This window comes from Streptomyces sp. G45 (assembly GCF_049542095.1).
In the GTDB taxonomy this organism is placed as follows: domain Bacteria; phylum Actinomycetota; class Actinomycetes; order Streptomycetales; family Streptomycetaceae; genus Streptomyces.
The window spans coordinates 6,546,832-6,602,823 of the sequence record NZ_JBMUZU010000001.1 but is presented as its reverse complement, the minus strand read 5'-3'; the positions used below and the strand labels follow the sequence as shown (position 1 = coordinate 6,602,823).

The window sequence follows — 55,992 nt, the reverse complement described above, 5'->3', positions numbered from 1 at the left end:
CGACGGCCAGCGACACGGGGTCCATCGCGGTGCCCGCCTTGTACATCGACCCGAAGGCCCTCGCGCCGTCGGCGGTGAGCCTGGCGGGTGCCTCGGTGACGGCGATCAGGCCGTCCTTGGGCGCGAACTCCTTCGCGGCGAAGGTGACGAGCGCCGCCCTCTTCCGCTGGAAGTCCCCGCTGTCGACATCGGCGTAGAGCGTGCCCCTGCCGTCCTTGACGCCGACGGCCACCCGGCTCAGCCCGATGTCGAGGCCGTGCCTGCCGGTGAAGCGGACCGCACCGGCGAAGCGAGCGGCGAGGGTGCGCTCCTTCGCGTCGTACGTGCCCTCACCGCGCGGGAAGCGGAACAGGGCGCCGCCGTCCCGGGCACCGGAGGACAGCGTCCACCTGCCCTTGGCGATGGACCCGGAGACGTACTCGCGGAAGGTGCGGCGCACGCCCCAGTCGACGGCGGCGTCCTCGATGCGCCCGGCGGGCCTGCCCTTGGACTTGCCCTTGGCCTTGGCCTTGGACTCACCTTTGTCCTCGCCGGGCTTCTCCGACGGCTTCGTACCCGGCTTGCCGGAGGGCTTCCGCCCCGCCGCCACCAGGTCCGTCGACAGGCTCAGCGGGTCGAGCCGGGTGCCCGCCGCGTAGTACCCGGCGAAGGCCTTGGCGCCCTGGGCGGTGAGCGTCGCGGGGATGTGGGTGAGGGCGATCGGGCCGCGGCCGCCCTTCATGTCGATGCCGGACAGGTTCAGGGCGGCGAGCGGCACCTGGGCGGTCGAGGTGACCTTTCCGGTGCCCTTCTCCTTGCTGACCATGTCGGCGTAGAGCGTGCCGCGGCCGCCGCTGACCTTCACGGTGGGGCGGCTGATCGTCAGGTCGAGCTGGTAGCCGCCGCCCTTCTTGTGCCCGGTGAAGTGCACCCCGCCGGAGAAGCCCGCGCTGAAGGCGCCGCTGTCCGGGTCGTAGGAGCCCTGGGCGGAGTGGAAGCGGAACTGGCTGCCGCCGACCGTGGCGGCGCCGCCCGTCAGGTTCCAACTGCCCTGGGCGATGGGCCCGGTGACATAGCTCTGGAAGGAGGACTTGATGCCCCAGTCGAGCCTGCCGCCCCGCACGGCGCGTTCCTCGGCGTGCGCGGTGGCGGGCGGGAGCAGGGCTCCCGTCAGGACGGCCAGGGCGGCCACGGCTCCGGCGCGGGCGCCGTGGCCGCGGCGCGCACGCGGCGGTCTGGACGACGGCATGGGTCCCCTCCAGGTCTAGCTCAATTAGGTAAGGCTAACCTAAACTACGATCACCTCTACGGGGAACCACGAGACAGGACGGTGAACTTCGGTGCGCATGCCGCGCTCACTCAGAACGGTCGGCGCCTTGGCGGCCGTACTCGCGCTCGCCCTCACCGGATGCGGAACCTCCGACGACGGGGGCTCCGGAAGCGCGGGCGGCGACGGCCCGCGCGCCAGGGCCGCCCGCGCCGACCGCGTCGAGCCGCTGAAGGACACCCCCCGGCCGAAGCTCCCCGCGACCGTCGCCTCCGCCGACGGCAGGAGGGTCACCGTCGAGGACGCCCGCCGCATCGTGCCGCTCACCGGCAGCCTCAACGAGATCGTGTTCACGCTGGGCCTGGGCGAGAACGTGGTGGCGCGGGACATCACCGCCACCTTCGACCAGGCCAGGAAGCTCCCGGTGGTGACGCGCGCCCACGACGTGTCGGCGGAGAGCGTGCTGTCCCTGAAGCCCACGGTGGTCCTCGCCGACACCACGACGGGACCGTCCGAGGCGATCGACCAGATCCGGGACGCGGGCATCCCCCTCGTCGTCTTCGACCCGCCCAAGAGCCTCGCCGACGTCGGCCCGCGCATCGAGGCGGTCGCGAGGGCGCTCGGCGTGCGCGAGGCGGGCGCCGCCCTGACGTCCCGTACGGAACAACGGATCGACAAGGTGCGGCGGTCCGTGCCGGACCAGGGCGAGAAGCCGCGCGTGGCCTTCCTCTATCTGCGCGGCTCGGCCTCCGTGTATCTGCTCGGCGGGCGCGAGTCGGGGGCGAGTTCGCTGCTTGAGGCGGCGGGCGCGGTCGACGCGGGCAAGGCGTCGGGCCTGGAGAAGGACTTCACCGCGATCACCAGCGAGGCCCTGGCGAAGGCGGCGCCCGACGCGGTCCTCGTGATGGCGAAGGGCCTCGACTCCGTCGGCGGCGTCGACGGCCTGGTGAAGATCCCGGGCGTCGCCGAGACCCCGGCGGGCATGGACCGCCGCGTGGTGTCCGTCGAGGACGGCGTGCTGCTGAACTACGGCCCGCGCACCGACCGCGTCCTGAAGTCCCTCGTCGACCAGCTCTACAAGGACGCCACGTGACCCTCGCCGCCGAACCGGTGGACGCCCCCGCTCCCCGGCCGACCCCGCCGACGCCCCGCGCGCAGCCCGCCGCCGCGCCCCCTACGTCCTGACCGTCGCGCTGGCCTGCGCCCTCGTCGTGCTGTGCCTGCTGTCGGCCGGGATCGGCGCGTACGACATCCCGCTCGGCGACGTCCTCGCCTCCGTGCGGCACCGGGCCGGGCTCGGCGGGCACGCGCTGGAGCGGGTGCCCGAGAGCGTGCTGTGGAACGTGCGGCTGCCGCGCGTGGTCCTCGCGCTGCTCGTGGGCGCCTCCCTCGGCTGCGCGGGCGCGCTGATGCAGGGCGTGTTCGGCAATCCGCTGGCCGAGCCGGGCGTCATCGGGATCTCGTCGGGCGCGGCCGTCGGCGCGGTCGCCTCGATCGCGCTCGGCCTGGGCTTCCTCGGCAACTGGACCGTGACGGCCTGCGCGTTCGCCGCCGGACTCGCCACGGTCCTGCTGGTGTACGTCCTCTCACGCGACGGCGGCCGCACGGAGGTGGTGACGCTGATCCTCACCGGCATCGCCGTGAACGCGTTCGCGGGCGCCCTGATCGGTCTGTTCGTCTTCGTCGCGGACAACGCGCAGATCTCACAGATCACCTTCTGGCAGCTGGGCTCGCTCGCCCAGGCCACCTGGCCGAAGGTGCTCGCGGTGCTGCCGTGCGCGGCCGTCGGCCTGCTCGTCGCGCCGCTGTACGCCCGCAAGCTGGACCTGCTGGCGCTCGGCGAGCGGCCCGCGCGGCACCTGGGCGTGGACGTGGAGCGGCTGCGGCTCGTGCTGATCCTGGTGGTGGCGCTGCTCACCGCGGCGGCCGTCGCCGTCGCCGGGATCATCACGTTCGTGGGCCTGCTCGTGCCGCACCTGCTGCGCATGGCGGCCGGTCCCGGGCACCGCTTCCTGGTGCCGGGCAGCGCGCTCGGCGGGGCCGTGGTCCTCGTCGCCGCCGACCTCACGGCCCGCACCGTGGCCGCGCCCGCCGAGCTGCCGCTCGGCGTCCTGACCGCCCTGATCGGCAGCCCGTTCTTCTTCTGGCTGCTGCGCAGGACCCGCCGCAAGCAAGGGGGCTGGGCGTGACCGCCCTGATCAGTCGGCTGTTCGGAGCGCGGGAGCGGGCGCTGCCCGAGCCGGTCTCGCCCGGCGATGTGCTCGCCGAGGCCGTGGACGTACGGCTCTCGCTGGGCGCCCGCGACGTCCTCAAAGGCGTCTCGGTGTCCGCGCGCGCGGGCGAGGTGCTCGCCCTCGTGGGCCCCAACGGGGCGGGCAAGTCCACCCTGTTGGCGGCCCTCGCCGCCGACCTGCCCGTCGCCTCGGGCGGCGTACGCGTCCACGGGCGGGCCGCCGGGTACTGGCCCGCGGCCGACCTCGCGCTGCGCCGCGCGGTGCTGCCGCAGTCGGCGGCGCTGTCGTTCCCCTTCCCCGTCGAGGACGTCGTCCGGATGGGGCGGGCGCCCTGGGCGGGGACGCGCCGGGAGGACGAGGACGACCGGGCGGTGCGCGAGGCGATGGCGGCCACGGAGGTGGGCGCGTTCGCCGCCCGGCCGTTCTCCGCGCTCAGCGGCGGCGAGCGGGCCCGCGTGGCGCTGGCCCGGGTGCTGGCGCAGCGCGCTCCGCTGCTGCTGCTCGACGAGCCGACCGCCGCCCTCGACCTGCGCCACCAGGAGCTGGTGCTGCGGGTCTGCCGGGAGCGGGCCGCCGCCGGTGACGCGGTGGTCGTCGTCCTGCACGACCTGGGGCTCGCGGCGGCGTACGCGGACCGGGCGGTGGTGCTGCGCGACGGCGAGGTGGCCGCCGACGGCGCCCCCGCCGAGGTCTTCGACGAGACGCTGCTCACAGCCGTCTACCGGCAGCCGATCGAGGTGTTCCCGCACCCCCGGACCGGGAAGCCGCTGGTGGCGCCGGTGCGGGAGGCCGATGGCCGGGAGAGGGCTTGACCGGCGCTTTACTCGCCCGTGGGTTTGCCCGAAGTAAGGCTCAGTTAAGTTAGGCTCCCCTCACTTCCCCGATCCAGGAGCCCTGATGCACCGCGCCCGCCTTCCCCTCGTCAGCGTCGCCGCGGCGGCGGCCCTCGCCGCGGTCACCGGCTGCACCGAGAAGAGCGACGGCGACGGCGGCCCGGGCGCCATCAGGGTGACCGCGAGCGACGACGCGTGCGAGGTGTCGAAGAAGGAGTTCCCGGCCGGGCACGTGGAGCTGGCCGTGGAGAACAAGGGCTCCAAGGTCACCGAGGTCTACGTCCTGTTCCCCGACGACCGCATCGTCACCGAGCGCGAGAACATCGGCCCCGGCACCAAGCAGACCCTGACCGCCGAGGTGAAGGCGGGCGACTACCGCATCGCCTGCAAGCCCGGCATGAAGGGCGACGGCATCCGCCAGGACGTCAAGGCCACCGGCGGCGGCAAGGCCGCCCGGCGCGACCCGCGCCTGGACCGGGCGGTCGCCGCCTACCGCGCCTACGCGCAGGCCCAGGCCGACGCGACGCTGCCCAAGGTGAAGGTCTTCACGGACGCCGTGCGCGCGGGCGACCTGGCGGCGGCGAAGAAGGCGTACGCGCCCTCGCGCATCGGCTGGGAGCGCACCGAGCCGGTCGCCGAGTCCTTCGGCGACATCGACCCGAAGGTCGACGTCCGCGAGGACGGCCTCGATGACGACCAGGATCCCGAGAAGGACTGGACGGGCTGGCACCGCCTGGAGCGCGCGCTCTGGCAGGACAAGAAGATCGGCAAGCGCGAGAAGGACCTCGCCACCCGGCTCGACAAGGACCTCACCGACTGGCAGAAGCGCGTCGGCAAGGCCGAGATCACCCCCACCTCCATGGCCAACGGCGCCAAGGAACTCCTCGACGAGGTCGCCACCGGCAAGGTCACCGGCGAGGAGGAGCGCTACTCGCACACCGACCTGGTCGACTTCAAGGCCAACGTCGAGGGCGCCGAGAAGGCCTACGCCCTGCTCAAGCCGGTCGCCTCGGAGAACGACCCGAAGCTCACCCGGGAGCTGGACCGCCGCTTCGCGGCCCTGGACAAGCTGCTCGACCGGCACCGCGAGGACACCTCGTCGTACGACTTCACCTCGTACGACAAGGTCGGCAAGGCGGACCGCAAGGAACTCCAGGACGGCGTGAACGCGCTCGCCGAGCCGCTGTCGAAACTGGCCGCGGCCGTCGTGGCGTCCCCGAAGAAGTGACGCGGCTCGGACAGGGAGGGCTCAGCCATGTCTGAGGAGACCGAATCCGCTTCCCCTCGCGGCGCGCGCTGCTGGGCTGGGGCGGCGCCGGGCTGGCGCTCGGCGCGGCCGCCGCGGGCGGCGCGGTGGCGCTGGCCCGCCCCGGCGAGCAGGCGGCCGCGGCCCCGGACGGCGCGGCCGTGCCGTTCCACGGCGCCCACCAGGCGGGCATCGCGACCCCCGTCCAGGACCGGCTGCACTTCGCGGCGTTCGACGTGAAGACCGGAGACCGCGCGGAGTTCGTCGCGCTGCTCAAGGAGTGGACGCGGGCGGCGGAGCGGATGACCGCCGGGAAGCCGGTCGGGGCGGGCGCGGTCGGCGGGCTCGCCGAGGCGCCGCCGGACGACACCGGCGAGGCCCTCGGCCTCAAGCCGTCCCGCCTGACGCTGACCGTCGGCTTCGGCCCGTCCCTGTTCGAGAGGTACGGGGAGGAGTTCGGCCTGAAGGGCAGGCGGCCGAAGGCGCTGGTGGACCTGCCGAAGTTCCCCGGCGACAACCTCGACAAGGCGCGCGGCGGCGGCGACCTGTGCGTGCAGGCCTGCGCGGACGACCCGCAGGTCGCGGTGCACGCCATCCGCAACATGGAGCGCATCGGCTTCGGCCGGGTCAGCGTGCGCTGGTCGCAGCTCGGCTTCGGCAAGACGTCGTCGACGACGCCCGAGGCGCAGACCCCGCGCAACCTCATGGGCTTCAAGGACGGCACCCGCAACGTCTCCGGCACGGACCGGGCGGCCCTCGCCCGGCACGTGTGGGTGGGCGCGAAGGACGGCCCCGACTGGATGGTCGGCGGCTCCTACCTCGTCGCGCGCCGCATCCGCATGCACATCGAGACCTGGGACCGCGCCTCTCTCCAGGAGCAGGAGGACGTCTTCGGCCGCGACAAGGCCGAGGGCGCCCCGGTCGGCAGGGCCAAGGAGCACGACCAGCCGTTCCTGAAGGCGATGAAGCCCGACGCGCACGTGCGGCTCGCGCACCCCGACAGCAACGGCGGCGCGACCATCCTGCGCCGCGGCTACTCCTTCACCGACGGCACCGACGGGCTCGGCCGCCTGGACGCGGGCCTGTTCTTCCTGGCCTACCAGCGCGACGTCCGCGAGGGGTTCATCCCCGTGCAGCGCTCGCTCGCGGCGAAGGACGCCCTCAACGAGTACATCCAGCACGTCGGTTCGGCGGTCTTCGCGATCCCGCCCGGGGTGCGCGACAAGGACGACTGGTGGGGCCGCGCGCTGTTCACCGGAAAGGCGTGAGCCCGTGTTCGGCAACTATCTGATCGGCCTGCGCGAGGGCCTTGAGGCCAGCCTCGTCGTGTGCATCCTCGTCGCGTACCTGGTGAAGACGGACCGGCGGGACGCGCTGCTGCCCGTGTGGTCCGGCGTCGGCGTCGCGGTGGCGCTGGCCCTCGGCTTCGGCTGCGCGCTGACCTTCGGCTCGCAGGAGCTGACGTTCGAAGCGCAGGAGGCGCTCGGCGGGTCCCTGTCGATCCTCGCGGTGGGCCTGGTGACGTGGATGGTCTTCTGGATGCGGCGCACCGCGCGGCACCTCAGGGCCGAGCTGCACGGACGCCTGGACGCGGCGCTCCGGATGGGCACGGCCGCCCTGGTCGCCACCGCGTTCCTGGCGGTGGGCCGCGAGGGCCTGGAGACCGCCCTGTTCGTGTGGGCGTCGGTGCGGGCGTCGAACGACGGCACGCACGCGCCGCTCGCCGGGGTGCTCCTCGGGCTGCTCACGGCGGTCGCGCTCGGCTGGCTGTTCTACCGGGGCGCGCTGCGCATCGACCTGGCGAAGTTCTTCACCTGGACCGGCGCGATGCTGGTCGTGGTCGCGGCGGGCGTGCTCGCGTACGGCGTCCACGACCTCCAGGAGGCGCGGTTCCTCGACGGCCTGGGGAACAAGGCGTTCGACGTCAGCGCGGCGGTCCCGCCGGACAGTTGGTACGGCACGCTCCTGAAGGGCGTGTTCAACTTCCAGCCCAACCCGACGGTCCTCCAGGTGATCGTGTGGTGCCTGTACCTGGTGCCGGTGCTCGCCCTGTTCCTGCTTCCGTCCCGGGCGTCCGCCGGGAAGCGGCCCCCGGTAGGGTTCGGCCCCGGGAAGGGGAAGGTGAAGGGGTCCGATGATCAGGGTTCGCGGGATGAGGCGCCTGGCCGTGTCGGCGGGGGCGGTGACCGCCCTGTCGGTGACGGCGGGCTGCGTGACGGTGCACGGTGAGCGCGAGGTCATCCCGACGGCCACCAGGGCCGAGGCGGCCCGCGCGCTGAAGGACTTCCTGTCGGCGTACAACAAGGCCGACAAGGCGTACGACCCCGCCCTGGACGCGGCCCGCGTCACCGGCCCGCTCGGCGCCATCAACCAGGCGGGCCTCAGGGCGCGGCAGGCGCAGAGCCCGGACGGCAACGCCCGGCACGTGCCGCTGCGGCTCACCGACGTGAAGTACGCCATCCCGAAGAAGGCGGGCTGGCCCCGCTTCTTCGTCGTGGACGCGCTCGCCAACCGCAAGCCGGACGGCTACCGCTGGCTGATCGCCTTCACCCGCGCCGGCGCGGACGACGTGTGGCGGGCGACCTATCTGAACCTGGTCCTGCCCGGGAACGTGCCCGCCCTGAAGAAGGACGAGGACGGGTACGCGGAGCCGGTCGCCGTCGGCCAGAAGGGGCTCGCGGTGCCGCCGCGGCGGCTCGGCACGGCGTACACGGCGTTCCTGAAGTCCGGCGGCGACGCGTTCGCGGCCGGGCCGCACACCACGCAGTGGAAGGCGGACCGCGACCGGAACAAGCGGCGGCTCGGCCTCGCCGTCCAGTACCTGGACCAGCCGCGCGACGCCGGTGCCTTCGCCCCCGTCGGCCTGCGCACCCGCGACGGCGGCGCGCTGGTCTTCTTCACCACCCACCACTACGAGAAGTGGACCGCCTCCAAGGGCCGCACGGTCCCCGTGAGCCCCGACGTCAAGGCCCTGATGAAGGGCGAGGCGAAGCAGTCGGTGACCCACGAACGCGTCTCCAACCAGGTCTCCCTGACCCCGAAGGGGCCGGGCAAGGTGGCGATACTGGGCCGCATGCAGGGCCTGATCGGCGCGAAGGGCGAATAGGGCGCCCGCCCCGGGGCAGGCCGCGCCGGTCCCTCAGCCCCGCAGGGGCCACGCCGCCACGTCGTCCTGCGGCTCCCCCGCGTACCGGGCGCATTCGTCCGTGAGGATCTCCAGCAGGGTCAGCGGGTCGGGCAGGGGAACTCCGGCCCCCGTACCCAGCTGACCCCCAGGTCACCGGGCAGCCGCGCGGGCGGCACCAGGACGTAGGACCCCCGGCAGTGCCACCGAAGGCCCGGGTGCTCGTCCATGGTCTCCGGGTGGCAGTCCAGCTCGCAGGGCCACCACTCGTCCTCGTCCTCGGGCGTGCCGCGCGTGGTGGTGAAGAACAGCATCCGCCCGTCGTCGTGCGCACCGGCGGACTCGGCCACCGGCCCCACCTCGACGCCCCGCGCGAGCAGCCGCTCCAGCGCGGCGCGCCCCGCGTCCAGCGGCACGTCGAGGACGTCGTGGACCATGCCGGTCGCGGTGATGAAGTTGGCGCCCGGCTGGTGCCGGGCCCAGCGCTCGATCTGCGCGCGGTCCGTGGTGGACTGCGTCTGCCAGGCGAAGGAGACGGGGTGCCGGGCGGGCGTGGGACAGCCGATGCGGTCGCAGGAACATCGGTAGCCGACGGGGTGCGCGGCGGGGGCGAGCGGCAGTCCCGCGGCGGCGACGGCGAGCAGCAGGTCCTCACGGCGCGCGTTCTCGGCGTCACCGTCCGCGCCCGAGCGGCCCCGTCGGCGCAGCCACTGGGAGATCCTGCCCTGCGCGCCGGACGTCCGGCCGAACTCAGCGCCCATCTATCCCCTCACCTCGCCGTCGTGCGGATCAGCATGACCTATGGTCGCACCATCCTGCTCCTCGGGGGGCCGTAGCCCCCATCCGGGGTAGCCGGGGCGGTTGAAGGCGCTGAAGGCGCTGGGTGAATAGCGCGTCATTGCGCGCTAAGGGACGATATGCGCTCCTACGGTGGTCGCCATGGTCACACGGACTGTGCTGTCAGCGGTCAGCGCCCTGGCCCTCACCGGGCCGACCGCCTTCCTGGCCCCGCTGGAGTGGGGCGGCGGCCCGCTCACCGTCGACGCGCTCCCGCCGGTCGTCTACACCGCGCACCGCGGCGGCGCCCTCGAAGTCCCCGAGAACAGCATGTCCGGCCTGGTGGCCGCGTTCGAGCGGGGCACGGCGCAGGTCATCGACTTCGATACGCGGATACTGCGCGACGGCACGATGGTGGTGATGCACGACGCGACCCTGGACCGCACGACGTACAGCACGGGCCCGGTGCGGGGGCTCTCGCGCGTCGAGTGGCAGGGCGTGCGCCTGAGGCCGCCGCGGGGCGTGCCGGGGCGCTGGCGGCCGGAGCGGCCGCCGACGGTGGCGGAGGTCCTGGACCGGTTCGGCGGCCGGGTCGTGCTGATGCTGGAGGCGAAGGACCCCGAGAGCGTGACCGAGCTGGGCGCGATGATCCACGCGCGGGGCCTGGCCCGGTCGGTGTTCGTGAACTCCAACAAGCCGTGGGTGGCCGAGCGCGCGCACCGCCTGGGCCTGCTGGCGCAGCTGTGGCGCTCGCAGCGGCAGCTGCGCTCGGACCGGCCCGAGCGCTGGGCGTCGTTCGTCGACGTCCTGGACGTGGACTACAAGGCGCGCGACCGCGACCTGGTCCGCGCGGTCAACTCCGGCATCCCCCGGGTGTGGGCGCACACCGTGACCACGCCGCGGCAGCGCGACCGCGTGCTGCGGCTCGGCTGCGACGGCGTCATCACGGACGCGCCGGGCCTGCTGTCGCGTACGCCGCTCAGGGGCGCCGCGAAGACCGCGGCCAAGGGCGCGGCCAAGAGCGCGGCCCGGGGCGCCGGGCGCGGCCGGGCGGCGGTTCCCGGCCCGGTCAGCGCGGGGTGATGCCGTACAGGGCGTACTCGACGAGCCGGTCGGCGTACGCGTGGCTGAGCGGGCCGGTGCGCTGCATCCAGCGCTGGGCGAGCGGCCCGGTCCACAGTTCGAGGGCGATGCGCGGGTCGACGTGGGGCGCGACCTCGCCGCGCTCCTGACCGGCGCGCAGCCGCTTCACATAGAGCTGGAGCTGCGGTTCGAGCAGCTTGGTGACGAACTCGGCGCCGAGGGCCTCGTTGACGACGCCCTCGGCGGCCAGGGCGCGGGCGGGGGCGTCGAACTTGGGGTCGGTCATCTCGTCGACGGTGGCGCGCAGGACGTACTTGAGGTCGGCCTCCAGGTCGCCGGTGTCCGGGATGTCCTGCGCGGGGGCGTCGAGCCCGGCCTCCTCGCTGAGCTGGGCGTTGGCCTGCTCGGCCAGGTCAAGGAAGGCGTCGAGCAGGACGTCGCTCTTGGAGGACCACCAGCGGTAGATGGTCTGCTTGCCGACGCCCGCGCGGGCGGCGATGGCCTCGATGGTCATCTTGCCGTAGCCGACCTCGCCGACGAGGGCGAGGGCGGCGTCGTAGATCGCGCGGCGCGAGCGCTCGCTGCGGCGCGTGGAGTCAGGGGCGGATTTCGTCACCATGCGTCGAATGTAGCAGCGCCACGAGACGCCGCGTCTCACCAATCGCGAGAGCGCCCACCCCCTCTCGATAAGCGCTACTCCCCCCTCGAAAAGCGCTGGGCCCCCGAAAAGCGCTGACCCCCTCGAAGAGCGCTGACCCTCCTCGAAAAGGACTAGACAAGACGGAACGTCTCGTCTAATCTCGAACCGTCAGCGAGACGAGACGTCTCGCCGAATGGTCCAGACGCCCCACGAAGGGGCGCTCACCACGGAATCAGGAGGCCCCACCATGGCGCGAAACGGATCCGGCATGCTCGGCGTGGGCGGCACCCGCAGCAACCTCTCCCGCGGCGCACTGCGCGGCGGGCGCGGCGCGGGCCGCGTCGGCGGCGGGCTCAGCCCCCAGCAGCAGAAACGCGAGCTGCTGCGCAGGCTCCAGCAGGAAAGGACGGCGAACGGCGACACGTGACCCCCGGGAGGGGTGCCCCGCACCCCGCCACCAGCAGCGCCCCCCCCCCGCAGCAAGTAGCGCGCACTGCCGCGCGGGCGGCGAACGGCCACGCATGACCCCGGGGGGCCGCTCCCCGTGGCGGGCCGGTGGAAATCGCGGCCCCAAATGCCCCGGGGCAGGGCGCAAAGCCCCCCGAAGGCCCGGTTCGCCGGAAGACGTCCGCGAGATATCCGCCCGCGACGCGGTTCATACCGCTCAGATCACTGCGCGAAGGCTCCTCAGACCGCACCATGGGCAGCAACAGCCCCTGCGGTTCGTGAGGAGCCTTCATTGCACCGAGTTGCCCGGCGCGCCACACCCCGGCGCTACCTGATGTGCCCACCCGCGCACTTCAAGGTCACGTACTCCATCAACCCGTGGATGGACCCCACCAAGCCCGTCGACGTCCCGCTCGCCGTCGCCCAGTGGGAGGACCTCCGCGACCGCTACCGCTCGCTCGGCCACACCGTCGAGGAGCTGACGCCCCGCCCCGACCTGCCCGACATGGTCTACGCGGCCAACGGCGCCACCGTGGTCGACGGCCGGGTCCTGGGCGCGAGCTTCGCCCACCCCGAGCGCCAGCCGGAGGCGGCGGCCCACCTGGAGTGGTTCCGCGCGCACGGCTTCACCCACGTCCACGAGCCCACCCACGTCAACGAGGGCGAGGGCGACTTCGCCGTCACGTCCTCCTACGTCCTCGCGGGCCGCGGCTTCCGCGCCAGCCCGCTGTCCCACGGCGAGGCGCAGGAGGTCTTCGGCCGCCCCGTCATCGGCCTCGACCTGGTCGACCCCCGCTACTACCACCTGGACACCGCGCTCGCGGTCCTGGACGACGCGACGGACGACGTCATGTACTACCCGGCGGCGTTCTCGCCGGGCAGCCAGGCCGTGCTGCGCAGGCTGTTCCCCGACGCGCTCATCGCCACGGAGCCGGACGCCGCGGCGCTCGGCCTCAACGCGGTCTCCGACGGCCTGCACGTGCTGCTCCCGCAGGCCGCCACCGGTCTCTTCGAGCCGCTGCGCGCACGCGGCTACGAGCCGATCGGCATGGACCTGAGCGAGCTGCTCAAGGGCGGCGGCAGCGTGAAGTGCTGCACGCAGGAGCTGCGGACGGGCTGACGCCCGCCGCCACGAGGTGCGGGCGGCCGGGTCCGTCCGCACCGCCTTCCCGGTCTCCCGGCCTTCCCGAGGGCTGTCCCGTACGACGGGACGGCGCCCTCTTCGGGGTGGTTCACCCCTGTTCGTCCCCCGTGTCCGGCCAGGCGTCGCCCCAGTCGGCGTCCCGGGCCTCGCGGTAGAGCGGGCCGTGGCGCTTGGTCACGGTCTCCCGGCGCAGCGCGCCGTCCGCGTCGCACAGCTCCAGGAGCACCTGCCCCTTGCGGATCTGCGGCTTGCGCACCACGCGCCGCGCGGCGGGCGCGAGCCCCTCGGCGGCGGCGCCGTCGCCCCGTACCGCCGCGACGAAGCTGAACTTCTCGTCCTCGTACGCCAGTGAGCCGCCCTTCACCTTGCGGTGCAGCGACGAGCGGCTGACCCGGGCCGAGAAGTGGCACCAGTCGGTGCCCGGCACGATCGGGCAGGCCGCGCTGTGCGGGCAGGGGGCCGCCACCGTGTACCCGGCCGCGACGAGCCGGTCCCGGGCCTCGATGACCCGGGCGTAGCCGTCCGGGGTGCCGGGCTCCACCACCACGACCGCGTCCGTGGCGGCGTCCGCCGCCGCGGTCACCACCGAGGCGCGGTCGGCCTCGGTCAGCTCGCCCAGGACGTACGAGATCGTGACCAGCGCCGTGGGCGCCACGGCGAGGGCGGCGCCGATGCGCTCCCGCTGCCAGCGGGCGCCCGCCAACTCGGCGTTGGCGCGGGCCAGTTCGCGGCCCAGGGCGAGGGCGGGCTCCGCCCAGTCCAGGACCGTCACCGGGCGCTCGCCCGGCCAGGTGGCGTTCACCGCCCAGGTCGCCGCGCCCGTGCCGCCGCCGATGTCCGTGTGCCCGGACGGGGCCCACCCCTCGGGGGTCGCGTCGGCGAACTCCCGCAGCGCGGAGCGGACCGCCTCGAAGGTGGCGGGCATGCGGTAGGCCGCGTACGCGGTGACGTCCGCGCGGTCCCGTAGGACGGGGGCCGCGGTGGGGGTGGCCCCCCGGTAGTTGGCGATCAGGCGGTCCACCGCCTGGGTCGCGGTCCGCGGGGGGAGGTCCTCGAGGAGGGCGGCGAGCGCGGCGCGGAGGGTCTCTGCGGGGGAAGGGTGGTCGTGCACCTGGTGATTTTAGGCGGTGCCCTCGCGGGTGCGCCCCAGACCCGCCCCTTTCCCGAAACCAGGGGGCCAGCCCCCTGGCACCCCCGTTCATCGCCGGGCTGGATACAGCCCACCCGCCCCGGAGGGGGCGGGTGGGCGGGAGAACATCCGCCGCGAAGCGGCGGATCACGGAGAGCCGAACACGGCGAGCAAGCGAGTGACCCAGCCCGTCCGGCGTTTGAGGACGAGGCGCGGAGCGCCGATGGAGGGCGGGGTGCTAGGGGCGGCGGCCCCTAGTTCGGGGAGGGGCGGGTCTGGGGCGCACCCGCGAGGGACGTCGCCAGGGCCGTGGCCGCCGCCCGCCGGGGCCCGTTGTCCGGGGGCCGACGCCGGGGGTGGACCGTGGTGGCGAGCAGGACGAGGTAGGAGCCCGAGGCCGGGTCGAGGACGAGGGACGTACCGGTGAATCCGGTGTGCCCGGCGGCACCCGCCCCGGCCAGCTCCCCCATGAACCACCCCTGGTCCACCCCGAAGCCGAGCCCCGGCGGCGCCAGCATCAGCTCGACGGAGGACGGCGCGAGCACCCCACCGCCCCCGGCCAGCAGCGCCCGGCAGAACACGGCGAGGTCCCGCGCGGTGGAGAAGAGCCCGGCGTGGCCCGCCACGCCCCCGAGCGCCCAGGCGTTCTCGTCGTGGACGACCCCGCGCAGCAGGCCCCGGTCGGCCTTGCCCCACGGCCGCCGCTGGTCCTCGGTGGCGGCGGCGCCGGGGCAGGGCCCGAAGCCGGTGGCGGTCATGCCGAGCGGCCGGGTGACGCCGTCGCGGACGAGGGCGTCCAGGGGGCGGCCGGTGACGCGCTCCAGGACGCGCTGGAGGAGGAGCAGGTTCAGGTCGGAGTAGAGGTAGGCGCCCGGCTCGTGGGCGGGTGCCTCCTCGCACAGGGCGCGCCACCGCGCCGGAACGTCGGGCAGGTCGTACAGCGGCAGCTCCGGCCGCAGGCCCGAGGTGTGCGTGAGCAGCTGCCGCACGGTGACGCCGTGCCGCGCGGCGCCGGTCAGCTCGGGGGCGTACCGGGCGACGGGCGCGTCGAGGGCGAGGGCGCCGCGCTCCAGCTGCCGCACGGCGACGACGGTGGTGAACAGCTTGGTGAGCGAGGCCAGGTCGAAGGGCGTGCCCACGGTCATGGGCACGCGCCGCTCGGGCGGCAGCTCCACGCCCGCGTCGGCCTCCTCGTCGTACGCCGCGTAGCGCACCGCCCAGCCCGCGGCCTCCTCGACCGCGATCACCGGGCCGCGGCCCGCGAGCACCACGGCGCCCGCGCACCAGGGCCGCTCCCCGCGCGTGAGGTCCCGTACGTCGCGGGCGAGGCGGCGCAGGGGCGCGGGGTCGAGTCCGGCGCTCTCGGGAGTGCCGGGGCGCGGGTCCCGGGGCGCGGTCAGCGGCTCGTCTCCCGCTCCGCGGCCGTGCGCTCCCCGCTCGTCCGCTGCCATGGGCGGCACAGTCCCACGAAGCAGGCGGCGGCCGCCACCGCGCACGCCAGCTGGACGACGGCCATCGGCACGGCCGTCTTCTCGCCCGCGATGCCGACCAGCGGCGAGGCGATCGCGCCGATGAGGAAGGAGGAGGTGCCGAGCAGCGCGGACGCGGAGCCCGCGGCGTGCTTGGTGCGCATCAGGGCGAGGGCGTTGGTGTTGGGCATCGCGAGGCCCATCGCCGACATCAGCACGAACAGGCCGACGGCGATCGGGGCGAGGCCGACCTCGCCGAACGCCCCGGCCGTCATCAGCAGCAGCGCGATCGCGGCGACGGCGATCACGGCGAGGCCGATGGCGAGCGCCTTGTCGAGGCTGACCCGGCCGACGAGCAGCTTGCCGTTGACCTGGCCGACGATGATCAGGCCGATGGAGTTCACGCCGAAGAGCAGGCTGAAGGTCTGCGGCGAGGCGCCGTAGATCTCCTGCACGACGAAGGGGGACGCGGAGATGTACGCGAACAGGGCGGCGAAGGCGAAGCCGCCCGCCACCATGTAGCCGGTGAACACGCGGTCGGCGAGCAGTTGGCGCATGGTCCGCAGCGCCGTGCCGACGCCGCCGCCGTGCCGGTCGGCGGGCGCCAGCGTCTCCGGCAGCAGGCGCCACACCAGGACCGTGAGCGCGACGCCGATCACCGTCAGGACGACGAAGATGCCGCGCCAGTCCGTCAGGCGCAGCACCTGGCCGCCGATCAGCGGCGCGACGACCGGGGCGACCCCGGAGATCAGCATCAGCGTGGAGAAGAACCGGGCCATCTCCACGCCGTCGTACAGGTCCCGGACCACGGCCCGCGCGATCACGATGGCCGCCGCGCCCGCGAGGCCCTGGACCAGGCGGAAGGCGATGAGCAGTTCCGCGGTGGGCGCGAACGCGCACACCGCGGTCGCCACCACGTAGACGAGCAGGCCGCTCAGGAGGGGCGTGCGGCGGCCCCACTTGTCGCTCATCGGCCCCACCACCAGCTGGCCGAGGGCCATGCCGAGGAGGCAGGCGGTGAGGGTGAGCTGGATGGTGGCGGCCGGGGCACTGAGCGCGTCCGTGACCTCCGGCAGGGCCGGGAGGTACATGTCCATGGACAGCGGGGGCATGGCGGTGAGGCCGCCGAGGATGAGGGTGACGAGGGTGCCGGTCGCCACGTGGCGGGCGACGGGTGGGGTGCCCGTCGCCCGCGCTGTCTCGCCCTCGGTCCGTATCTCCGCCATCGCGCCCCTCCCGGTAGCCATCGTTGTCCCCACCATCGTCTCAGGCCCAGCCGGGGGCTCCCGAATCCCGCCCCTTTCCCGAAACCCCGGGGGGCGCGGGGTTCCAGCCCGTCCGGCGTTTGAGGACGAGCCGCGGAGCGGCACCTAAGGCGGGGTGCCAGGGGCAGCCGCCCCTGGTTCGGGAAGGGGCGGGTCCGGGGCGCACCCCGCGAGGGCTACGCCGGGTGCAGGCCCGGGTTGCCCGCCTCCGTCACGAACGACGCGGCCGTCGTAATCGCGGCGCCGGGCGTCGTGATCCTGTCGACCGTCTTGAAGTCGGCCCGCGCCTCGTCCCGCCCGAGCGCCACGGTCACGTATCCGCGCCGCCCGTTGTAGAACTTCATGTGCGGGTTGGCCCGGGTGTAGGTCTCCCAGTTGGCGGGCCGCTCCGCCCCGTCCTTGCCGGAGGCGATGGACGTCGCGACGATCTCCGTGCCGACGACCTTGGACGACGGCTTGTCGAAGTCGTCGAGGATGTCGAAGGCGTAGCCGACGTGGACGTCGCCGGTGAGGACCATCAGGTTGTCGACCCGGGCCGAGCGCGCCCCGCGAGCACCCGCTGCCGGGAGGCGGCGTAGCCGTCCCAGGCGTCCATGCTGAGCTTGGAGACGGGCTTGTCCTCGAACTTGCGCTGGGAGAAGACGACCTGCTGCGGGACGACGTTCCACAGGGCGTGCGAGCGGCGCCAGCCGTCGATGAGCCAGCGCTCCTGGGAGGCGCCGGTGATGGTGCGCTTCGGGTCGAGGGACTCGGGCCCGGGCACGTGCGCCTTGTCGCCGTACGCCTGGTCGGAGCGGTACTGCCGGGTGTCGAGGATGTCGAACTGGGCGAGGCGGCCCCACTGCAGGCGGCGGTAGAGCTGCATGTCGGAGCCGGTGGGCCGCTGCGGGCGGCGCAGCGGCTGGTTCTCCCAGTACGCGCGGTACGCGGAGGCGCGGCGCAGCAGGAACTCCTCGGGCGGGTTGCCGTTCTCGTCGATGTCGTCGGCGTAGTTGTTCTCGACCTCGTGGTCGTCCCAGGTGACGACGAAGGGGTGGGCGGCGTGCGCGGCCCGCAGGTCGGGGTCGGACTTGTAGAGCGCGTACCGGCGGCGGTAGTCGTCGAGGGTCTGCGTCTCGCGGTTGAAGACGTCGGGCAGCACGCGGTCGGTGTAGTTGCGGGCGCCGCCGACGGAGTTCACGGCGTACTCGTAGAGGTAGTCGCCGAGGTGGAAGACCACGTCGACGTCGTCCTCGGCGAGGTGCTTGTACGCGGTGAAGTAGCCGTCGTGGTAGGCCTGGCAGGACACCGCGGCGAGGGTGAGGGCGCCGGCGCCGCCGTGGGCGCGCGGGGCGGTGCGGGTGCGGCCGGTGTCGGAGGTCCACTTGCCGGTGCGGAAGCGGTAGTAGTACTCGCGGTCGGCGTCGAGGTGGTCGACCTCGACGTGCACGGAGTGGTTGAACTCGGGGTGCGCGATGGCCGTGCCGCGTCTGACGGGGCGGCGGAAGCGCGGGTCGCGGGCCAGCTCCCAGTGGACGACGACGCGCTTGGCGGGCAGGCCGCCGTTCTCCTCGAAGGGTTTGGGCGCCAGGCGCGTCCACAGGAGGACGGAGCCGGGCTGCGGGTCGCCGGAGGCGACGCCGAGGGTGAAGGGGTCGTCGCCGACGCGGGCGGCGTCCAGCTCGGCGGCACCCGCGACTCCGGCCGTCGGCAGGTTGGTGGCGAAGGCGAGCGCGGCGGCGGCCCCGGTGACGGTGAGGAACCGGCGGCGGCCCAAGTGGCGGGCGGCGGCGCGCAGTTCGGGTGCGTGCTGTCCTGCGGGTGTCATGGTTCCCCTCCCCATACGAATGGCTGTACACGGCATTGAAATGGCGAGGGACGACGATGGACTGTCGCGTACACAACAGCCATATGGCGGGCAGATGATGTCCGCGTTGCGGGCCCTCCCGTACGCTGCGGCGCCATGAACGCTGAGCGAACGCCGCATCCGAACAGCACGAGCACGACGCCCCGGGCGGCCGTGGTGACCGGCGCGGGATCCGGAATCGGCCGTTCCGTAGCCCTGGAACTCCTGCGCGCGGGCTGGTCGGTGGCGCTCGCGGGCCGCCGCGAGGAGACGCTGCGGGAGACGGCGGAGCTGGCCGGGGACGGGCCGTCGGAGCGGACCCTGTGCGTGCGGACCGACGTCGCGCGGCCCGAGGACGTCGACGCGCTCTTCGACGCCGTGCGCGACCGCTTCGGGCGGCTCGACCTGCTCTTCAACAACGCCGGAACGTTCGGTCCGGGCGGCGTGCCGGTCGAGGAACTGCCCTACGACGCCTGGCGCCACGTCGTCGACACCAACCTCAACGGCGCGTTCCTGTGCGCCCAGGCGGCGTTCCGGCAGATGAAGGAGCAGGACCCGCGGGGCGGCCGGATCATCAACAACGGCTCCGTCTCCGCGCACGCGCCGCGCCCCCACTCCGTCGCGTACACGGCCACGAAGCACGCCCTGACCGGGCTGACCAAGTCCCTGTCCCTGGACGGCCGCCCGTACGACATCGCCGTGGGCCAGATCGACATCGGCAACGCCGCGACCGACATGACCGAGCGGATGCGGCGCGGGGTGCTCCAGGCCAACGGCGAGCTGAGGGCGGAGCCGGTGATGGACGTCGCCGACGTGGCGCGCACCGTGCGGCACATGGCGGAGCTGCCGCTGTCCGCGAACGTGCAGTTCGCGACGGTCCTCGCGACGACGATGCCGTACGTGGGGCGGGGCTGACGGGACGTCGGGACGGGCGGCACGGGGGCGAGGGCCGGGGGGGGCGAGGGGCCGGGGGCAGGCGGCGACCACGCGGCCTCGTACGGATTCCGTATCCGGGACAGGGACGAGTTCCGGTCACGCGCCGGAACCCGCTCACCCCTCCCGGCACACGCGGCTAAGCTCGCAGCCCTCCACACGAACTTCACACATGGAGCACATGTTGCGCATCCGTTCCGCGGCCACGGCCGTCCTCGCCGCCACCGCAGTCACGGCCCCGCTGCTCGTCGCCGCCCCGGCGTCCGCCGCCCCGCGCCACCAGGGCGGGCTGCACCTCGGCTACATCCAGTACGACAGCCCGGGCCGGGACACCTCCTCCCGCGCCTCGGTGAACGGTGAGTGGGTGAACATCCACAACAACACCGGGCGTCCGATCCAGCTCAGGGGCTACAAGCTCAAGGACAACAACGGCTACACGTACACCTTCGGCAGCTACAGGATCGGCGCCCACAAGACGGTGAAGGTCCGCACCGGCCAGGGCAGCGACCGGGCGGGCACCGTCTACTGGGGCCGCGGCTGGCACGTCTGGAACAACACCAGCGACAAGGCCCGCCTGATCAAGCCGAGCGGCGCGCAGCTCGACTCCTGCTCCTGGACGACCCGCGACGACGGCACCAAGAACTGCCACTGAGCCGCGCCGTCCGCACGCCGCCGCGCGGCCGGGAATAGCCCCCGGCCGCGCGGCGGTTGTCGGTCGGCATGAGCCTGAACGACCAGCACGCCGACGTCCTGCGGTACACCGCGTTCGCCACCGATCCGAAGGGCGGCAACCCGGCCGGGATCGTCCTCGACGCCAGCGGCCTCGACGACGCCGCCATGCTCGCGATCGCCGCGGACCTCGGCTACAGCGAGTCGGCGTTCCTCACTCCCGGCCCCGCCGGGCTCGGCCCCGAGGGCCGCGCGTTCACCGTGCGCTACTTCTCGCCGCGGGCCGAGGTGCCGTTCTGCGGCCACGCCACCGTGGCGACGGCGGTCGCGCTCGCCGAGCGCGGCGGCCCCGGCGACTTCGTCTTCGCCACCCCGGCGGGCACGGTGCCGGTCACCGTCGCCGAGGACGACGGGGTGCTGCGGGCGACCCTCACCAGCGTCGAGCCGCGCGTCGAACAGGCCGCGGCGGCCGACGTCACCGAGGCCCTGGCCGCGCTCGGCTGGTCGGCCGACGAACTCGACCCGGACCTGCCCCCGCGCATCGCCTTCGCGGGCGCCCGCCACCTGGTCCTCGCGGCCGCCACCCGCGAGCGGCTCGCCGACCTCGCGTACGACTTCGACCGCCTGAAGGCGCTGATGCTCCGCCTGGACCTGACGACGGTCCAACTGGTGTGGCGCGACCCGGACACGGAGTACGTCTTCCACGTCCGCGACCCGTTCCCGGTGGGCGGCGTCGTCGAGGACCCGGCGACGGGCGCGGCGGCAGCGGCGTTCGGCGCCTACGCGCGCGAGCTGGGCCTGGTCCCGGCCGCCGCGGAACTCACCCTGTACCAGGGCGCGGACATGGGGCGGCCCGGGGTGCTCACGGTCGGTCTGCGGGAAGGGGACGCGCGGGTGCGGGTGTCGGGGGCGGCGGTGCGGATCCCGTCCTGACCGGCGGATCCCGTCCTGACCGGCGGGCCTTTCCGGCCCCCCGTCGGCCCCTTTCGGCCCCCGCCCGGTTCAGGCCTGGCCGGTCTCGAAGCGGGAGATCCGGCCGCCGTCCACCGTGAACCGCCAGGTGGTGCGCATGGCGCCCCAGGTGTCGTTGCGGTAGTTCGCCACCAGGGCGCGGCCGTCGTCCGCCTCCGACTCGACGTCCATACGGCCGTTGGAGGAGAAGGCCTCGCGGTCCAGCCACTCCCGGAGGTTCCGGTCGGAGCCGTCGTCGGACATGGTCGCGCCCGGGGTGAGGACGGCGTACAGGGCGTTCTGGTCGCCCGCGTTCAGGGCCGTGACGAAGGCCCTGACCGTGGGGTCGCTGAGCTGGTCCACGGGAATGGTCATGCGTCCACGGTCACACCGGGGCGGGGGGCTCGCCACCGGGGGCCGCCGGGGGCCGCCGGGCCGGGGGTGGCGCCGGGCCCGCCGCCGGGAAAAGGCGTCGTGGTGCCGCGGGCCGGGCGCGTAGCTTGCCCGTATGACCTCGACCGACGTACCCCGTCTGACCCGGCTCACCTTCCACGGCCCGCTGTCCCAGGCCCGCGCCGACCGCATCGCGGCGCGCGCCGCCGAGGCCCTGCTGCGCCGCACCGGCGGCGCGGGCACCGTGCTCGACCTCGGCTGCGGCTGGGGGGAGCTGACCCTGCGCGTCCTGGAACGGGCCCCCGGAGCCACGGGGGTCGGCGTCGACCTCAACGAGGCGGACCTGGAGCGGGGCCGTGCGGCGGCGCGGGAGCGCGGGCTCGACGGCCGCGTGGAGTTCGCCGCGGAGTCGGCCACGGACACCGCGCGCGGCCCCGCCGACGTCGTCCTCTGCCTCGGCTCCGCGCAGGCCCTGCGCCCGGCCGGTGCCGAACCCCCGCACACCGCGGAGGCGTTGCGCGCGCTGCGCCGACTGGTGCGGCCCGGGGGCCGGGTGGTGCTCGGCGAGGGGTTCTGGGAGCGGACGCCCACCGCGGCGGAGCTGGCGGCGATGTGGCCGGGCGCCCGCGCCGACGAGCACCTGGGCCTGGCGGACCTCGTGGACGCGGCGGTCGCGGCGGGCTTCCGGCCGCTGTGGGTGGAGACGGCGAGCGACGAGGAGTGGCAGGAGTTCGAGTCCGCGTACCTCGCCGACACCGAGGAGTGGCTGGCCGCGAACGCGGGGCACCCGGAGGCCGAGGCCGTCCGCGAGCGCGCCGACGGGCACCGGTCCGCCTGGCTGCGCGGCTACCGCGGCGTCCTCGGCCTGGCCTATCTGACGCTGGTGCCGGTGGGCTGAGGCAGCCCCCGCCCCCGGGGGCGCGGATGCCGCCGCCCGCCGTCCGGGCGGCGGCTCCCCGGCGGTGCCGGTCGGGGGGCGCCCGCGTACGGGACGTCCCGTACGCGGCGCTCAGAAGGTGAACGGCCCCGGCTGCTGCGCCGACGTCGCGTTGCAGGTCACCGTGATGCCGAAGACGACGACCTTGAGGGACGTGGCGGAGAGCCGGTCGCCGGGGGCGACGGTGCCGTTGAGCGGGCCGCTGGAGATGGGGCTGCCCGCGGGTATGGCCGGGTTGGCGCTGCCGGTGAACGTGGTGGTGCCGCCGGTGGCCTTGGCGAGGGTGAGGGTGGAGTTGACGGCGCCCGCGCCGACGTCGACCGGCGCCTTGATGGCATCCGTGGCCACGGTGATGGTGGCCGCCGTGCCGTTCTGCGTGGCCTTCAGGGAGGCCGAACCCGAGCCGAACGAACCGCACTCGAAGGCGATCGTCGCCTCCTGCGGCTCCACCGCGCCCGCGGCGGGCGCGAGGGCGAGGGCGCCGATGGCGACCGCCGCGCCGCCCATCGCCGTACCGAGGGCGAATCTGCCGTGCCTCATGAGGGGCCTGCTTTCCATGGGGGGGATGTGGGGTGCCGCCTCGCCGGACGCGCCGCCGGGTCCCCGACGGGTGCCGTTCGCACCACATCTGACAGAGCGTCAGCGAAGCGGGTCGTGGGCATTGAGGCACAGCACCCCCGAGGGGGCAAGACACACCCTCATGATTCTTGTCATGTCACGACCAAAACCGGCCGCACGCCCCGAAGCCACCACGACGCCGCCCCCATGCCGCCCCCATGCCGCCCCAATGCCGCCCCGAGGGGCCCTCTCCCCCACCGCCGCCCCCTCGACATCCCGTACGAACGCACACCTTCTCGAAGGTGTCCCTCCGGTGAACCGATACCATCGCGGCACCACTGTGATCCGACCATCCGACCAGGGGGCCGCCATGTCCGAACCGCGCCTGGGTGTGGCCATCGTGACGATGGGCAACCGCCCGAAGGACGTCGACGCCCTCCTGGAGTCCGTCGCCAAACAGGACGTCCCGCCCACCCGCGTGGTCATCGTGGGCAACGGCACCGAGCTGCCGGACTTCCCCGCCTACCCCGGCGAGGTCACCGCGATCGAGCTGGACGAGAACCTGGGCTGCCCCGGGGGCCGCAACGTGGCCCTCGCCCGGCTGCGCGAGTTCGGCGACGTGGACGTGGCGATCGAGCTGGACGACGACGGGCTGCTGGTCGACCCCGATGTGTTCCGCACGGTCCAGCGGCTGTTCGCCGAGGACCCGCGGCTCGGCATCGTCGGCTTCCGCATCGCCGACGAGACCGGCGAGACCCAGCGGCGCCACGTCCCGCGGCTGCGCGCCAAGGACCCCATGCGCCGGGGCCTGGTCACGTCCTTCCTCGGCGGCGGCCACGCCTTCTCCATGGACATGCTGGCCGAGACCGGCGACTGGCCCGCCGACTTCTTCTTCACCCACGAGGAGACCGACCTGGCCTGGCGGGCGCTGGACGCGGGCTGGAAGGTCCTGTACGAACCCGCGCTGCTGCTCCAGCACCCCAAGACCTCCCCCGCCCGGCACGCCGTCTACTACCGCATGACGGCCCGCAACCGCGTCTGGCTCGCCCGGCGCCGCCTGCCGCTGCCCCTCATTCCCCTCTACCTGACGGTGTGGACCCTGCTCACGCTCCTGCGCACCCGCTCCCTCGGCGGCCTGCGCGCCTGGGCGGGCGGCTTCGTCGAGGGCGTACGGACCTCGGGCGGCGAGCGGCGGCCGATGAGCTGGCGGACGGTGTGGCGCATGACGCGCCTGGGCCGCCCGCCGGTGATCTGACCGCCGCCCGCGTCCCACCGGGCCCACCGCGCGGACGACGATCCCTTCGGCGCACGACGTGAGCGCCGCACCCCCGCGCCCCCGCACCCGCGCGCCCACGGCTCGATCAGACCCGCCCTGATCACGTACCGAGCCAGGGCGCGCCAGTCGCGCAGACCCGGAGCGGCGGACGATGTCACGCACGACGCGCCCCGGCCGCCCGCCAGTGACCGCCGCGGACGACGAGCGGGACGCGGACGACAATCCACTCGACGCACGACGTGAGCACCGCCCCGGCGCGCAGCCGCCCCGCACGGCACCGCTCCCCCGCACCCCCGCGCCTACGGCTCGATCAGACCCGCCCTGATCGCGTACCGAGCCAGGGCGCGCCAGTCGCGCAGACCCGGAGCGGCGGACGATGTCACGCACGACGCGCTACGGCGGGCAGCCGCCCCGCACGGCGCCGCTCCCCGCACCCCCGCGCCCCCGCGCCTACGGCTCGATCAGGCCCGCCCTGATCGCGTACCGGGTGAGGGCGAGCCGGTCGCGCAGGCCGAGCTTCTGGAGCAGGTTCGCGCGGTGCCGCTCGACCGTCTTGGCGCTGATGTTCAGGAGGTCCGCGATCTCCCTGGACGAATGGCCCTCGGCGACCAGCTTGAGGATCTCCTCCTCCCGGTCGGTGATGGCCTTGCGGGGCAGGTCGCGGCCCTGCCGTACGAGGGCGAGGTACTTGCGGATCAGCGTGCTCTCGGCACCCGGGTAGATGAACGGCTCGTTGCGCATGGCCGCGCGGCACGCGGCGACCAGGTCGCGGTCGGCGACGGACTTGAGCACGTAGCCACAGGCGCCCGCGCGCAGGGCCTCGAAGAAGTACTGCTCGTTGTCGTACATCGTCAGGATCAGGATGCGGGGCCCGTCGGGCAGCCGGGACAGCTCCCGGGCCGCCTGGAGCCCGGTGAGCCGGGGCATCGCCACGTCCAGCACCACGAGATCGGGCCGCGCCTGGCGCGCCAGCGCGACCGCCTCGGCCCCGTCCCCCGCCTCCGCCACCACGGTGAGGTCGTCCTCGCCGTCCAGGATCAACCGGACCCCCCGGCGCACCAGGGCGTGATCGTCGGCGAGCAGGATCCGGGCGGGGGCGGTCATACGGGGTCCTCCTCACGGCGGGCCCCGGCGGGGCGGAGTCCGGAGCCCCCGCGGCCGGTCCCGGCGGGACGCGCGGTGTCCGGGGCGGGGGTCACGTCCGTCTCGTCGGGCGGCACGGCACCCTGCCGCTCCCCAGCCGGACGCACGCCCCCGAGACCAGCCTCGACGGGACGCACACTGCCCGGGCCCCTACCGGCGAAACGCCCGGCGGCACAGCCGTCCCCAGCGGCGGAGGCGGCGGAGGCGGCACCAGCGGCGAAGCGCACGGCGGCCTCGCCTCCCGCCACGGGGCCGATCCCGAGATCCGGCGCGGAGGCCGGGCCCGTGCCACTGGAGCGCACGGTGTCCGGGGCAGGGGCCACGGCGGTCTCCGGGGGGCGCGCCGTGGAGTGGCCGGTGCCGGTCAGCGGCGCGACGCCCGGCGCTGGGGCGATCGGCGGCGCGGCGCCCGGCACGGGGGCGGGCGGCGGGGTGGTCGTGCCGGGGCGGGTGGTGGCGGTGCGGGTCGACGGGACCCAGAGCCGGACGATCGTGCCCGGCCCCGCCGGATCCGCGCCCACGGTGAGGCGGCCCCCGATGAGCAGCGCCCGCTCCCGCATGCCCCTGATGCCGGAGCCCTCCGCGGCGGCGCCCATGCCGCCGCCCGCGTCGCGCACGACAAGCTCCACCCCGTCCCGTACGCACCGCAGGGCGAGGCCCGCGCGGCCCGTGCCCGCGTGGCGCGCGGCGTTGGTCAGCGCCTCCTGCGTGACCCGGTACACCACCAGCTCGGCCTCCTGGTCCAGGCGCGGCAGCCCGGCGTCGAAGCGGTCCCGGACGGCCAGGCCGGACTCGGTGAACTCGGCGGCCAGCGCCCGCAGGCCGCTGACGAGCCCCAGGTCCTCCAGGACCCCCGGCCGCAGCCGACGCGCGATGCGGCGGATCTCGTCGAGGCTGGCCCGCGTGGTCTCCTGCACCGCGGACAGCTCCTCCCGCAGCGGACCGGGCGCCCGGTCCGCGGCCCGCTTGACCTGGAGCAGCACGGCGGTGAGGGTCTGGCCGACCTCGTCGTGCAGCTCGCGGGCGACGCGGCGCCGCTCCCCCTCCTGCGCGGACAGGGCACGCGCGCTGCTGGTGGCGCGCTCCGCCTCCAGCCGATCGAGCATGGCGTTGAACGTGCCGATCAGCTGGGCCACCTCCCCCTGCCCGGCGGGCACCGGCCGCGCCCCCGGCCGCAGCAGGTCGGCGGCGGCCATGGCCCGGGACAGCTTCTGCAGGGGGCCGAGCCCCACGCGCAGCAGGACGGCGTTGGCCACCAGCATCGCGGCGAGCCCGCCGAGCACCACCAGCGCCTCGCCCAGCAGGACGGGGCTGGACACGGTCACCATGGGGCTCAGCAGCAGGAGCGCGGCCACCACGAGAACCACGGCGTTCAGCAAGAAGATCCGCCAGAACAGCGACACCCGCGCTCCTTCCCTTCGTACGGCACCGTCCCATCCTCCCGGATCGGACACGGCCTGCTGTGTCCGGGCATGTCAGCGCATACGACCGCATCGGCGGTCGCCTCGGCACATGCCCGGAACAGCTTCGGATGTCAGGAGCACGCCGTCCATACGTGCCGACACCCATTCCGGTACGGACGGCACGTCCCGTACGGACGGCACCCCTTCCGGTACGGAGGGACGGCACCCGTTCCCGTACGGAGGGGGCGGGAAGGGCGGGGCTCAGCTCACGGGCGGGCGTAGCCCCAGCCCGTATCGAAGGAGCCCGTAGCGAAGGACCCCGTGCCGAAGGACCCCGTGGCGAAGGACCGGACCCCGCGCGGGCCGCGCGCGGGCGGGAGGGACGTGTGGGCCATGCCCCTCACTCTGGTTCAGGTCAGCGGCCCCAACCAGTGTTGCCGTGTTGCCTGTTGAAGGAAACAGTGGCGGGTCCGGCGGCGGGTCCAGGAGACTGCCGGGGCCGGGTTCGTTCACCAGTTCTCACGTGCAGAGGTATTCATGGCGTCCGCTGCCGCACCGCACTCCACCGCGCCCCTGAGCGTCGTCGTCGACACCGACCCGGGGGTGGACGACGCGTGGGCCCTGCTCTACCTGGCGGCCCAGCCCGGCGTGGAGATCGTCGCGGTCGGCGCGGCGCACGGGAACGTACCGACCCGGCAGGCCGCGGAGAACGCGCTGCGCGTCCTGGACGCGGCGGGCCTGACCGACGTACCGGTCGCCGTGGGGCACCCGGGCCCGCTGGCCCAGCCCGTGGCGACGGCGGAGTTCGTGCACGGCGCGGACGGCCTCGGCGGGCAGGCGGGACCCGCGTCGGCGCGCCGCCCGGTGGCGGAGTCGGCGGCGGAGCAGCTGGTGCGGCTGGCCCGGGAGCGGCCGGGCGAGCTGACGCTGCTTGCGCTCGCGCCGCTGACCAACGTGGCCCTGGCGCTGCGCATGGAGCCGCGCCTGCCGCGGCTGCTGCGGGGCGTCGTGCACATGGGCGGCGCGATCCGCGTGCCGGGCAACTACTCCCCGTGGGCCGACGCCAACACCGGGCACGACCCGGAGGCCGCGGAGGAGGTCATGCGGGCCGGTTTCGCGCTGACGCTGGTCCCCCTGGACGTCACCCAGGGCGCCTGGGCGGACGGCCCGTGCCTGGACGAGGTGGCGGCGGCACCGTCGGCGACGGCCCGCTTCGCCTCGCGGATCCTCGACACGTACGTCGGGATCTACAGCTCGGTGAGCGGCGCCCGCGGCTGTGTGATGCACGACCCGCTGGCCGCCGCGATCCTGCTCGACGAGCAGCTAGCGCAGTACGAGGAGCGGCAGGTGGTGGTGGAGCTGGTGGGCCACTGCCGGGGGGCGACGCTGGTCGACGACCGTCCCTTCACGACCCCCGACACGGGCATCCTCGACGGCCGTCCTCCGGTGCGGATCGCGGCGGCGGCGGACACGGCGACGGCGCTGGAGCGGATCCGCAAGGCCCTGGTGACGGGCCCGGCCACCGCCTGAGCCCGGCCCCGCCGCGCGGGCGGCGGGGCCCGCGCCGCCCGCCGCTCAGCCCCGCGCCCCCAGCCGCTCGTCCAGCTCGGCGGCGCGCGGGTCCCCCAGGTCGCCGAAGAGCCCCCGGGCCCGCTCCCACGCGGCGCGGGCCTCGTCCCGGCGGTCGTCGCCGAGCGCGGCGAGCACGTCGCCGCGCTGCCGGTGGGCCTCGGCGAGCCCCCAGTCGTCCCCGGCGGCGCGGCGGCAGTCGATGGCGTGGTCGAGGCAGTCCAGGGCCTCGGCGTGCTCCCCGGCCGCGTGGTGGGCGGTGCCGCGCCGGAACCACAGGTGGCCCTCGCCGTAGGAGTCGCCGAGCGCGCGGGCGAGCCGCAGGGACGCCTCGAAGGCGCGGCCCGCGCCGTCCCGGTCGCCGAGCCGGAAGCGGGCCTCGCACAGGCTGGCCAGCATGATGGCCTGCCCGTGCCGGTCGTCGATCTCCTCGAAGAGGGCGAGGGCCCGCTCGAAGCGCGCGGCGGCCTGCTCGGGGGCGCCCTCGTCGGTGGCGAGGAAGCCGAGGGACGCCAGCGCCCAGGCCTGCCCGTGCCGGTCGCCCAGTTCGCGCCGCAGTTCGAGGCCCTGGGCGATGTGCCGCCGGGCCTGGTCGCGGGCGCCGGACTGGCGGTAGCCCTCGCCGAGGTTCATCGCCACCCAGGCGCGGGCGGCGGTGTCGTCGGCCGCGGCGGCGGCGCGCAGCGCGACGGTGTGGCTCTCGATCCACAGGCTCCAGGGCTTGCGCAGCAGCAGCCAGTCCCACAGGCGCAGCGGTATCTGCCAGGCGGCGTCGAGCCGGTGCCGGGCGGCGAGGGCGACCATCGGCACGATCTCCTCGGCGGTGGCGTCGCACCAGGCGCGGGCCTCGTCGGGGCTGGCGAAGTCCATGGGCGGCACGCCGGGCGGGGTCTCGCCGAGCCGTTCGACCTCGCGCTGCGGGGCGAGGGCGCGGCTCGCGGCCTCCACGGTGTACGTGTACCAGGCGGCGAGGCGCTCCACGGCGGCCGCCCGGTCGGGCTCGGCCTCCTCGGCGAGGGCGCGCTCGGCGGCGTAGTCCCGTAGCAGGTCGTGGAAGCGGTACCGGTCGTGGCCGGTCTCTTCGAGCAGGTGCACGGTGGCGAGGGATTCGAGGACGTGCCGGGCGGCGGGGAGGGACCGGCCGAGGAGCGCGGCGGCGGCGTGCGCGGTGACGGTGGAGGCGGGGTGCAGGCCGAGCAGCCGGAAGGCGCGGGCGGTGGGCTCGTCCAGCTCACGGTAGGAGCACAGGAAGACGGAGCGGATGCCGAGGTGCGGGTCGTCGCGGTCGGCGAGGGCGTCCAGGCGCAGCGCGTCGTCGGCGAGTTCGGCGACGGCGTCGGCGACGGTGCGGTGCGGGTAGGTGGCGAGCCGCTCGGCGGCGATGCGCAGGGCGAGCGGCAGGTGGTCGCACTGGCGGGCCAGCTCGCGCACGGCGGTGGCCTCGGCGTCCGCCCGCGCCTCGCCGATGACCGTGCTGAGCAGCCCGTACGACTCGTCGGCGGTGAGCGGGCCGAGGGAGATGCGGCGGGCGCCCGTGGAGGCGGCGAGCCCGGTGAGGCGCCGTCGGCTGGTGATGACGACGGCGCAGCCGGAGGCGCCCACGAGCAGGGGCCGCACGTGCTGGGAGTCGGCGGCGTTGTCGAGGACGACGAGGAGGGGCCGCCCGTGGGCGAGGGACCGGAACAGGGCGGCGCGCTGCTCCTGCTCGGGCGGGATGTCCTTGGCGGGGACGCCGAGCGCGACGAGGAACTGTTCGAGGACGCGCGCGGCGGGCGCCCGGCGTCCGTCGGGGGACTGGGCCTGGAGGTCGGTGAAGAGGACGCCGCCGGGGAAGCGGGGGGCGACGCGGTGCGCCCAGTGCACGGTGACGGCGCTCTTGCCCGCGCCGGGCGGGCCGTCGAAGGCGGCGAGCAGCACGGTGCCGTCGCGTTCGGCCTCGGCGAGCAGCGCGTCGAGCTGCCGCAGCTCCCGTAATCGCCCGGTGAACCCGCCCACCGCGGGCGGCAGTTGCGCGGGCCGCGGCTGTCCGGGCCCGCCGGGCTCCCGCCCGGCGCGGGCCAGCTCCACCAGCTCGCCGTCGGCGCCGAGCACGGTGTCGAGGATGCGCGCCGCCTCGACGGTCGGCAGGCCCCGCCCGTTCTCCAGCTTGCTGAGCCACCCCGGCGTGTAGTTGGCCCGCGCCGCCAGCGTCCGCAGCGACATGCCCGCCTTGCCCCGGCGCCGCTTCATCGCCGCCCCGAACGGCGTCGCGGGCGCGCCGTCACCCATGCCCACCACGCCCCACCCCATTGGTCCGCTCCACGCCTGGATCCTGCTGCAACGGCGTCGGAGACGTCAACAACGGTTGAGGAACGCGGAGTTCGGCGTGCCGGGACACCACCCCTTGACGGCTAACGCCGTTAGCCGTACGGTTCTGACTAACGGCATTAGCCACCGCTTCGGCGCCGCTTCAACGCGGCTTCGACACCGCTTCGGAAGGAGCCCCTCATGTCCGGTACCACCGCCACACCCGCCGCCGAGCCCGCCACACCCACCGCCACACCCACCGCCACGCCCCACCGCGCCCCTCTCACCGCGGTCGCCGTCGTCCGCCGAGCCGCCTGGCTGGTCAACGCGTTGTTCTGGTCGGCCTTCGCCGTCCTGGAGGGCGTGAACCACGGCTGGCTCGCCGCCGCCCTGGCGTTCGTCGGCCTGATCGCCCCCGACCTGACCTTCCTGGTCGGCGTGCGGGACGCGCCCCGCATGGCCCGCGGCCAGCTCCCGCCGCGCGCGGTGCCGTACTACAACGCGGCGCACCGCGCCCTGGTCCCCCTCGCCCTCATCGCGGTGTACGCGGTGGCGCCCTTCACCTGGGCCCCCCTCTTCGCGGCCCTGTGCGGCTGGCTCGCCCACATCTCGTACGATCGCGTCTTCGGGTACGGACTGCGTACGAAGGAAGGGTTCCAGCGTGGCTGACGAGCACCCGCGGCTCACCCCCCGCGCCCGCGAGATCGCCGCCGCCGCCCGCGCCCTCGTCGAGGAGGCGGGCGCGGAGGCCCTGACCATGCGGTCCCTCGCCGACCGGCTCGGCATCAAGGCGCCGTCGCTCTACAAGCACTTCCCCGACAAGTCCGCCGTCGAGGTGGAGCTGATCGCCCAGCAGCTCGCGGAGACCGCGGCGGCCTGCGAGGCCGCCCTGGACCGCTCCCCCGGCTCCCTGACCGCCCTCGTCGACGCCTACCGGAGCCACTCCCTCGCCCACCCCCACCTGTACCGCCTGGCCACCGAGCGCCCCCTGCCGCGGCACGCGCTGCCGCCCGGCCTCGAGGAGCGCGCCGCGGAGCCGCTGCTGCGGGTGTGCGGGCACGACGTGGAGCTGGCCCGCGCCGTCTGGGCCTTCGCCCACGGCATGATCATCCTGGAGATCCACGGCCGCTTCCCCGAAGGCGTCGACCTGGCGGTGGCATGGAAACGGGGCATCGAGGCGTTCCAGCGGTGACACACGTGGGAGCGGGCCCCGGGCCCCGGGGCGCGGGGCGGGGCGAAGGGGGCGCGGTATGGACGACGGCACGCAGAGAGCCGACGGCCCGGCCCCCGCCTCCGAGGCCCCCGGCGGCCCGGCCCCCGCCCCCGCCCCCGACGGCACGGCACCCACCCCCGGCAGCGGCCCCACCGGCCGTGAACGCGCCGTCTGGACCCGCGCCCCCCTCGGCTGCGGCGACACCATCGACCTGCTCACCGCCCGCTTCGACCGGCACCGCTACGCACCGCACAGCCACGAGGAGTTCACCGTCGGCGTCTGCGTCGGCGGCAGCGAGATCATCGACTACCGGGGCGCCCGCCTCGACGTCGGCCCCGGCGCCGTCGTCGTCCTCGCCCCCGGCGAGACCCACACCGGCCGCCCCGGCACCGGCGGCGGCTACGCGTACCGGGCCCTCTACCCCGCGGCCCACCTCCTCGCCGACACCGCGCGCGACCTGCCGCACTTCCGGGAGGCCGTCCTCGACGACCGCGAGCTGGCGGCGGCCCTGCGCGCCACCTACACCGCCCTCAGCGGGCCCCCGGCCGGAACCGACCCCCTGGCAGCCCTGACCGCCGAGTCCCGGCTCACGGCCCTGCTCGGCACACTGGCCCGGCGCCACGGCACCGCCCGCCCGGCCCGCGCCACCGCGCCCGGCACCGCCGCCGTCGCCGCGGCCGTCGCCCGGACGGTGTGCGCCCGCCTCGCCGACGACGTCCTCACCCCGCCCACCCTGGCCCAACTGGCCGCCGAACTCGGCCTGTCCCGCTACCAGTTGCTGCGCGCGTTCCGTACGACGATGGGGTTGCCGCCCTACGCGTGGCTCGCCCAGCACCGGGTCGCGCGGGCCCGCGGGTACCTGGAGGCGGGACGGCGTCCGGCGGAGGTCGCAGGCCTGGTGGGCTTCGCGGACCAGGCCCATCTGACGCGCTGGTTCCGCCGGGTCCTGGGGGTGACTCCGGCGGCGTACCGGAGCAGCGTGGCGCCTTCTGGGGGCGGGGGCTGAGGGCAGGGCGGCGGGACCCGAAGACGGGAAGCGCACGACGCAACAACGTTCAAGACAAGCCACCCCACCCGAACCCACACTCCCCCCATGACTGCACGCGGCTGGGCCCTGTTCTCCCTGATGGGTGTCCTGTGGGGCATCCCGTACCTCATGATCAAGGTGGCGGTCGACAGCGACCTGACACCGTCGATGGTGGTGTTCACGCGCTGCGCGCTCGGCGCGGCGCTGCTGCTGCCGTTCGCCGTGCGCCAAGGTGGCCTGAACCGCGTACTGACCACGCACTGGCGGCCGATGCTGGCCTTCGCCTGTGTGGAGATCCTCGGCCCCTGGTGGACCCTGACCGACGCCGAACGGCACCTCTCCAGCTCCACGGCGGGCCTGCTGATCGCCGCCGTCCCCATCATCGGCGCGGCGCTCGCCCGGTTCTTCGGCGACACCGAGCGCCTGGGCGGCCGCCGCCTGGCGGGCCTCGCCCTCGGCTTCGCCGGGGTGGCGGTGCTCACCGTGCCGCACCTGACCGGCGGTGACGCCTGGTCGCTCACCGAGGTCCTGATCACGGCCCTCGGCTACGCGATCGCCCCGCTGATCGTCGCCCGCCACCTCAGGGACTTCCCCACGCTCCAGCTCATCGCGCCCTGCCTGGCGCTCGCGGCCATCGTGTACGCGCCCGCGGCGGCGGCCTCCTGGCCGCAGGCGGTCCCCGACGCGAAGACCCTCACCGCCCTCGCGGGCCTCGGCGTCATCTGCACCGCCCTGGCCTTCGTCGTCTTCCTGGAACTCATCCGCGAGGCGGGCCCGACGCGGGCGGTGGTCTTCACGTACGTCAACCCGGCGGTGGCGGCGCTGGCAGGCCTGGCCTTCCTCTCCGAACACCTCACCCCCTCCTTCTGGGCCGCCTTCGCCCTGATCCTCGCGGGCTCCTTCCTGGCGACGGCGACGGCGACCGCGGGGCCGACGCCCCGGTCGCGGCGGGTACCATGGTCGACACGGCAGACGAGCCGGGCGGACGGCCGCGTGGAGTCCCCTTGAGGGGCTTCCCGAGGAACGTCCGGGCTCCACAGGGCAAGGTGGTGGCTAACGGCCACCCGGGGTGACCCGCGGGACAGTGCCACAGAAAACAGACCGCCCAGCTCGCTGGGTAAGGGTGAAACGGTGGTGTAAGAGACCACCAGCGCCTGAGGTGACTCAGGCGGCTAGGTAAACCCCACCTGGAGCAAGGTCAAGAGGAAACACCCCGGTGTTTCTGCGCGGACGACCGAGGGCTGCCCGCCCGAGTCCGCGGGTAGACCGCACGAGGCCCGCGGCAACGCGGGCCCTAGATGGATGGCCGTCACCCCGACGACCGCGAGGTCCCGGGGCACAGAACCCGGCGTACAGCCCGACTCGTCTGCCTTTCCCCTTCCGACCAGCGCATCTCCGCTGCCCCCCCGCCCCGCGCGCCCGCCCGTTGTCCGTCCAGGTCCCGTCTTCAGCCCGGCGCCTCGGACGTCGGCGTTCCTCCGGAGGGGATGTGTCGCCTCCGGAGGAACGCCGGGCTGACTCCTCCGCTCGGCGGGGACACGCGTCCGTCCGCTTGCCCCCAGACGGAGCGGCGGGAGCCGCCCTACTTCTTCTCGTCCCCGAGGAGGCCGCTGAGGTCGGGCTTGAGCAGTCCGATCGGCTTGAACGCCTCGCTGTCGCGCTTGGCCTTCTCCTCGGGGCTGAGCTTGTCGTACTCGGCCTGCCGCTCGCGTGCGAGGCGCTCCTCCTCGGCCCTGTTCTTGGCCCGTGCCGCCTCGGTCTTCGGGTCGGGGAACATCTCGTCGCGGTAGTCGTCGTAGGCACCCATGACGGTTTCTCCTCAGGTGGGGGGTGTGTAGGGACTCCTACTCGCTCAGTGTCTCCCTGGGCCGTGGCCCTCGCACGGCGGAGTGGATGGCGGCGGCCGCCTGGCCGTGGGCGGTGAGCACGCCCGGGGCCCTGCGCGTGACCCGCGTACTTCAAGATCGTTGGCCAGGCGTGAAGCCAAGCCTGAAGAACAGCATCCGCGCTCTCGCCGCCGCCTTCGCCTTCCTCGCCGCCCTCTCCGCACCCGCCAGCGCCGAACCCGGCCCCTCCGCGGCCCCGTCGATGCAGGGCGACGTGACGGCGAAGCCGCTGGGGGACCTCGGCCCTCTCACGGGTGGAGGCGGCTCGTTCCAGTACAGCCTGGACGGGGCGACGGGGGGGCGTCCGCGACAGGGTGAGGTTGACCTTGACGCGGCGGCAACGTTTTAACTGGGGGCATGCGGATCGGAGAGATCGCCGGGGCCGTGGGGGTGACGACCCGGGCCGTGCGGCACTACCACCACCTGGGGCTGCTGCCGGAACCGGCGCGGCGGCCCAACGGATATCGGAGCTATGGCCTCCGCGAGGCCATCGCGCTGGCGCGGATCAAGCGGCTGACCGAGCTGGGGCTCGGGCTCGACGAGGTCCGGGACGTGCTCGCCGACGACGCGGGGCGCGAGCTGACCGAGGTGCTCGCGGAGCTGGACGACGACCTGGCCCGGCAGGAGGCGGCGATCCGGGAGCGGCGGGCCAGGCTCGCCGAGCTGCTGCGGATGGCGCGGGAGGGGCGGCTGCCCGGCGAGGGCCCGGTGTCGCCGGGGCTCGCCGAGCTGTTCGGGCGGCTGGGGCCCACCGCGTCGCCGAGCGCCGCCAAGGACCTCGAACACCTCGCCCTGTTCGACGCCACCGCCGCGCCCGAGCAGCGCGACCGGCTCTACGGGGTGCTGCGCCAGCTCGTCGAGGACCGTGAACTCGCCGCAAGAGTGGGGGAACTGTATGAGCGGCTTGATCAGTTGGCGGATGCTTCCGTGGGGGATCCGCGTGTCGAGGCCCTCGGCGCGGACCTCGCCGCCGTCGTGCCCGACACCGTCCTCGCCCTCCTCCCCGAAGACGCGGGAGACGCGGGAGACGCGGGCTCCGGACCCGCCCTCGGCGGCGCCTTCGGCGAGGCCTTCCTCGACGACTTCGCCCCCGCCCAGGCAGCCGCCGTACGCCACATGGTGAAGGTGTTGACGCGACGGATCGAGAAGGCGAGGTGAGGTACGTGAGCGTCCCCGGCGGAACCGAGTCGGGCGTCGGCGCGGCCGTGCGCGTCGTGCGGCGGCTCGTCGCCCACGAGGTGCGCGGACTGCGCGGCCTCCCGCTGTGGGCGCGGCGGCGACGGCACGGCGTCGCGCCGGGCGACACCCCGGCCGCGTACACCGGACCGCAGACGGCGACCCTGTTCGCCTTCGCCTTCCTCGCGGTCGTCGAGACCGTCGCCCTCGCGCTGGTGGTGCCCTGGCCGCTGGCGCACGCCGCGCTGCTGTTCGTGGACGTGTACACCCTGGTGCAGATCGTGGCGTTCCACGCGGCGTGCGTGACGCGGCCTCATGTCGCTTGCGCGGACGGGTCGTTGCGGGTGCGGTACGGGCAGTTCCTCGACCTGCGGATCCCGGCCGATGCCATCCAGCTGGCCCAGGTGGACCGGCGCTGTCCGGAGCACGGCAAGCTGCGCGTGCACGACGACGGGACCGTGGACGTCGCGGTCGGCGGCCAGACGACCGTCACCGTGGAGCTGACCCGGCCCGTGGCGTTCCTGCGGCCCCTGGGGCGGCGGGCCGAGGCCCGGGTGGTGCGGCTGCACGCGGACGAACCGGGCGTGCTGGTCGCCGCGCTCACCGCGGCGCGCCGCAATCGGCCCGGCGAGGAGCCCCGTACGCCACCCGGCCCGCGCGTCACGCCGGAGCGAACAGGACCGTCCCCGTCCCCGGATCCGCTCGCGTCAGCCTGACCCGCAGCCGCTCCCCCAGCGGCAGCCCCGCCGGGCCGCCCTCGATCCGGGCGACCACGGCCGGGTCCGTCAACTGCACGGTCCCCACGGCCGGTTCGCGCTCCCGCACGTCCACCACGACCGCGTCGAAGACCTCGCCGACCTGGTCCTTCAGCAGGACCGCCTCGACGATGTCCACGCAGCCGCGCTCCACCGCGCCCGCCCGCCGCGCGCCCTGCTCCATCTCGTCCGGCAGCTCCGGGAGCGCCGCCAGCACCCACTCGGGCGGTTCGGCGCCCGCGCACGCGGCCAGGCACAGCTCCCCCGCGTACCGGTCGACGAGGCGGCGCAGCGGCGCCGTGCAGTGCGCGTACGGCGCCGCCACCGCCGCGTGCGTCGTCAGTTCCGGCACCTCGCCGCCGCTGAACGCCGTGTACCCGGCGCCCCGCAGCAGCGTCGTGCACTCCTGGAGGAACGCCGCGTGGTGCGGCAGCCTCGGGTCGAGGGACCGCACGAGCTGCGCGTACGGGACGTGGTGCGGCCAGTCGACGCCCAGCGCCCGCGCGGTGCGGCGCAGGCGGCCCACCGCGCCGTCCGGCGCGACCGGCAGCGTCCGGAGCACCCCGGTCCCGTACTCGATCATGATCTCGGCGGCGGCCATGCCGGTGAGCAGGGAGATCTGCGCGTTCCAGGCGTCGGCGGGCAGCGGCGCGCGGTACGCCAGCTCGTAGCCGCCGCCGTCGCCGTCTCCGCTGCCGTCGGGCGACTCGATGACCTCCTGCTCCGGTACGTTCAGGGAGATCCCGCCGCGCTCCACCTCCAGGGCCTCCCGCAGCCGCCCGATCTCCGCGAGCAGCGCGACGGGCTCCTCGGCGGTGCCCGCGTCGATGTCCCGCTGCACGCCGCCGTAGTCGAGCTTCGCGCGACTGCGTACGAGGGCCCGGCGCACCTCGGCGCGCTCGGTACGGCCCTCCGCGTCCAGGTCGACCGTCCACAGCAGCGCCGGGCAGGTCTGGTCGGGCAGCAGGCTGGCGGCGCCCTCGCTGAGCGCGGTGGGGTGCAGCGGGACCCGCTCGTCGGGGAAGTACAGGGTGGTGACCCGGCGGTGCGCCTCGGCGTCGAGGAGGCCGCCCGGATCGACGTACGCCGCCACGTCCGCGATGGCGTACCGCACCCGGAACCCGCCGCCCGTCCGCCGCGACAGGTGCATCGCCTGGTCCAGGTCGACGGACGTCGGCGGGTCGATGGTGAAGAAGGACACACCCGTGGCGTCCTCGTCCGGCAGGCGCGGGGCCGTGGCGGCCCACTCCGCCTCCGCGAGGACGTTCGCCGGGAACGCCTCCGGCACGTCGAGCCGGGCGCGCAGGTCGCGCAGCGCGGCCCGCAGCGGAGCCTCGGCTGCGCCGGTCACGTGCAGATGGCGGCGGGGCATGGCACCGAGCGTAGGGCGGGTGCGCGGGGTCGGCACCCGTACCCCGTACGCTTTCGCAGGGGCCGCACCCTGCCCGTACCGCCGAAGGAGAACCGATCGTGCTCGTCTTGCTGCCGCCGTCCGAAGGAAAGGCCGCGTCGGGGCGGGGGGCGCCGCTGAAGCCGGAGGGCCTGTCGCTGCCGGGGCTCGCCGACGCGCGGGCCGCCGTCCTCGACGAGCTGGTCGAGCTGTGCACGGCGGACGAGGAGAAGGCCCGCGAGGTGCTCGGCCTGAGCGAGGGGCTGCGGGGTGAGGTCGCCAAGAACGCCGCGCTGCGCACCGCCGGGACGCGGCCCGCCGGTGAGATCTACACCGGTGTCCTGTACGACGCCCTCGACCTGGCCTCGCTGGATCCGGCCGCCAAGCGGCGGGCCTCGCGGTCGCTGCTCGTCTTCTCCGGGCTGTGGGGCGCCGTGTCCGTCTCCGACCGCATCCCCTCCTACCGGTGCTCGATGGGCGTGAAGCTGCCGGGGCTCGGCGCGCTCGGCGCCCACTGGCGGCGCCCCATGGCCGACGTGCTGCCGGAGGCCGCCGGGTCGGGGCTCGTCCTCGACCTGCGGTCGGCGGCGTACGCGGCCGCGTGGAAGCCCCGCGGGGAGGTCGCCGGGCGCACGGCCACCGTGCGGGTGCTGCACGCGCGGGTCGTCGACGGGGTCGAGCGGCGGTCCGTCGTCTCCCACTTCAACAAGGCGACGAAGGGGCGGGTGGTCCGGTCGCTGCTGACCGCGGGGGCCGTGCCGCGGTCGCCCGCGGAGCTGGTGGGCGCGCTGCGGGATCTGGGGTACGTGGTGGAGGCCGACGCCCCTGCGGTGCCGGGGCGTCCGTGGGCGCTGGACGTGGTGGTCCGCGACCTGCACTGACGCTGGCGGGGGCGCCCCGTGCCGCCCTCATCGGCGCTCCGCGCCTCGCCCTCACGCGCCGGGCGGGCTTTTCTCCCCTGGCGCGCTCGTCTGGGGCTGCGCCCCTTTCCCCCTTATTGGCGCTTCGCGCCTCGTCCTCAAACGCCGGACGGGCTGGATCTGCCCCGCTCACCGTCGTCGGCTCTCCGAGGCGAGCGAGTGGGATCAGCCCACCCCGCAACCGACGACCAGCACAGCACAACGTTCCAGCACCACGATCCGGCCTGTTAGGCGCCTAAGGACGAGCGCGCACCGCAGCAATCCAGCCCGTCCGGCGTATGAGGACGAGGCGCGGAGCGGCGATGGGGCGGGGTGCCAGGGGCGGCCGCCCCTGGTTCGGGGAGGGGTGGGTCTGGGGCGCCACCCGCGAGGGCACCCCTCCGCGTTGTGACCTGCGCAACGGGCGTTGCGCAGCGCGGTCTCGTGGGGAGACGATGCCCGCATGGACTCCGTGCTCGATCTCGCCCCCGTCATCCCCGTTGTCGTCGTGGACTCCCCCGAGTCCGCCGTCCCCCTCGCCCGGGCCCTCGTGGCGGGCGGGCTGCCCGCGATAGAGGTGACGCTCCGCACCCCGGCGGCGCTGCCCGCGATCAGGGCGATCGCCGCGGAGGTCCCGGACGCGATCGTGGGCGCGGGCACGGTCATCTCGCCCGGCAACGTGAGGGACGCGGTGGACGCGGGCGCCGGGTTCCTGGTCAGCCCGGGGTGGACGGAGAAGCTGCTGGACGCGATGGGGGCGTCGGGCGTGCCGTTCCTGCCGGGGGTGTCGACCACGTCGGAGGTGGTCGCGCTGCTGGAGCGCGGGGTCAGCGAGATGAAGTTCTTCCCCGCGGAGGCGGCGGGCGGCACCGCGTACCTGAAGTCGCTCGCCGGGCCCCTCCCCCAGGCCCGCTTCTGCCCCACCGGCGGCATCACGCCCGCCTCCGCCCCCGCCTACCTCGCGCTGGGGAACGTCGGCTGCGTGGGCGGCAGTTGGATGGTCCCGGCGGACGCGGTCGCGAACGGCGACTGGGCGCGCGTCGAGGCCCTCGCGCGCGAGGCGGCGGCGCTGCGCTGAGCGCAGGGCCCGGCGCGGGGGCTCAGCGCAGGTGGGCGGTGTCGTTGAGGAGCCGCACGCTGGCGTTGCCGTCGGCGTAGTACGCCACGGCCGACAGCGAGGCCGCCGCCAGTTCCATCCGGAACAGCGCCTCGGGCGGTGCGCCGAGGGCGAGCCGTACGAGGGTCTTGATGGGCGTGACGTGCGTGACGAGCAGCACGGTGCGGCCCGCGTACGCGGCGAGCAGCCTGTCGCGGGCGGCGGAGACGCGGCTGGTGACCTCGGCGAAGGACTCGCCGCCCGGCGGTGCCACGTTCGGCGAGGCGAGCCAGGCGGTCAGCTCGTCGGGCTGGCGCTCGCGCACCTCGGCGAAGGTGAGGCCCTCCCACTGCCCGAAGTCCGTCTCGCGCAGCCCGTCCTCGACGCGCACGTCCAGGCCGAGCCGGGCGGCGACGGTGCGGGCGGTCTCCTGGCAGCGCCGCAGCGGCGAGGAGACGACGGCCTGTACGGTGCCGCGCGCGGCGAGCGCGGCGGCGACGCGGACGGCCTGCTCACGGCCGATGTCCGACAGGGAGGGATCGCTGCCGCCGCTGCCGGAGAACCGCTTCTGGGGGGTCAGCGGGGTCTCGCCGTGCCTGAGCAGTACGAAGGTCGCGGGGGCTCCGAGGTCGGCGGGCGCGGCCCAGCCCACGGGCGGAGCGGCGGTGTCCCGGGCGGCACCGCCACCGGCCACCACCCCGGCGGCCCGCGCATCGGCCCCGCGGCGCTCCCCGGCTGACGCGGGCCCTTGCGGCTCGGCCGAGCCTCGCTCCCCGACGGCGACCGCACCGGCCCCGGCGGCCGGACCGCCAGCCCCAGCGGCCCCGCCGTTCGTGCCCCGCGCGGCAGCGGCGGCCCCGGCGGCGTCCCCTGGCTGTCCGTCCGCCACCGGCCCCGCGCCCCGCACATCGGCCCCGGCACCAGCCCGTTCCCCGGCGCCACCAGCACCGAACGCGCCCCGGCCCGTGGCGGCGCCCTCGAGGTCCGCCCCGCCGTTCGCGCCCCGCGCGGCAGCGGCGGCCCCGGCGCCGAACGCCGCCCGCCCCGCCGCCACAGCGGCAGCCGAAGCCGCGTCAGCCGCACCGGACCCGGCGGTCGAACCGCGCCCCGCAGCACCATCCGCACCGCCCGGCCCACCGGCCCCGGCGGCGTCGTCCGCCCCAGCGGCCCCGGCGGCACCTCCCGTCCGCCCCGCCAGCGCCGCCCGGGCCCGCGCGGCGCCCGCGGTGGCGTCTCCCGGTGGGCCGGTGGGGGTCGCGGCGGTGCGGGCGGCGGCGTTGAGGTCCGCCGTCGACGCCGACGGCGACCACGCCTCGCCCCGCTTGCCCGCGTCCATCGCCTCGTTCGCGAGCCGGTCCGCGTGCTTGTTGCGCTCGCGCGGGATCCACTCGTACGTCACCTGCGCGGCGGGGAAGATCCGGGCCGCCTCGGCGGCCAGCGGCTTCATGTCGGGGTGCTTGATCTTCCAGCGGCCCGACATCTGCTCGACGACGAGCTTGGAGTCCATGCGGACGCGGACGGCCGCCGCGGGGTCGAGCGCGTACGCCGCCCTCAGGCCCGCGATGAGGCCCTTGTACTCGGCGACGTTGTTGGTGGCGACCCCGACGTACTCGGCGGTCTCGGCGAGCGTCTCGCCCGACGCCGCGTCGATGACGACCGAGCCGTAGCCCGCGGGCCCCGGGTTGCCCCGGGAGCCGCCGTCGGCCTCGACGATAAACTCCCGCACCGCGCGTGCTCCCTACAGGCCGGACTCGGCGGTGCGCACCAGGATGCGGCGGCAGTTCTCGCAGCGGACGACCGTGTCGGGCGAGGCCGCCTTGACCTCGTTGACCTCGGTGATGTTCAGCTCCAGGCGGCAGCCCTCGCAGCGCCGCTGGTACAGCTTGGCCGCGCCGACGCCGCCGTGCTGGGCGCGCAGCTTGTCGTACAGCTTCAGCAGGTCGGCGGGGACGGAGGCCGCGACGACCTCGCGCTCCTTGGTGACCGTGGCGGCCTCGCGGTCCAGCTCCTCCTGCGCGGCATCCCGGCGGGACGTGGCGTCGTCGATCTTCGCCTGGACGGAGGCGACGCGCTCGGTCAGCTCCGCGACGCGCTCCTGCGCGGACTCGCGGCGCTCCATGACCTCAAGGACGACGTCCTCCAGGTCGCCCTGGCGCTTGGCGAGGGAGGCGATCTCCTTCTGGAGGTTCTCCAGGTCCTTGGGCGAGGTGATCGCGCCGGAGTCCAGGCGCTGCTGGTCGCGGGCGGCGCGCTGGCGCACCTGGTCCACGTCCTGCTCGGCCTTGGCCTGCTCGCGGGCGCAGTCGCTGTCCTCGGTCTGCGCGGCGACGAGCAGGTCGCGCAGCTGCGTGTGGTCCTTCGTCAGGGACTCGATCTCGGCGTGCTCGGGCAGCGACTTGCGCTTGTGCGCGAGCTGCGCGAGGCGCGTGTCCAGGCCCTGGAGGTCGAGGAGACGGATCTGGTCGGCGGGCGCGGCGTTCAGTTGGGGGCTCCAAAGGGGCTAGAAGAAGGAAAGGAGGGGGACGACGCCGCGTGGGCGGTCCAGGGGTCGGTGACCGTCTTCGAGACGTGGACGCGAAGGCCCCATCCGTGCCGGTCGGAGATCTCGTCGAGCTGGGCGGCGGCCAGCTCGCACCAGGGCCACTCGGTGGCCCAGTGGGCGGCGTCGAGCAGCGCGAGCGGCGCCTCGGCGCGGGCCTCCGACACCGGGTGGTGGCGCAGGTCGGCGGTAAGGAAGGCGTCGACGCCCGCGGCGCGCACGGCGCCGAAGAGGCTGTCGCCGGAGCCGCCGCTGACCGCGACCGTGCGGACGGTCAGCTCCGGGTCGCCCGCGACGCGCACGCCCTGCGCGGTGGCGGGCAGGCTCCGGGCGGCCAGGGCGGCGAACTCGGCCAGCGGCAGCGGGTGTTCCAGCTCGCAGACCCGGCCGAGGCCGCGGCGGCCGTGCTCGTCCGCGGGGTCCGGTACGAGGGGGCGTACGACGCGCAGGCCGAGGGCACCCGCGAGGGCGTCGGAGACGCCGGGGTCGGCGGTGTCGGCGTTGGTGTGCGCGACGTGCAGCGCGATGTCGTGCTTGATCAGGTCGTGGACGACGCGGCCCTTGAAGGTCGAGGCCGCCACCGTCGTCGTCCCGCGCAGGTACAGCGGGTGGTGCGTGACGAGCAGGTCGGCGCCGAGCCGGACCGCCTCGTCGGCGATGTCCTGGACCGGGTCGACGGCGAACAGGACCCGGGAGACCTCCGCGTCCGGGTCGCCGCACACCGTGCCGACGGCGTCCCACTGCTCGGCCCGCTCGGGGGGCCACAGGGCGTCAAGGGCGGCGATCACTTCAGACAGACGGGGCACAGGGAAAAGGCTACCCTCCCCTGTGCCCCCGTGGCCAGGGGTGACGTACGGCCCCGAGGGGCCGCCGCCCTACTTGACCAGGTCGGCGCGCAGGTCGTCCAGGACCGCGTCGGCCGCGGTCACGCCGAGGCCCAGGTACCAGGTCTCGTCCGGAACGTCCTTGGCGTGGCCCTTCTTCACGGCGTCGAGCTTCTTCCACAGCGGGTTCTTCTCAGCGGCGGCGCGGCCGGTCTTCTTGGCGTCGCCGTAGACGCCGGTGAAGATCCAGTCGGCGTCGGCCTCGTCGATCTTCTCCGGGCTGATCTCCGTGGCGAGGTCGTTGACCTGCTGGTTCTTCGGGCGGGGCAGGCCGACGTCCTCAAGGATGGTGCCGATGAACGAGGCCTTCGCGTACAGCCGGATGCGGTCGGGCATGTACCGCAGCATGGTGATGGTGGGCTTGTCGGCGCCCAGCTCCTCGCCGAGGGCCTTCGCCTTCTTCTCGTACGCGCCCAGCTCGGCCTTGGCCTCGGCGGTCCTGTCGAGCGCGGCGGCGTTGAGGAGGTAGTTCTCCTTCCACGTGAAGCCGGGGCGCACGGAGAACACGGTGGGGGCGATCTTGGCGAGCTGCGGGTAGAGCTTGGCGGCGCGCAGCTCGCTGCCGAGGATCAGGTCCGGCTTGAGGTTCGCGATCGCCTCCAGGTTGAGGGCGTTGATGGTGCCGACGTCCTTGGGGCTGCCCGCGGCCTTCTTCAGGTAGCCGGGGACGCCGTCGTCGCCCTCGGTGGGCGCGTAGCCGACGGGCTTGACGCCGAGGGACACGACGTTGTCCAGCTCGCCGACGTCGAGGACGACGACCCGCTTGGGCCGCTGCTTCAGCTCGGTCCTGCCCATGGCGTGCGTGACGGTGCGCGGGAACTGGCCGGGCTTGGCGGCGGTGCCCATCCTCGCGGTCTTCTCGGCGGCCTCGGCGAAGTCCTTGCCGCCCTGGGCGACGGACTTGCTGCCGCCGCTGTCGGCCTTGCCGGACGCGCCGGAGTCGCTGTCGCCGCAGGCGGACAGGGCGAGCGCGCCGGCCACGGCGAGGGCGAGGGCGGCGGTGCCGCGGCGTCGTATGGACATCGGTACTCCCGGAGGACGTGCACTTAGGTTCGCCTAACCATAACGCTGCTCTCAGCCAGCACATCCACCCCCGCGTTCTCAGGCGAACCGGGACATCGCCACACGTACGTATGAAACGGGCCGCCTCGGTTGCCGCGCGCTCGGGCGCGAAAACTAGCGTCACGCCCGGAGGTGACCCCGATGACAGCCCCCGTGCTCGAACCCCCGCCCCCGGCTCCCGTCCCCGCGGCGCTCCTCGGCGCCCCGGGACGCGTCGGCGGGGCGGAACCAGGACGCATCACCGCTGACGGCGCGTACGCGGCCCGCCTCGTACGGGCCGACGGGTGCTGGTACCCCGAGCGCTGGACCCTGGACTGCGCGGAGCCGTACGCCGTGCCGCTGGCCGGGCACCAGCCCGAGGAGCCCGGTACGGGCGTGCTGCCGCTGGCGGACGGGCGCGTCCTGGTGCACCGGCGCGCGGCCGGGCGCCACGTGTTCGCCCTGCTCTACCCGACGGGCCCCGACACCGGGGAGGTGCCGCTCGGGAGCGTCGAGTGCGCGGGCGCCGAGCTGACCCTGCTGCCGCCCGCGCCCCGCGGGAGTCACGCGTACGCGCTCGCCGCCGGGCCCCGCTCGACGGCCGTGTGGCTGGTCGCGGGCGGCTCCTTCGGCCCCGAGCACCTCGCGGAGATCCCCGGCCGCTGCACCGGCGGTGTCTGGTTGGACCGGACGAACCGCATGCTCGCCGTCGACCGGGAACTCGACGGGTGCGTCAAGACGGTGGCCGTCGACCTGGAGCGCGGCGGCGAGGTGTCGCCGCTGCTCCAGATCGCCGACGGCAGCGACGACCGGCTGCTCCTCGCCGACGCCGACAGCGGCCTGCTCCTCATCCGCTCCGACGCCCCGGGCGAACCGCGCCTGGGCTGGGGGGTGTTGGGCAGTACGCTGCCGGTCCGCTTCCCCGAGTGCCTGCGTTTCCCGGGGCGTTCGGTGACACCGTTCGCGATCCAGCCGGGCCAGGTCCTCACGCCGGAGGCGTGCGCGGTGGCCCTGTGGGCCCGCCCCGACGGCCCTGACGGCCCCGACGCGGCGCCGGACCTGCTCGCGTGGCGCCCGGCGGAGCGGCGTACGCACCAACTGGCCACCCCCGAGGGCTGGTTGACGGGCCTCGGCTTCCTGACCGCCGCCGGGGTGCTGCGGCTGCCGTACGCCAGCGGGGCCGTGCCGTGCGGGGTGGCGGGGGTGGAACCGCCACCGCGGGAGGCTCGCGCCGCCGGGCCCCGCGGTGGTGAGGGCGGGTCCGGGGGCCGTGGCGGCGTCCCCCGGGCCGCCCGGCCGGTGCCGCTCCAGCAGGCGCCCCTCGGGGGACGCGGGCGCGGCGGCTAGACTCGCCCGCCTGTACGAAAGATCGTTGCTACGGGGTGAGTTTCACAATGAACGACAGCAGTACGGATCTGGCTGCCGACCCGCGGGAGCCGGTGTCCCTCGACGGGGGCCTCGCCGGGGGCGTCGCCGCTCCCGGGGCGGGGCGGCACCGGGGGCCGGTGGCCGAGCACGACGAGGAGGGAGCGCCTCGGGGGCGGCACCGCCGCCAGCCTTCGACTGACTGAGCGGCTCCCCTCCGGGGGTGCCGCGGAACCTCCAGCGCGGGCGGCTTCGCGCTCCCGCGCTCGCTTCTCCCACCCGCCGCCTTTTCAGGCGGCGGGTGGGAGATAAGCCCGCCCGGCGTTTGAGGGCGAGGCGCGAAGCGCCAACGAAGGGGGAAAGGGGCGAAGCCCCATCCGAACGCGGGGCCTGGGGGCGCGGGTGGGCGAAAAGGCCGCCGGTCAGCCGGAGTGGCGCAGAGACAGGATCTCCCGCGCCGCGAACGTCTCGTTCGCGGGGCGTCCGGCGAAATAAGGGGACAGCGCCTCCTCCAGCTCCCCCACGCTGAACACCCCCTTCGCCGTCTCGAACACCGCCGCAACCCGGGGGCGCTCCACCACCGCCACGATCCCCCCGTGCACGACGAGCACCTGCCCGTTGACCCGCCCGCCCGCGGGGGACGCCAGATAGCCGACGAGCGGCGCCACGTGCTCCGGCGCCAGCGGGTCGACCTCCCCCGCCCCCGGCTCGGCGAACCCGCCGAAGACGTCGGCGGTCATCCGGGTCCTGGCGCGCGGGCAGATCGCGTTGGCGGTGACCCCGTACTTGGCGAGGGCGAGGGCCGTGGACGTGGTGAGCCCGACGACGCCCCCCTTGGCGGCGGCGTAGTTCGGCTGCCCGGCCGACCCGGCGAGGAACGCCTCCGACGAGGTGTTCACGATCCGCCCGTACACGGGCGCCCCCGCCGCCTTGGCCCGCTCGCGCCAGTGGGCGGAGGCGAACCGCGTCGTGTTGAAGTGCCCCTTGAGGTGGACGCGGATGACCGCGTCCCACTCCTCCTCGGACATCGAGAAGACCATGCGGTCGCGCAGGATGCCCGCGTTGTTGACCAGGATGTCGAGCCTGCCGTACGTGTCGACGGCCAACTCCACGAGCTGGCGGGCCTGTTGGTGGTCGGCGACGTCACCGCCGTGGGCGACGGCCGTGCCGCCCGCCGCGCGGATCTCGGCGGCGACCTCCTCGGCGGGCGCGGCGGAGGCCGCGCCGCTGCCGTCGCGGCCCGGCTGCCCGTGGTCGTTGACGACGACGGCGGCGCCGAGCCGCGCCAGCTCCAGCGCCTCGGCCCGCCCGAGCCCCCGGCCCGCGCCGGTGACGACGGCGGAGAGGCCCGCGAGCGGCGGGGTGGGCGAGGACGCCGACGCGGATACCGGTGTCGGTGACGATGGCGTACGGGACATACGGAACGTGGTCCTCTCCGCGAGACGGGACGAGAAGAGACGGCGACGCCGACGCCGACGGCGCCGGAACGACGAGCGCGGCCTCACAGCCGCACGCACGTCCGCAGCGCCGCCCCCGACCGCATCTGCTCCAGCGCCTCGTTGATCTCGGCGAGCGGCACCCGGTGAGTGATCATGTGCTCCAGGTCGACGCGCCCGGCGCGCCACAGGGCGATGGCGGTCTCGTAGCCGCGCAGGACGTCCCCGCCGCCGTACAGCGACGGCAGGATGCGCTTCTCGTCGAAGAACAGCTCGAACATGTTGAGCCGGAGGTGGTCGTCGAGGGCGCCCGCGCCGACGACGCACAGGGTGCCGCCGCGCCGCGTGGCCTCGTACGCCGTGCGGGCCGTGGCGGACCTGCCGACGACCTCGAAGACGTAGTCGAAGCCCTCGCCCCCGGTGGTCCGCTGCTTGGTGTCGTCGAGGGCGTCGGGGGCGACCGCCTCCGTCGCGCCGAAGCGCAGCGCGGCCTCGCGGCGGGACGCCACCGGGTCGACGGCGACGATCCGCGCCGCGCCCTTGAGCCGCGCGCCCTGGATGACGCTGACGCCGACGCCGCCGCAGCCGATGACGGCGACCGACGAACCGGCCGTCACGTCGGCGGTGTTGAGGGCGGCGCCCAGGCCCGTGGTGACGCCGCAGCCGATGAGGGCGGCGACGTCGAAGGGCACGTCGTCGGGGATCGGCACGGCGCAGCCCGCGTCGACCACGACCTCCTCGGCGAAGGCGCCGGTGCCCGCGAAGCCGAAGACGTCGCCGTCGCCGCGCCGGAAATTGGGCGTGCCCGCGTTCAGGAAGCCCGCCAGGCACAGGTGGGACTGGCCGCGTCGGCACGCGGGGCAGGTGCCGCAGGCGGGCAGCCAGCACAGCAGGACGCGGTCGCCCGCCGCGAGGTGCGTGACGCCGTCGCCGACGTCGAGTATCTCGCCCGCGCCCTCGTGCCCGGGGACGAACGGGGCGGGCTGCGGCAGGGTGCCGTTCATCGCGGAGACATCGGAGTGGCACAGGCCCGCGGCCCGCACCCGGATCCGCACCTTGCCGGGGCCGAAGCCCACCGCCTCGACGTCGTCGAGCACGTCGAGCTTGTCCTGGCCGGTCTCGTGCAGTACGGCTGCGCGCATGGCGGTCCGCTCCTCTCGGCTGGCTGACGGTGGTTCAGGCGTGCTCGACGACCGTGTCGGCCAGGACCGGCGCGTCGTCGCGCTCCGGTGCCGTGACCGCCACCTGGACCCGGCCCGGCGTCTCCCACAGGCCGACGCGCAGGGTCTCGCCGGGCAGGGCGATCCCGGCGAAGCGGGTGCGGTAGGCGCGCACCCGGGTCACGTCGCCGCCGAGGACGGTGTCGACGACGGCCTTGAGCGTGATCCCGTAGGTGCACAGGCCGTGCAGGATGGGCCGGTCGAACCCGGCGAGCTTGGCGAACTCGGGGTCGGCGTGCAGCGGGTTCCAGTCGCCGGACAGGCGGTAGAGCAGCGCCTGGTCGGGGCGGACGGGGCGCTCCACGGTCCGGTCGCAGGGCCGGTCGGGCGCGTCGAGCCGCCCGGAGGGGCCCCGCTCGCCGCCGAAGCCGCCCTCGCCGCGCACGAAGAGCTGGGCCTCGCTGGTCCACAGCGGGCCCTGGTCGTCGGTGACGTCGGAGCGCAGGACGAGGACGGCGGCCTTGCCCTTGTCGTACACGGCCGCGACGCGTGACGCCGCGGTGGCCTCGCCGCTCGCCGGGATGGGGCGGTGCAGCGCGAGGGACTGGCCGCCGTGCAGGACGGCGGCGAGGTCCACGTCGATGCCGGGCGCGGACAGGCCGCTCATCATGCCCATGCCCGCGCCCGCGACGGTGGCGAAGCTCGGCAGGACGTGCAGCCGGGACTCCAGGGTGTAGCGCAGCTCGTCGGGGTCGGTGGCGGGGTCCGCCTTGTCGGGGTTGGCCCCGGCGCCGATGCCGAGGTGGTAGAGCTGGACGTCCTTGTGGCCCCAGCGGATGCCCGCGCGGCGGGGCGGGGCGGCCAGGGCCTTGGCGGCGTCGATGGGCATGGCGGCGGCTCCTCACGGCGGGCGGCGGCGGGGCGGGCGAGGGCGGTGCGTGCTCCTGTCGCGGCGGGGTCGGCCCGGGCGGCCCGCCCGTTCCGGGCCGTGCGCTAGAACGCGTTCTAGGGCCGACGGGTCCCTGTATAGCCCAGCGCCCGGCACATGGGAAGAGTGCTGACGCCACGTCAGATCTTGTCGCCGTCCTCCGCCGCTCCCCGCCACCCATGACATTCGTCCTGGTCACCTCGGTACGGGTGGACCTGCCGCGGCCAGGCCGTCCTGCGTACCGTCGAGGAGTCCGGGAGTCCGGAGCAAGGCCCGGAGAGAACGTGGAGGGGACACCATGCCCGCACAGCGCGAGGTCACCTGTCGGCCGTACGGACCGCTCGCGGCCCGCGGCGCCTGGCGCGCCGCCTGGTCGCGGCGGTCGGCGGACCGGGAGGAGCGCCCGCGGGCCGCGTGGGACGGCGAGGTGCCGCCGGGCCCGCCCAATGGCTTCGCCCTGCTGCCCTGGCTGCTCATGGGCCTGGGCGCGTTCTCGCACCTGCTCCAGGGGCGGACCCCGAACCCGGTGGTGGGCGGGCTCGGCCTGTTCGTCTTCAACTCCCTGTACGTCGCGGTCGCCTTCCGCGCCTTCGACAAGCGCAAGCGGACGGCGCCCGCCACGTACGCGGCGCTGGTGGCGATGGGCGCGCTGACCGTGGGCCTCGCGGCGGGGTACGGCGGCACGTGGCTGATGTTCTTCCCGCTGCTCGGCCTCGCCGTGGGCGCCGTGGTGCGCGGGCGCTTCCTGGGGCCGAACGGCCTGGCCCTGAGCGCGCTCGCGGGCGCGGTCGCCGGGCTCAGGGAGGGCTGGGACGGGGTGAACATCGCGTACGGCACGTTCCTCTCGACGATGGTGACGGCGGCGATCCTGTCGCTCTCGGAGGCGGTACGGGACCTGCGGGCGGCCCGCGAGGAGCTGGCGCGGCGCGCGGTCGACGAGGAGCGGCTGCGCTTCTCGCGGGACCTGCACGACCTGCTCGGCCACACCCTGTCGGTGATCGTGGTGAAGTCGGAGGCCGCGCGCCGCCTCGCGCCGCGGGACATGGCGGCGGCCCTGACGCAGATCGACGACATCGAGTCGGTCGGGCGGCAGGCGCTCACCGAGATCCGCGAGGCCGTGACCGGCTACCGCGAGGGCTCGCTCGCCACGGAGCTGGACCGGGTCCGCGACCTGCTCGACGCCGCCGGGGTCGAGGTCTCCGTACGCCGGTCGGGACCGCCCCTCGGCCCGCGCCCGGCGGCGCTGCTCGGCTGGGTGGTCCGCGAGGCCGCCACCAACGTGGTGCGGCACGCTCGGGCGAGCCGCTGCGAGATCGAGATCACCGGCGGCCCCGAACGGACCCGCCTGGTGATCACCGACGACGGCCGCGGCGTAGGCTCGACCCCGCCCGGCAGCGGGCTCAGGGGCCTCGCCGAACGCCTCAGCGCGGCGGGCGGCTCCCTGACCTGCGGCCCGACCCCGCACGCGGGCTTCCGGGTCACCGCCGAACTCCCGACGACCGAGACCGGCCCCGCGGCGGCGGGGGCCGCCGCCAAGGAGCACAGCACATGATCAGAGTCCTCCTCGCCGAAGACCAGGGCATGCTGCGCGGCGCGCTCGCGCTGTTGCTCGGGATGGAGGAGGACATCGAGGTGGTCGCGCAGGTCGCGGCGGGCGACGAGATCGTGCGGACGGCGCTGACCTGCCGCCCCGACGTGGCGCTGCTCGACATCGAGCTGCCGGGGCTGAGCGGGCTCGACGCGGCGGCCCTGCTGCGGGACGAGTGCCCGGACTGCCGGGTGCTGATCCTGACGACGTTCGGCAGGCCCGGCTATCTGCACCGGGCGATGGCCGCGGGCGCGGCCGGGTTCCTGGTCAAGGACGGGCCGGTGGAGGAGCTGGCCCAGGCCGTCCGGCAGGTCCTGCGCGGGGAGACGGTGATCGACCCGGCGCTCGCCGCGGCGGCGCTGAGCGCGGGCCCGAGCCCGCTGACGCCCCGGGAGACCGAGGTCCTCGGGGCGGCGGTGGACGGCGCGACCGTCGCCGACATCGCGGCGCGGCTGCACCTGTCGGAGTCGACGGTGCGGAATTACCTGTCGGCGGCCATTGGGAAGACGGGGACCCGGAATCGGATGGAGGCGGTGCGGGAGGCTCGGCGGCAGGGGTGGCTGTAGCCCGCCGGTGGGTGGGGCACCGCCCGGGGGCCACGCCCCCGGACCCCCCTCATCGGCCTTCGGCCTCGTCCTCAAACGCCGGACGGGCTGGCACCCTTGCCGACCGGGTTCTTCCGTTCCCGCGGCATCCACGCCACCACCAGCAGCGCCGCCACCACCAGGAAGCCGCCGCCCCACAGGAACGCCTGCGCGTAGCCCTCGGCGAGGGCCGCGTCCCCCGGCCGCTCCCCCGTGCGCGACGCGGCGACCGTGGACAGGACCGCGAGGCCCAGCGAGCCGCCCATGGTGCGGGAGGTGTTGATCAGACCGGCGACCAGGCCCGCGTCGCCGGGGTCCGCGCCGCTGGTGGCGAGCGAGGCCAGGGGGGTGTTGGCGAGTCCGGCGCCCAGCATCATCAGGATGCCGGGCAGCATGATGGAGGTGACGTACGCGCCGTCGGCGTCGAGCACCCGCCACTGCCAGGCGTAGCCCGCGGCGGCGACCAGCACGCCGAGGACCGTCACGGAGCGGGCGCCGACGACCCGCATCAGGCGGGGCGCCACCTTGGAGCCGACGACGACGCTGATCGAGCTGGGGATCAGCGCGAGCCCGGCCTCCAGCGGCGTGTAGCCGAGGACGTTCTGGGCGTACAGGGTCATGAAGAACCACATCGCGAACATGCCCATGCCGCACGCGAACATCGTGGCGTTCGCCGCCGACACCGACCGCACCCGGAACAGGCCGAGCGGCATCAGCGGCGCCTTCGCCCGCGCCTCCACCGCCAGGAACGCCCCGATCAGCGCGAGGCCGACCGCGAGCGGCAGCAGCGTCGCGGCGGCCGTCCAGCCCTCGACCTCGGTCTGCACGATGCCGTAGGCGAGCGTGGCGATGCCGCCCGTGACCAGCACGGCCCCCGGCACGTCCAGGCGCCGCGCCCCCGCCGCCCGGCTCTCGCTGATCCAGCGCAGCGCCGCCGCGAACACCAGGACGCCCACGGGTACGTTGACCAGCAGCACCCAGCGCCAGGAGAGCCCGTCGGTGAGCACCCCGCCGACCAGGCCGCCCGCCGCGCCGCCCCCGGCGCCGACCGCCGACCAAGTGGCGATGGCCCGCACCCGCGCGGGCCCCTCCGGCACCGCCGAGGTGAGGATGGTCAGCGTCGACGGCGCGAGCACGGCGGCCCCGAGGCCCTGCACGGCCCGCGCCGCGAGCAGCTGCCAGCCCTCCTGCGCGAAGCCGCCCGCCAGCGAGGCCAGCGTGAAGAGGCCGAGCCCCACCAGGAACATCCGCTTGCGCCCGAACAGGTCCCCGGCCCGCCCGCCGAGCAGCATGAACCCGGCGAAGGCGATCGAGTACGCGTTGACCACCCACTGCAACCCCGTGGGGCTGAGCGCGAGGTCGGCGCGCATCGAGGGCAGCGCCACGTTCACGACGGACACGTCGAGGACGACGAGGAACTGCCCGGCGCAGGCGGCGGCCACGACGAGCCAGGTGGGGGCGCGGAGCGCCGGGATATCGGGGTGTCGGTGGGGGCCTGAAGCATGGGCTCCATGCTGACAGGCGACGTGTGCGCAGTACATCGGAAATAAGGGGCAGGAAGGGCGGGCCGCGAGAAAGGCAGGCCTCGGCCCGGGGACCTAGGCCGAAGGGCGGGGGCCGGTGAGCAGGGTCACCACCGCCGCGCCGCCCAGGCCGATGTTGTGCGCGAGGCCCAGGCGGGCGCCCGGGACCTGCCGGGCGCCCGCCTCGCCCCGCAACTGCCAGGTCAGCTCGGCCACTTGGGCGAGGCCGGTGGCGCCCAGGGGGTGGCCCTTGGAGATCAGACCGCCGGAGGGGTTCACCACCCAGCGGCCGCCGTAGGTCGTCGCGCCGGACTCGACGAGCTTGCCGGACTCGCCCTCCGCGCACAGGCCGAGGGCCTCGTACGTGATCAGTTCGTTGACGGAGAAGCAGTCGTGCAGCTCGATCACGTCGGCGTCGGTGACGGCGGTGCCGGACTCCTCCTCGACCCGGCGGGCGGCCGCGCGGGTCAGGGGGCGGCCGACGGCGTCCAGGCAGGAGCCGGAGGCGAAGGACGCCTCCGTGTCGGTGGCCATGGCCTGCGCGGTGATCTCCACGGCCCGGCCGGTGAGGCCGTGGCGGTCCGCGAAGCCCGCCGAGGCCACGACCGCCGCGGCGGCGCCGTCGGAGGTGGGCGAGCACTGGAGGAGCGTGAGCGGGTCGTGGATGGCCTTGGCCGCGAGCACGTCCGCCACCTCGTACGCGGTACGGAACTGGGCACGCGGGTTCGCGGTGGAGTGCCGGTGGTTCTTGGCGGCGACGGCGGCGAGCTGGGCGGGCGTGGTGCCGTACGCCGCCATGTGCTCGCGGGCGGCGTTGCCGAAGATCTGGGCGGTGGGCGGGGACGCGGCGAAGCCGTGGCGGGCGGCCATGACGCCGTAGTGCCGGGCCACCGGGGACGTGGCGAGGTCGCCGCCGTCGCCGCCGAGCGCGCCGCGCCGCATCTTCTCGAAGCCGAGCGCGAGCACGCAGTCGCTGGCGCCGCCCGCGACGAGCTGCCGGGCCAGCATCAGGGCGGTGGCGCCCGTCGCGCAGTTGTTGTTGACGTTGTAGACGGGCACACCGGTCAGGCCCAGTTCGTACGCGGCCCGCTGCCCGGCCGTGGACGCCTGGAAGCAGTAGCCCGCGACGACCTGGTCGACGCGCTCGTACGGGACGCCCGCGTCGGCCAGGGCGGCGGTGCCCGCCTCCCGCGCCATGTCCCAGTACTGCCAGTCACGGGTCCCGGGCTTCTCGAACCTCGTCATGCCGACGCCGACGACATGGGCCTGGCGTGCCTGCATCCGTGCCTCCCGGGGAGCGGCCGTGGGACGGGACGACGACAGGCTAGAACACGTTCCAATCTGACGGAAGGTCAGATGCAAGGTCGGACGCAAGGTCGGACGCAAGGTCAGACGGAAGGCCGGGCAGAAGGCCGGGCAGAAGGCCGGACGGAGGCCGACCGCCGGGCACCTCTACGGGCGGTCAACGGAAGGTCAAGCCTTCCTCTGGTTCGACGGACGTCGGAATAGTCGCCCCGGGTGACAAGTTCATCTTGCACGTACTGGCACCACTCTCCCCTTCCAGGAGGCCGCACGCACATGTCCCCTGCGACGACCCGTCCCGACGGCGGCCGCGGCACCCGCGGCGTCGTCCCCGTCCTCGCCTTCGCGGGCATCGTCGTCGCCGTGATGCAGACGCTGCTCGTCCCCGTGATCAAGGACCTGCCGACGCTGCTCGACACGGCGCCGTCCAACGCCACCTGGGTGATGACCTCGACGCTGCTCGCGGGCGCCGTCGCCACGCCGATCATGGGCAGACTCGGCGACCTCTTCGGCAAGCGCCGCCTGCTGCTCGCCAGCCTCGCCGTCATGGTCGTCGGCTCGCTGATCTGCGCCGTCACCGACCAGTTGCTGGTGATGATCACCGGCCGGGCGCTCCAGGGCTTCGCCATGGGCGCGATACCGCTCGGCATCGGCCTGATGCGCGACACCCTGCCGCGCGAGCGGCTCGCCTCCGCGATGGCCCTGATGAGCTCCTCCATCGGCGTCGGCGGCGGACTCGCCATGCCCGCCGCCGCGTTCGTCGCCCAGCACGCCGACTGGCACGCGCTGTTCTACGGCGCCGCGGGCCTCGGCGCGGTGTCGATCGCGCTCATCCTGGCGCTCGTACCGGAGAGCGAGGTGCGCGCGCGGGGGACCTTCGACGTGGCGGGCGCGCTCGGGCTCTCCCTCGGCCTTGTCCTCTTCCTGCTCCCGATCACCAAGGGCACCGACTGGGGCTGGAGTTCGGGCCTGACCCTCGGCCTGTTCGCCGCCTCCGCCGTCGTGCTCGGCCTGTGGGGCGTGCTCGAACTGCGCCTCAAGGCGCCGCTGGTGGACCTGCGCACCACCGTGCGGCGCGAGGTGCTGCTCACCAACATCGCCTCCATCATGGTCGGCGTCGCCTTCTACGCCATCTCCCTGGTGCTGCCCCAGCTCCTCCAGCTGCCCACCGCCACCGGCTACGGCCTCGGCCAGTCCATGGTCGTCGCGGGCCTGTGCATGGCGCCGCTCGGCCTGACGATGATGCTGATGGCACCGGTGTACGCGCGCCTGTCGACGGCGTACGGACCGAAGGTCACGCTGATCCTCGGCCTGCTGATCATGGCCATCGGCTACGGCGCGGGCCTCGGCCTGATGAGCGCCGCCTGGCAGACCGTGGTCATCTCGGTGGTCGTCGGCGGCGGCATCGGCCTCGCCTACTCCTCGCTGCCCGCGCTGATCGTCGGCGCCGTCGACCCGTCCGAGACGGGCGCGGCCACCGGCCTCAACACCCTGATGCGGTCCGTCGGCACGTCGGTGTCGAGCGCCGTCGTCGGCATGGTGCTCGCCGACACCGCGGACCACGTCGGGCCTGTCGCCGTCCCCACCATGGAGGGCTTCCGGTTCTCCTTCGCCATCGCC

General features: G+C 74.8%; 47 protein-coding genes, 1 other RNA gene and 5 pseudogenes (2 of these 53 cut by a window edge). 30 read left to right on the top strand and 23 right to left on the bottom strand.

Going from position 1 to position 55,992, the window contains the following annotated elements:
* Positions 1-1,228, bottom strand: a pseudogene (locus ACOBQU_RS27875) (HtaA domain-containing protein); it reaches 223 nt to the left of the window's first position.
* Positions 1,229-1,325: 97 nt separating this feature from the next.
* Here ACOBQU_RS27875 and ACOBQU_RS27870 point away from each other — a divergent pair.
* The 7 genes from ACOBQU_RS27870 (at position 1,326) to ACOBQU_RS27840 (ending at position 8,665) form a co-directional block, all read left to right on the top strand.
* Positions 1,326-2,339 carry a heme/hemin ABC transporter substrate-binding protein gene (locus ACOBQU_RS27870; RefSeq protein ID WP_423630635.1) on the top strand — a complete coding sequence of 338 codons (1,014 nt, stop codon included), beginning with the start codon at positions 1,326-1,328 and terminating at the stop codon, positions 2,337-2,339.
* A gap of 88 nt (positions 2,340-2,427) precedes the next feature.
* On the top strand, positions 2,428-3,435 hold the full coding sequence (locus tag ACOBQU_RS27865; RefSeq protein WP_423634759.1) for a FecCD family ABC transporter permease: 1,008 nt from the start codon (positions 2,428-2,430) through the stop codon (positions 3,433-3,435).
* Positions 3,432-4,292 (top strand): heme ABC transporter ATP-binding protein, encoded by an 861-nt coding sequence (locus tag ACOBQU_RS27860; RefSeq protein ID WP_423630633.1) that lies wholly within the window; start codon positions 3,432-3,434, stop codon positions 4,290-4,292. The genes ACOBQU_RS27865 and ACOBQU_RS27860 overlap by 4 nt, the downstream gene beginning before the upstream one ends.
* Positions 4,293-4,377: 85 nt before the next feature.
* Positions 4,378-5,541: an iron uptake system protein EfeO gene (gene efeO / locus ACOBQU_RS27855; RefSeq protein WP_423630631.1), complete on the top strand. Its 1,164-nt coding sequence runs from the start codon at positions 4,378-4,380 to the stop codon at positions 5,539-5,541.
* Between the two features lie 44 nt (positions 5,542-5,585).
* The gene (gene efeB / locus ACOBQU_RS27850) at positions 5,586-6,827 is read left to right on the top strand and encodes an iron uptake transporter deferrochelatase/peroxidase subunit (RefSeq protein ID WP_423634757.1); all 1,242 of its coding nucleotides are present in this window, start codon (positions 5,586-5,588) and stop codon (positions 6,825-6,827) included.
* A gap of 4 nt (positions 6,828-6,831) precedes the next feature.
* A complete protein-coding gene (gene efeU, locus ACOBQU_RS27845; RefSeq protein ID WP_423630629.1) occupies positions 6,832-7,788 on the top strand; it encodes an iron uptake transporter permease EfeU in 957 nt (318 codons plus the stop codon).
* Positions 7,694-8,665 carry a hypothetical protein gene (locus ACOBQU_RS27840; RefSeq protein ID WP_423630627.1) on the top strand — a complete coding sequence of 324 codons (972 nt, stop codon included), beginning with the start codon at positions 7,694-7,696 and terminating at the stop codon, positions 8,663-8,665. The genes efeU and ACOBQU_RS27840 overlap by 95 nt, the downstream gene beginning before the upstream one ends.
* 33 nt (positions 8,666-8,698) lie before the next feature.
* Here the strand turns inward: ACOBQU_RS27840 and ACOBQU_RS27835 are convergent.
* Positions 8,699-9,444, bottom strand: a pseudogene (locus tag ACOBQU_RS27835) (bifunctional DNA primase/polymerase).
* A gap of 178 nt (positions 9,445-9,622) precedes the next feature.
* Here ACOBQU_RS27835 and ACOBQU_RS27830 point away from each other — a divergent pair.
* Positions 9,623-10,543 carry a glycerophosphodiester phosphodiesterase gene (locus tag ACOBQU_RS27830; protein WP_423630625.1) on the top strand — a complete coding sequence of 307 codons (921 nt, stop codon included), beginning with the start codon at positions 9,623-9,625 and terminating at the stop codon, positions 10,541-10,543.
* On the opposite strand, the gene ACOBQU_RS27825 is transcribed toward ACOBQU_RS27830, so the two are convergent.
* Positions 10,530-11,162 (bottom strand): TetR/AcrR family transcriptional regulator, encoded by a 633-nt coding sequence (locus ACOBQU_RS27825; RefSeq protein ID WP_423630624.1) that lies wholly within the window; start codon positions 11,160-11,162, stop codon positions 10,530-10,532. The two genes, ACOBQU_RS27830 and ACOBQU_RS27825, sit on opposite strands and share 14 nt — an antisense overlap.
* 268 nt (positions 11,163-11,430) lie before the next feature.
* Between ACOBQU_RS27825 and ACOBQU_RS27820 the strand changes: the two genes are divergently transcribed.
* Together ACOBQU_RS27820 and ddaH are read left to right on the top strand one after the other, a co-directional pair.
* Positions 11,431-11,610, top strand: coding sequence for a DUF6243 family protein (locus ACOBQU_RS27820; protein ID WP_423630622.1), 180 nt, complete (start codon positions 11,431-11,433; stop codon positions 11,608-11,610).
* Positions 11,611-11,922: 312 nt separating this feature from the next.
* Positions 11,923-12,750, top strand: a complete 828-nt coding sequence (ddaH, locus tag ACOBQU_RS27815; protein WP_423630620.1) for a dimethylargininase — start codon at positions 11,923-11,925, stop codon at positions 12,748-12,750.
* Positions 12,751-12,862: 112 nt separating this feature from the next.
* Here ddaH and ACOBQU_RS27810 read toward each other — a convergent pair whose 3' ends face one another.
* The 4 genes and pseudogenes from ACOBQU_RS27810 to ACOBQU_RS27795 form a co-directional block, all read right to left on the bottom strand.
* Positions 12,863-13,885, bottom strand: coding sequence for a small ribosomal subunit Rsm22 family protein (locus ACOBQU_RS27810; protein WP_423630618.1), 1,023 nt, complete (start codon positions 13,883-13,885; stop codon positions 12,863-12,865).
* Between the two features lie 272 nt (positions 13,886-14,157).
* Positions 14,158-15,354: a serine hydrolase domain-containing protein gene (locus ACOBQU_RS27805; protein WP_423630616.1), complete on the bottom strand. Its 1,197-nt coding sequence runs from the start codon at positions 15,352-15,354 to the stop codon at positions 14,158-14,160.
* Positions 15,300-16,598, bottom strand: a complete 1,299-nt coding sequence (locus ACOBQU_RS27800) for a multidrug effflux MFS transporter (RefSeq protein WP_423630614.1) — start codon at positions 16,596-16,598, stop codon at positions 15,300-15,302. Before ACOBQU_RS27800 ends, ACOBQU_RS27805 begins: the two co-directional genes overlap by 55 nt.
* Positions 16,599-16,813: 215 nt before the next feature.
* Positions 16,814-18,444: pseudogene (locus tag ACOBQU_RS27795) on the bottom strand (alkaline phosphatase D family protein).
* A 135-nt stretch (positions 18,445-18,579) separates the two neighbouring features.
* Between ACOBQU_RS27795 and ACOBQU_RS27790 the strand changes: the two are divergent.
* The 3 genes from ACOBQU_RS27790 (at position 18,580) to ACOBQU_RS27780 (ending at position 20,997) form a co-directional block, all read left to right on the top strand.
* Positions 18,580-19,377, top strand: a complete 798-nt coding sequence (locus ACOBQU_RS27790; RefSeq protein WP_423630612.1) for an SDR family oxidoreductase — start codon at positions 18,580-18,582, stop codon at positions 19,375-19,377.
* A 202-nt stretch (positions 19,378-19,579) separates the two neighbouring features.
* Entirely contained in the window at positions 19,580-20,047 is a 468-nt protein-coding gene (locus ACOBQU_RS27785) for a lamin tail domain-containing protein (protein WP_423634755.1), read from the top strand.
* A 68-nt stretch (positions 20,048-20,115) separates the two neighbouring features.
* Complete coding sequence (locus ACOBQU_RS27780) at positions 20,116-20,997, top strand: PhzF family phenazine biosynthesis protein (protein WP_423630610.1); 882 nt, start codon at positions 20,116-20,118, stop codon at positions 20,995-20,997.
* Between the two features lie 69 nt (positions 20,998-21,066).
* On the opposite strand, the gene ACOBQU_RS27775 is transcribed toward ACOBQU_RS27780, so the two are convergent.
* Entirely contained in the window at positions 21,067-21,390 is a 324-nt protein-coding gene (locus tag ACOBQU_RS27775) for a nuclear transport factor 2 family protein (protein WP_423630608.1), read from the bottom strand.
* Between the two features lie 133 nt (positions 21,391-21,523).
* Here ACOBQU_RS27775 and ACOBQU_RS27770 point away from each other — a divergent pair, with 133 nt between their 5' ends.
* Positions 21,524-22,306 carry an SAM-dependent methyltransferase gene (locus tag ACOBQU_RS27770; protein WP_423630606.1) on the top strand — a complete coding sequence of 261 codons (783 nt, stop codon included), beginning with the start codon at positions 21,524-21,526 and terminating at the stop codon, positions 22,304-22,306.
* 111 nt (positions 22,307-22,417) lie between these two features.
* Here the strand turns inward: ACOBQU_RS27770 and ACOBQU_RS27765 are convergent, their stop codons facing one another.
* Positions 22,418-22,885: a hypothetical protein gene (locus ACOBQU_RS27765; RefSeq protein WP_423630604.1), complete on the bottom strand. Its 468-nt coding sequence runs from the start codon at positions 22,883-22,885 to the stop codon at positions 22,418-22,420.
* A gap of 388 nt (positions 22,886-23,273) precedes the next feature.
* Here ACOBQU_RS27765 and ACOBQU_RS27760 point away from each other — a divergent pair, with 388 nt between their 5' ends.
* The gene (locus ACOBQU_RS27760; RefSeq protein WP_423630603.1) at positions 23,274-24,158 is read left to right on the top strand and encodes a glycosyltransferase family 2 protein; all 885 of its coding nucleotides are present in this window, start codon (positions 23,274-23,276) and stop codon (positions 24,156-24,158) included.
* A gap of 471 nt (positions 24,159-24,629) precedes the next feature.
* Here ACOBQU_RS27760 and ACOBQU_RS27755 read toward each other — a convergent pair whose 3' ends face one another.
* Together ACOBQU_RS27755 and ACOBQU_RS27750 are read right to left on the bottom strand one after the other, a co-directional pair.
* A complete protein-coding gene (locus ACOBQU_RS27755; protein ID WP_423630601.1) occupies positions 24,630-25,283 on the bottom strand; it encodes a response regulator in 654 nt (217 codons plus the stop codon).
* A gap of 422 nt (positions 25,284-25,705) precedes the next feature.
* Positions 25,706-26,725: pseudogene (locus ACOBQU_RS27750) on the bottom strand (sensor histidine kinase); the annotation flags it as partial.
* A gap of 537 nt (positions 26,726-27,262) precedes the next feature.
* Here ACOBQU_RS27750 and ACOBQU_RS27745 point away from each other — a divergent pair.
* Complete coding sequence (locus tag ACOBQU_RS27745; protein WP_423630600.1) at positions 27,263-28,255, top strand: nucleoside hydrolase; 993 nt, start codon at positions 27,263-27,265, stop codon at positions 28,253-28,255.
* Positions 28,256-28,300: 45 nt separating this feature from the next.
* Here the strand turns inward: ACOBQU_RS27745 and ACOBQU_RS27740 are convergent, their stop codons facing one another.
* Complete coding sequence (locus tag ACOBQU_RS27740; protein ID WP_423630598.1) at positions 28,301-30,583, bottom strand: helix-turn-helix domain-containing protein; 2,283 nt, start codon at positions 30,581-30,583, stop codon at positions 28,301-28,303.
* A 198-nt stretch (positions 30,584-30,781) separates the two neighbouring features.
* On the opposite strand from ACOBQU_RS27740, the gene ACOBQU_RS27735 reads away from it, so the two are divergent.
* From ACOBQU_RS27735 to rnpB, 5 genes and pseudogenes are all read left to right on the top strand, one after another.
* Entirely contained in the window at positions 30,782-31,249 is a 468-nt protein-coding gene (locus tag ACOBQU_RS27735; protein ID WP_423630597.1) for a DUF4260 family protein, read from the top strand.
* The gene (locus ACOBQU_RS27730) at positions 31,242-31,772 is read left to right on the top strand and encodes a TetR/AcrR family transcriptional regulator (protein WP_423630595.1); all 531 of its coding nucleotides are present in this window, start codon (positions 31,242-31,244) and stop codon (positions 31,770-31,772) included. The genes ACOBQU_RS27735 and ACOBQU_RS27730 overlap by 8 nt, the downstream gene beginning before the upstream one ends.
* A gap of 58 nt (positions 31,773-31,830) precedes the next feature.
* Positions 31,831-32,799, top strand: a complete 969-nt coding sequence (locus tag ACOBQU_RS27725; protein WP_423630593.1) for a helix-turn-helix domain-containing protein — start codon at positions 31,831-31,833, stop codon at positions 32,797-32,799.
* Positions 32,800-32,886: 87 nt separating this feature from the next.
* Positions 32,887-33,669 (top strand): annotated as a pseudogene (locus ACOBQU_RS27720) (DMT family transporter); the annotation flags it as partial.
* A gap of 124 nt (positions 33,670-33,793) precedes the next feature.
* Positions 33,794-34,189, top strand: an RNA gene (gene rnpB, locus ACOBQU_RS27715) — RNase P RNA component class A.
* A 213-nt stretch (positions 34,190-34,402) separates the two neighbouring features.
* Here rnpB and ACOBQU_RS27710 read toward each other — a convergent pair.
* Positions 34,403-34,627 (bottom strand): hypothetical protein, encoded by a 225-nt coding sequence (locus ACOBQU_RS27710; protein ID WP_423630591.1) that lies wholly within the window; start codon positions 34,625-34,627, stop codon positions 34,403-34,405.
* Between the two features lie 436 nt (positions 34,628-35,063).
* Here ACOBQU_RS27710 and ACOBQU_RS27705 point away from each other — a divergent pair, with 436 nt between their 5' ends.
* Together ACOBQU_RS27705 and ACOBQU_RS27700 are read left to right on the top strand one after the other, a co-directional pair.
* Positions 35,064-35,864, top strand: a complete 801-nt coding sequence (locus tag ACOBQU_RS27705) for a MerR family transcriptional regulator (protein ID WP_423630589.1) — start codon at positions 35,064-35,066, stop codon at positions 35,862-35,864.
* Between the two features lie 5 nt (positions 35,865-35,869).
* Positions 35,870-36,598 (top strand): hypothetical protein, encoded by a 729-nt coding sequence (locus tag ACOBQU_RS27700; protein WP_423630588.1) that lies wholly within the window; start codon positions 35,870-35,872, stop codon positions 36,596-36,598.
* Here the strand turns inward: ACOBQU_RS27700 and ACOBQU_RS27695 are convergent.
* On the bottom strand, positions 36,543-38,009 hold the full coding sequence (locus tag ACOBQU_RS27695; RefSeq protein WP_423630586.1) for an RNB domain-containing ribonuclease: 1,467 nt from the start codon (positions 38,007-38,009) through the stop codon (positions 36,543-36,545). The genes ACOBQU_RS27700 and ACOBQU_RS27695 overlap by 56 nt on opposite strands.
* A 98-nt stretch (positions 38,010-38,107) precedes the next feature.
* Here ACOBQU_RS27695 and yaaA point away from each other — a divergent pair, with 98 nt between their 5' ends.
* Together yaaA and eda are read left to right on the top strand one after the other, a co-directional pair.
* Positions 38,108-38,908 (top strand): peroxide stress protein YaaA, encoded by an 801-nt coding sequence (gene yaaA, locus ACOBQU_RS27690; protein ID WP_423630584.1) that lies wholly within the window; start codon positions 38,108-38,110, stop codon positions 38,906-38,908.
* A gap of 481 nt (positions 38,909-39,389) precedes the next feature.
* Complete coding sequence (gene eda, locus ACOBQU_RS27685) at positions 39,390-40,004, top strand: bifunctional 4-hydroxy-2-oxoglutarate aldolase/2-dehydro-3-deoxy-phosphogluconate aldolase (protein WP_423630582.1); 615 nt, start codon at positions 39,390-39,392, stop codon at positions 40,002-40,004.
* 22 nt (positions 40,005-40,026) lie between these two features.
* Here eda and ACOBQU_RS27680 read toward each other — a convergent pair whose 3' ends face one another.
* From ACOBQU_RS27680 to ACOBQU_RS27665, 4 genes are all read right to left on the bottom strand, one after another.
* A complete protein-coding gene (locus ACOBQU_RS27680; RefSeq protein ID WP_423630581.1) occupies positions 40,027-41,748 on the bottom strand; it encodes a bifunctional RNase H/acid phosphatase in 1,722 nt (573 codons plus the stop codon).
* A 12-nt stretch (positions 41,749-41,760) separates the two neighbouring features.
* A complete protein-coding gene (locus ACOBQU_RS27675; RefSeq protein WP_423634753.1) occupies positions 41,761-42,504 on the bottom strand; it encodes a zinc ribbon domain-containing protein in 744 nt (247 codons plus the stop codon).
* Entirely contained in the window at positions 42,501-43,367 is an 867-nt protein-coding gene (locus ACOBQU_RS27670) for a Nif3-like dinuclear metal center hexameric protein (RefSeq protein ID WP_423630579.1), read from the bottom strand. Before ACOBQU_RS27670 ends, ACOBQU_RS27675 begins: the two co-directional genes overlap by 4 nt.
* Before the next feature lie 69 nt (positions 43,368-43,436).
* Positions 43,437-44,468, bottom strand: a complete 1,032-nt coding sequence (locus ACOBQU_RS27665) for an ABC transporter substrate-binding protein (RefSeq protein ID WP_423630577.1) — start codon at positions 44,466-44,468, stop codon at positions 43,437-43,439.
* Positions 44,469-44,648: 180 nt separating this feature from the next.
* Here ACOBQU_RS27665 and ACOBQU_RS27660 point away from each other — a divergent pair, with 180 nt between their 5' ends.
* Positions 44,649-45,833: a hypothetical protein gene (locus tag ACOBQU_RS27660; protein ID WP_423630575.1), complete on the top strand. Its 1,185-nt coding sequence runs from the start codon at positions 44,649-44,651 to the stop codon at positions 45,831-45,833.
* Positions 45,834-45,880: 47 nt separating this feature from the next.
* The gene (locus tag ACOBQU_RS27655) at positions 45,881-46,057 is read left to right on the top strand and encodes a hypothetical protein (RefSeq protein WP_423630573.1); all 177 of its coding nucleotides are present in this window, start codon (positions 45,881-45,883) and stop codon (positions 46,055-46,057) included.
* Positions 46,058-46,273: 216 nt separating this feature from the next.
* Here the strand turns inward: ACOBQU_RS27655 and ACOBQU_RS27650 are convergent, their stop codons facing one another.
* From ACOBQU_RS27650 to ACOBQU_RS27640, 3 genes are all read right to left on the bottom strand, one after another.
* Positions 46,274-47,269: a 3-oxoacyl-ACP reductase gene (locus tag ACOBQU_RS27650; RefSeq protein WP_423630572.1), complete on the bottom strand. Its 996-nt coding sequence runs from the start codon at positions 47,267-47,269 to the stop codon at positions 46,274-46,276.
* A gap of 83 nt (positions 47,270-47,352) precedes the next feature.
* On the bottom strand, positions 47,353-48,429 hold the full coding sequence (locus tag ACOBQU_RS27645; protein ID WP_423630570.1) for a Zn-dependent alcohol dehydrogenase: 1,077 nt from the start codon (positions 48,427-48,429) through the stop codon (positions 47,353-47,355).
* Between the two features lie 34 nt (positions 48,430-48,463).
* The gene (locus tag ACOBQU_RS27640; RefSeq protein WP_423630568.1) at positions 48,464-49,336 is read right to left on the bottom strand and encodes a MaoC/PaaZ C-terminal domain-containing protein; all 873 of its coding nucleotides are present in this window, start codon (positions 49,334-49,336) and stop codon (positions 48,464-48,466) included.
* A 337-nt stretch (positions 49,337-49,673) separates the two neighbouring features.
* Between ACOBQU_RS27640 and ACOBQU_RS27635 the strand changes: the two genes are divergently transcribed.
* Positions 49,674-50,927: a sensor histidine kinase gene (locus ACOBQU_RS27635; protein WP_423630566.1), complete on the top strand. Its 1,254-nt coding sequence runs from the start codon at positions 49,674-49,676 to the stop codon at positions 50,925-50,927.
* Positions 50,924-51,529, top strand: coding sequence for a response regulator (locus ACOBQU_RS27630; RefSeq protein ID WP_423630564.1), 606 nt, complete (start codon positions 50,924-50,926; stop codon positions 51,527-51,529). The genes ACOBQU_RS27635 and ACOBQU_RS27630 overlap by 4 nt, the downstream gene beginning before the upstream one ends.
* 71 nt (positions 51,530-51,600) lie before the next feature.
* Here the strand turns inward: ACOBQU_RS27630 and ACOBQU_RS27625 are convergent, their stop codons facing one another.
* Positions 51,601-52,989 (bottom strand): MFS transporter, encoded by a 1,389-nt coding sequence (locus ACOBQU_RS27625; protein ID WP_423630562.1) that lies wholly within the window; start codon positions 52,987-52,989, stop codon positions 51,601-51,603.
* A 156-nt stretch (positions 52,990-53,145) separates the two neighbouring features.
* Positions 53,146-54,351, bottom strand: a complete 1,206-nt coding sequence (locus ACOBQU_RS27620; protein WP_423630560.1) for a thiolase C-terminal domain-containing protein — start codon at positions 54,349-54,351, stop codon at positions 53,146-53,148.
* A 297-nt stretch (positions 54,352-54,648) separates the two neighbouring features.
* On the opposite strand from ACOBQU_RS27620, the gene ACOBQU_RS27615 reads away from it, so the two are divergent.
* Positions 54,649-55,992: the 5' portion of an MFS transporter gene (locus ACOBQU_RS27615; protein WP_423630558.1), read on the top strand. 147 nt of this gene lie beyond the right edge of the window; the window shows 1,344 of its 1,491 coding nt (coding positions 1-1,344); it begins with the start codon at positions 54,649-54,651; its stop codon lies off the right edge, out of view.

Excerpts from the sequence above, each read along its gene's own strand:
- ACOBQU_RS27760 (WP_423630603.1), top strand. The coding sequence starts at position 23,274 with ATGTCCGAACCGCGCCTGGGTGTGGCCATCGTGACGATGGGCAACCGC.
- ACOBQU_RS27820 (WP_423630622.1), top strand. The coding sequence starts at position 11,431 with ATGGCGCGAAACGGATCCGGCATGCTCGGCGTGGGCGGCACCCGCAGC.
- ACOBQU_RS27870 (WP_423630635.1), top strand. The coding sequence starts at position 1,326 with ATGCCGCGCTCACTCAGAACGGTCGGCGCCTTGGCGGCCGTACTCGCG.
- ACOBQU_RS27655 (WP_423630573.1), top strand. The coding sequence starts at position 45,881 with ATGAACGACAGCAGTACGGATCTGGCTGCCGACCCGCGGGAGCCGGTG.
- ACOBQU_RS27745 (WP_423630600.1), top strand. The coding sequence starts at position 27,263 with ATGGCGTCCGCTGCCGCACCGCACTCCACCGCGCCCCTGAGCGTCGTC.
- ACOBQU_RS27790 (WP_423630612.1), top strand. The coding sequence starts at position 18,580 with ATGAACGCTGAGCGAACGCCGCATCCGAACAGCACGAGCACGACGCCC.
- eda (WP_423630582.1), top strand. The coding sequence starts at position 39,390 with ATGGACTCCGTGCTCGATCTCGCCCCCGTCATCCCCGTTGTCGTCGTG.
- ACOBQU_RS27620 (WP_423630560.1), bottom strand. The coding sequence starts at position 54,351 with ATGCAGGCACGCCAGGCCCATGTCGTCGGCGTCGGCATGACGAGGTTC.
- ACOBQU_RS27640 (WP_423630568.1), bottom strand. The coding sequence starts at position 49,336 with ATGCCCATCGACGCCGCCAAGGCCCTGGCCGCCCCGCCCCGCCGCGCG.
- ACOBQU_RS27710 (WP_423630591.1), bottom strand. The coding sequence starts at position 34,627 with ATGGGTGCCTACGACGACTACCGCGACGAGATGTTCCCCGACCCGAAG.
- ACOBQU_RS27665 (WP_423630577.1), bottom strand. The coding sequence starts at position 44,468 with ATGTCCATACGACGCCGCGGCACCGCCGCCCTCGCCCTCGCCGTGGCC.
- ACOBQU_RS27780 (WP_423630610.1), top strand. The coding sequence starts at position 20,116 with ATGAGCCTGAACGACCAGCACGCCGACGTCCTGCGGTACACCGCGTTC.
- ACOBQU_RS27705 (WP_423630589.1), top strand. The coding sequence starts at position 35,064 with ATGCGGATCGGAGAGATCGCCGGGGCCGTGGGGGTGACGACCCGGGCC.
- ACOBQU_RS27770 (WP_423630606.1), top strand. The coding sequence starts at position 21,524 with ATGACCTCGACCGACGTACCCCGTCTGACCCGGCTCACCTTCCACGGC.
- ACOBQU_RS27755 (WP_423630601.1), bottom strand. The coding sequence starts at position 25,283 with ATGACCGCCCCCGCCCGGATCCTGCTCGCCGACGATCACGCCCTGGTG.
- ACOBQU_RS27735 (WP_423630597.1), top strand. The coding sequence starts at position 30,782 with ATGTCCGGTACCACCGCCACACCCGCCGCCGAGCCCGCCACACCCACC.
- ACOBQU_RS27800 (WP_423630614.1), bottom strand. The coding sequence starts at position 16,598 with ATGGCGGAGATACGGACCGAGGGCGAGACAGCGCGGGCGACGGGCACC.
- ACOBQU_RS27630 (WP_423630564.1), top strand. The coding sequence starts at position 50,924 with ATGATCAGAGTCCTCCTCGCCGAAGACCAGGGCATGCTGCGCGGCGCG.
- ACOBQU_RS27825 (WP_423630624.1), bottom strand. The coding sequence starts at position 11,162 with ATGGTGACGAAATCCGCCCCTGACTCCACGCGCCGCAGCGAGCGCTCG.
- efeO (WP_423630631.1), top strand. The coding sequence starts at position 4,378 with ATGCACCGCGCCCGCCTTCCCCTCGTCAGCGTCGCCGCGGCGGCGGCC.
- ACOBQU_RS27635 (WP_423630566.1), top strand. The coding sequence starts at position 49,674 with ATGCCCGCACAGCGCGAGGTCACCTGTCGGCCGTACGGACCGCTCGCG.
- ACOBQU_RS27775 (WP_423630608.1), bottom strand. The coding sequence starts at position 21,390 with ATGACCATTCCCGTGGACCAGCTCAGCGACCCCACGGTCAGGGCCTTC.
- ACOBQU_RS27805 (WP_423630616.1), bottom strand. The coding sequence starts at position 15,354 with ATGGCAGCGGACGAGCGGGGAGCGCACGGCCGCGGAGCGGGAGACGAG.
- ACOBQU_RS27660 (WP_423630575.1), top strand. The coding sequence starts at position 44,649 with ATGACAGCCCCCGTGCTCGAACCCCCGCCCCCGGCTCCCGTCCCCGCG.
- ACOBQU_RS27725 (WP_423630593.1), top strand. The coding sequence starts at position 31,831 with ATGGACGACGGCACGCAGAGAGCCGACGGCCCGGCCCCCGCCTCCGAG.
- ACOBQU_RS27740 (WP_423630598.1), bottom strand. The coding sequence starts at position 30,583 with ATGGGGTGGGGCGTGGTGGGCATGGGTGACGGCGCGCCCGCGACGCCG.
- ACOBQU_RS27830 (WP_423630625.1), top strand. The coding sequence starts at position 9,623 with ATGGTCACACGGACTGTGCTGTCAGCGGTCAGCGCCCTGGCCCTCACC.
- ACOBQU_RS27840 (WP_423630627.1), top strand. The coding sequence starts at position 7,694 with ATGATCAGGGTTCGCGGGATGAGGCGCCTGGCCGTGTCGGCGGGGGCG.
- ACOBQU_RS27645 (WP_423630570.1), bottom strand. The coding sequence starts at position 48,429 with ATGCGCGCAGCCGTACTGCACGAGACCGGCCAGGACAAGCTCGACGTG.
- ACOBQU_RS27650 (WP_423630572.1), bottom strand. The coding sequence starts at position 47,269 with ATGTCCCGTACGCCATCGTCACCGACACCGGTATCCGCGTCGGCGTCC.
- ACOBQU_RS27695 (WP_423630586.1), bottom strand. The coding sequence starts at position 38,009 with ATGCCCCGCCGCCATCTGCACGTGACCGGCGCAGCCGAGGCTCCGCTG.
- ACOBQU_RS27765 (WP_423630604.1), bottom strand. The coding sequence starts at position 22,885 with ATGAGGCACGGCAGATTCGCCCTCGGTACGGCGATGGGCGGCGCGGCG.